Source organism: Modestobacter sp. SYSU DS0290, from assembly GCF_054050955.1.
The window spans coordinates 1-55739 of record NZ_JBJHAI010000006.1 but is presented as its reverse complement, the minus strand read 5'-3'; the positions used below and the strand labels follow the sequence as shown (position 1 = coordinate 55739).

Annotated in this window: 62 protein-coding genes (1 of these 62 running past the window's edge); 47 read left to right on the top strand and 15 right to left on the bottom strand. The window is 75.3% G+C overall.

The annotated features are described in order from the left end of the window. The 7 genes in view from aroC to nusB are tightly spaced (at most 25 nt apart) and all read left to right on the top strand, a layout consistent with a single transcriptional unit that may run on beyond the window. Window positions 1-495, top strand: the 3' portion of a protein-coding gene (aroC, locus tag ACI795_RS07600) for a chorismate synthase (protein WP_457074844.1). Its footprint begins 684 nt before the window's first position; the window shows 495 of its 1179 coding nt (coding positions 685-1179); its start codon lies beyond the left edge, outside the window; it ends in the stop codon at window positions 493-495. After that, entirely contained in the window at window positions 492-1031 is a 540-nt protein-coding gene (locus ACI795_RS07595; RefSeq protein WP_457074843.1) for a shikimate kinase, read from the top strand. Before aroC ends, ACI795_RS07595 begins: the two co-directional genes overlap by 4 nt. Next, window positions 1028-2092 (top strand): 3-dehydroquinate synthase, encoded by a 1065-nt coding sequence (aroB, locus tag ACI795_RS07590; RefSeq protein WP_457074841.1) that lies wholly within the window; start codon window positions 1028-1030, stop codon window positions 2090-2092. Before ACI795_RS07595 ends, aroB begins: the two co-directional genes overlap by 4 nt. Next, window positions 2089-2523 (top strand): type II 3-dehydroquinate dehydratase, encoded by a 435-nt coding sequence (gene aroQ, locus ACI795_RS07585; RefSeq protein ID WP_457074839.1) that lies wholly within the window; start codon window positions 2089-2091, stop codon window positions 2521-2523. Before aroB ends, aroQ begins: the two co-directional genes overlap by 4 nt. After that, a complete protein-coding gene (locus ACI795_RS07580) occupies window positions 2520-3611 on the top strand; it encodes a M24 family metallopeptidase (RefSeq protein WP_457074838.1) in 1092 nt (363 codons plus the stop codon). The genes aroQ and ACI795_RS07580 overlap by 4 nt, the downstream gene beginning before the upstream one ends. Next, entirely contained in the window at window positions 3612-4172 is a 561-nt protein-coding gene (gene efp / locus ACI795_RS07575) for an elongation factor P (protein ID WP_457074837.1), read from the top strand. A gap of 25 nt (window positions 4173-4197) precedes the next feature. Beyond that, window positions 4198-4602: a transcription antitermination factor NusB gene (gene nusB, locus ACI795_RS07570; RefSeq protein WP_457074836.1), complete on the top strand. Its 405-nt coding sequence runs from the start codon at window positions 4198-4200 to the stop codon at window positions 4600-4602. Between the two features lie 84 nt (window positions 4603-4686). Here the strand turns inward: nusB and bldD are convergent, their stop codons facing one another. After that, complete coding sequence (bldD, locus tag ACI795_RS07565; RefSeq protein WP_457074835.1) at window positions 4687-5232, bottom strand: transcriptional regulator BldD; 546 nt, start codon at window positions 5230-5232, stop codon at window positions 4687-4689. 208 nt (window positions 5233-5440) lie between these two features. On the opposite strand from bldD, the gene pyrR reads away from it, so the two are divergent. The 15 genes from pyrR to ACI795_RS07490 all read left to right on the top strand — a co-directional run bounded on the left by pyrR (window position 5441) and on the right by ACI795_RS07490 (window position 22144). Further along, window positions 5441-6025, top strand: a complete 585-nt coding sequence (gene pyrR / locus ACI795_RS07560) for a bifunctional pyr operon transcriptional regulator/uracil phosphoribosyltransferase PyrR (RefSeq protein WP_457074834.1) — start codon at window positions 5441-5443, stop codon at window positions 6023-6025. Then, the gene (locus ACI795_RS07555; protein ID WP_457074833.1) at window positions 6022-6942 is read left to right on the top strand and encodes an aspartate carbamoyltransferase catalytic subunit; all 921 of its coding nucleotides are present in this window, start codon (window positions 6022-6024) and stop codon (window positions 6940-6942) included. The genes pyrR and ACI795_RS07555 overlap by 4 nt, the downstream gene beginning before the upstream one ends. Next, window positions 6939-8255: a dihydroorotase gene (locus ACI795_RS07550; protein ID WP_457074831.1), complete on the top strand. Its 1317-nt coding sequence runs from the start codon at window positions 6939-6941 to the stop codon at window positions 8253-8255. Before ACI795_RS07555 ends, ACI795_RS07550 begins: the two co-directional genes overlap by 4 nt. Then, complete coding sequence (gene carA, locus ACI795_RS07545) at window positions 8252-9421, top strand: glutamine-hydrolyzing carbamoyl-phosphate synthase small subunit (protein ID WP_457074830.1); 1170 nt, start codon at window positions 8252-8254, stop codon at window positions 9419-9421. The genes ACI795_RS07550 and carA overlap by 4 nt, the downstream gene beginning before the upstream one ends. A 2-nt stretch (window positions 9422-9423) precedes the next feature. Continuing rightward, window positions 9424-12735 carry a carbamoyl-phosphate synthase large subunit gene (gene carB / locus ACI795_RS07540; RefSeq protein ID WP_457074829.1) on the top strand — a complete coding sequence of 1104 codons (3312 nt, stop codon included), beginning with the start codon at window positions 9424-9426 and terminating at the stop codon, window positions 12733-12735. Further along, on the top strand, window positions 12732-13697 hold the full coding sequence (locus tag ACI795_RS07535) for an iron-sulfur cluster-binding protein (RefSeq protein WP_457074828.1): 966 nt from the start codon (window positions 12732-12734) through the stop codon (window positions 13695-13697). The genes carB and ACI795_RS07535 overlap by 4 nt, the downstream gene beginning before the upstream one ends. Next, window positions 13694-14653, top strand: a complete 960-nt coding sequence (locus ACI795_RS07530) for a dihydroorotate dehydrogenase (protein ID WP_457074827.1) — start codon at window positions 13694-13696, stop codon at window positions 14651-14653. Before ACI795_RS07535 ends, ACI795_RS07530 begins: the two co-directional genes overlap by 4 nt. After that, window positions 14650-15549 (top strand): orotidine-5'-phosphate decarboxylase, encoded by a 900-nt coding sequence (pyrF, locus tag ACI795_RS07525; RefSeq protein ID WP_457074826.1) that lies wholly within the window; start codon window positions 14650-14652, stop codon window positions 15547-15549. The genes ACI795_RS07530 and pyrF overlap by 4 nt, the downstream gene beginning before the upstream one ends. Window positions 15550-15559: 10 nt before the next feature. Further along, window positions 15560-15877, top strand: a complete 318-nt coding sequence (locus ACI795_RS07520) for a hypothetical protein (protein WP_457074825.1) — start codon at window positions 15560-15562, stop codon at window positions 15875-15877. Window positions 15878-16111: 234 nt separating this feature from the next. Next, window positions 16112-16468, top strand: coding sequence for an integration host factor, actinobacterial type (gene mihF, locus ACI795_RS07515; protein WP_457074824.1), 357 nt, complete (start codon window positions 16112-16114; stop codon window positions 16466-16468). 46 nt (window positions 16469-16514) lie between these two features. Beyond that, window positions 16515-17093, top strand: coding sequence for a guanylate kinase (gmk, locus tag ACI795_RS07510; protein WP_457074823.1), 579 nt, complete (start codon window positions 16515-16517; stop codon window positions 17091-17093). An 82-nt stretch (window positions 17094-17175) separates the two neighbouring features. Next, a complete protein-coding gene (gene rpoZ, locus ACI795_RS07505) occupies window positions 17176-17439 on the top strand; it encodes a DNA-directed RNA polymerase subunit omega (RefSeq protein WP_153360746.1) in 264 nt (87 codons plus the stop codon). 131 nt (window positions 17440-17570) lie between these two features. Continuing rightward, window positions 17571-18788 (top strand): bifunctional phosphopantothenoylcysteine decarboxylase/phosphopantothenate--cysteine ligase CoaBC, encoded by a 1218-nt coding sequence (coaBC, locus tag ACI795_RS07500; RefSeq protein WP_457074822.1) that lies wholly within the window; start codon window positions 17571-17573, stop codon window positions 18786-18788. Window positions 18789-18924: 136 nt separating this feature from the next. Next, window positions 18925-20148, top strand: coding sequence for a methionine adenosyltransferase (metK, locus tag ACI795_RS07495; protein ID WP_457074820.1), 1224 nt, complete (start codon window positions 18925-18927; stop codon window positions 20146-20148). Window positions 20149-20197: 49 nt separating this feature from the next. After that, entirely contained in the window at window positions 20198-22144 is a 1947-nt protein-coding gene (locus tag ACI795_RS07490; protein WP_457074819.1) for a primosomal protein N', read from the top strand. A gap of 10 nt (window positions 22145-22154) precedes the next feature. Here the strand turns inward: ACI795_RS07490 and ACI795_RS07485 are convergent, their stop codons facing one another. Next, complete coding sequence (locus ACI795_RS07485; RefSeq protein ID WP_457074817.1) at window positions 22155-22649, bottom strand: hypothetical protein; 495 nt, start codon at window positions 22647-22649, stop codon at window positions 22155-22157. A gap of 61 nt (window positions 22650-22710) precedes the next feature. Between ACI795_RS07485 and def the strand changes: the two genes are divergently transcribed. Genes def through ACI795_RS07470 form a run of 3 tightly spaced genes read left to right on the top strand, consistent with a single transcriptional unit; the run spans window position 22711 to window position 25624 of the window. Next, entirely contained in the window at window positions 22711-23268 is a 558-nt protein-coding gene (def, locus tag ACI795_RS07480; RefSeq protein ID WP_457074816.1) for a peptide deformylase, read from the top strand. Beyond that, on the top strand, window positions 23265-24206 hold the full coding sequence (gene fmt / locus ACI795_RS07475; protein WP_457074972.1) for a methionyl-tRNA formyltransferase: 942 nt from the start codon (window positions 23265-23267) through the stop codon (window positions 24204-24206). The genes def and fmt overlap by 4 nt, the downstream gene beginning before the upstream one ends. Next, a complete protein-coding gene (locus ACI795_RS07470; RefSeq protein ID WP_457074815.1) occupies window positions 24203-25624 on the top strand; it encodes an RsmB/NOP family class I SAM-dependent RNA methyltransferase in 1422 nt (473 codons plus the stop codon). The genes fmt and ACI795_RS07470 overlap by 4 nt, the downstream gene beginning before the upstream one ends. A 4-nt stretch (window positions 25625-25628) precedes the next feature. Here the strand turns inward: ACI795_RS07470 and ACI795_RS07465 are convergent, their stop codons facing one another. Both ACI795_RS07465 and ACI795_RS07460 read right to left on the bottom strand, forming a co-directional pair. Continuing rightward, window positions 25629-26168 carry a hypothetical protein gene (locus ACI795_RS07465; protein WP_457074814.1) on the bottom strand — a complete coding sequence of 180 codons (540 nt, stop codon included), beginning with the start codon at window positions 26166-26168 and terminating at the stop codon, window positions 25629-25631. Next, window positions 26165-26707 (bottom strand): hypothetical protein, encoded by a 543-nt coding sequence (locus ACI795_RS07460; protein ID WP_457074813.1) that lies wholly within the window; start codon window positions 26705-26707, stop codon window positions 26165-26167. The genes ACI795_RS07465 and ACI795_RS07460 overlap by 4 nt, the downstream gene beginning before the upstream one ends. A 69-nt stretch (window positions 26708-26776) precedes the next feature. On the opposite strand from ACI795_RS07460, the gene ACI795_RS07455 reads away from it, so the two are divergent. Continuing rightward, window positions 26777-27301 carry a hypothetical protein gene (locus ACI795_RS07455; RefSeq protein ID WP_457074812.1) on the top strand — a complete coding sequence of 175 codons (525 nt, stop codon included), beginning with the start codon at window positions 26777-26779 and terminating at the stop codon, window positions 27299-27301. 127 nt (window positions 27302-27428) lie between these two features. Here ACI795_RS07455 and ACI795_RS07450 read toward each other — a convergent pair whose 3' ends face one another. Beyond that, window positions 27429-28907 carry an aldehyde dehydrogenase family protein gene (locus ACI795_RS07450; protein ID WP_457074811.1) on the bottom strand — a complete coding sequence of 493 codons (1479 nt, stop codon included), beginning with the start codon at window positions 28905-28907 and terminating at the stop codon, window positions 27429-27431. Window positions 28908-28967: 60 nt separating this feature from the next. After that, the gene (locus ACI795_RS07445) at window positions 28968-29555 is read right to left on the bottom strand and encodes a hypothetical protein (RefSeq protein ID WP_457074810.1); all 588 of its coding nucleotides are present in this window, start codon (window positions 29553-29555) and stop codon (window positions 28968-28970) included. Between the two features lie 140 nt (window positions 29556-29695). Here ACI795_RS07445 and rpe point away from each other — a divergent pair, with 140 nt between their 5' ends. From rpe to ACI795_RS07405, 8 genes are all read left to right on the top strand, one after another. Then, the gene (gene rpe / locus ACI795_RS07440; protein ID WP_457074809.1) at window positions 29696-30355 is read left to right on the top strand and encodes a ribulose-phosphate 3-epimerase; all 660 of its coding nucleotides are present in this window, start codon (window positions 29696-29698) and stop codon (window positions 30353-30355) included. 20 nt (window positions 30356-30375) lie between these two features. Next, a complete protein-coding gene (ribD, locus tag ACI795_RS07435; RefSeq protein ID WP_457074808.1) occupies window positions 30376-31416 on the top strand; it encodes a bifunctional diaminohydroxyphosphoribosylaminopyrimidine deaminase/5-amino-6-(5-phosphoribosylamino)uracil reductase RibD in 1041 nt (346 codons plus the stop codon). Between the two features lies 1 nt (window position 31417). After that, window positions 31418-32053, top strand: a complete 636-nt coding sequence (locus ACI795_RS07430; protein WP_457074807.1) for a riboflavin synthase — start codon at window positions 31418-31420, stop codon at window positions 32051-32053. Then, window positions 32050-33330, top strand: a complete 1281-nt coding sequence (locus ACI795_RS07425) for a bifunctional 3,4-dihydroxy-2-butanone-4-phosphate synthase/GTP cyclohydrolase II (RefSeq protein ID WP_457074805.1) — start codon at window positions 32050-32052, stop codon at window positions 33328-33330. The genes ACI795_RS07430 and ACI795_RS07425 overlap by 4 nt, the downstream gene beginning before the upstream one ends. Before the next feature lie 88 nt (window positions 33331-33418). Next, window positions 33419-33943 carry a 6,7-dimethyl-8-ribityllumazine synthase gene (ribH, locus tag ACI795_RS07420; RefSeq protein ID WP_457074804.1) on the top strand — a complete coding sequence of 175 codons (525 nt, stop codon included), beginning with the start codon at window positions 33419-33421 and terminating at the stop codon, window positions 33941-33943. Next, on the top strand, window positions 33940-34203 hold the full coding sequence (locus ACI795_RS07415) for a phosphoribosyl-ATP diphosphatase (RefSeq protein ID WP_457074803.1): 264 nt from the start codon (window positions 33940-33942) through the stop codon (window positions 34201-34203). Before ribH ends, ACI795_RS07415 begins: the two co-directional genes overlap by 4 nt. A 102-nt stretch (window positions 34204-34305) precedes the next feature. Beyond that, window positions 34306-35172 carry an ATP phosphoribosyltransferase gene (hisG, locus tag ACI795_RS07410; protein WP_457074802.1) on the top strand — a complete coding sequence of 289 codons (867 nt, stop codon included), beginning with the start codon at window positions 34306-34308 and terminating at the stop codon, window positions 35170-35172. A 144-nt stretch (window positions 35173-35316) separates the two neighbouring features. Next, window positions 35317-35556 (top strand): SSI family serine proteinase inhibitor, encoded by a 240-nt coding sequence (locus tag ACI795_RS07405; RefSeq protein WP_457074801.1) that lies wholly within the window; start codon window positions 35317-35319, stop codon window positions 35554-35556. Between the two features lie 86 nt (window positions 35557-35642). Here ACI795_RS07405 and ACI795_RS07400 read toward each other — a convergent pair whose 3' ends face one another. After that, a complete protein-coding gene (locus ACI795_RS07400; protein ID WP_457074800.1) occupies window positions 35643-36719 on the bottom strand; it encodes a DUF2877 domain-containing protein in 1077 nt (358 codons plus the stop codon). Window positions 36720-37080: 361 nt separating this feature from the next. On the opposite strand from ACI795_RS07400, the gene ACI795_RS07395 reads away from it, so the two are divergent. From ACI795_RS07395 to ACI795_RS07385, 3 genes are all read left to right on the top strand, one after another. After that, window positions 37081-38955 carry a PucR family transcriptional regulator gene (locus tag ACI795_RS07395; protein WP_457074799.1) on the top strand — a complete coding sequence of 625 codons (1875 nt, stop codon included), beginning with the start codon at window positions 37081-37083 and terminating at the stop codon, window positions 38953-38955. Between the two features lie 188 nt (window positions 38956-39143). Next, window positions 39144-40601 (top strand): uracil-xanthine permease family protein, encoded by a 1458-nt coding sequence (locus ACI795_RS07390; protein ID WP_457074797.1) that lies wholly within the window; start codon window positions 39144-39146, stop codon window positions 40599-40601. A gap of 193 nt (window positions 40602-40794) precedes the next feature. Next, window positions 40795-41553 (top strand): SDR family NAD(P)-dependent oxidoreductase, encoded by a 759-nt coding sequence (locus ACI795_RS07385; protein WP_457074795.1) that lies wholly within the window; start codon window positions 40795-40797, stop codon window positions 41551-41553. A 4-nt stretch (window positions 41554-41557) separates the two neighbouring features. On the opposite strand, the gene ACI795_RS07380 is transcribed toward ACI795_RS07385, so the two are convergent. Further along, window positions 41558-41953, bottom strand: a complete 396-nt coding sequence (locus ACI795_RS07380) for an SRPBCC family protein (RefSeq protein ID WP_457074794.1) — start codon at window positions 41951-41953, stop codon at window positions 41558-41560. A 64-nt stretch (window positions 41954-42017) separates the two neighbouring features. Between ACI795_RS07380 and ACI795_RS07375 the strand changes: the two genes are divergently transcribed. Both ACI795_RS07375 and ACI795_RS07370 read left to right on the top strand, forming a co-directional pair. Beyond that, entirely contained in the window at window positions 42018-42656 is a 639-nt protein-coding gene (locus ACI795_RS07375; protein ID WP_457074792.1) for a hypothetical protein, read from the top strand. Between the two features lie 100 nt (window positions 42657-42756). Further along, a complete protein-coding gene (locus ACI795_RS07370; RefSeq protein WP_457074791.1) occupies window positions 42757-43671 on the top strand; it encodes a DMT family transporter in 915 nt (304 codons plus the stop codon). Between the two features lie 9 nt (window positions 43672-43680). Here the strand turns inward: ACI795_RS07370 and ACI795_RS07365 are convergent, their stop codons facing one another. Beyond that, window positions 43681-44061 (bottom strand): ArsR/SmtB family transcription factor, encoded by a 381-nt coding sequence (locus ACI795_RS07365; protein WP_457074789.1) that lies wholly within the window; start codon window positions 44059-44061, stop codon window positions 43681-43683. A gap of 113 nt (window positions 44062-44174) precedes the next feature. Between ACI795_RS07365 and arsB the strand changes: the two genes are divergently transcribed. The 3 genes from arsB to ACI795_RS07350 all read left to right on the top strand — a co-directional run bounded on the left by arsB (window position 44175) and on the right by ACI795_RS07350 (window position 47236). Next, entirely contained in the window at window positions 44175-45305 is a 1131-nt protein-coding gene (arsB, locus tag ACI795_RS07360; protein WP_457074787.1) for an ACR3 family arsenite efflux transporter, read from the top strand. A gap of 82 nt (window positions 45306-45387) precedes the next feature. Beyond that, the gene (locus ACI795_RS07355) at window positions 45388-46794 is read left to right on the top strand and encodes an FAD-dependent oxidoreductase (RefSeq protein WP_457074785.1); all 1407 of its coding nucleotides are present in this window, start codon (window positions 45388-45390) and stop codon (window positions 46792-46794) included. A 28-nt stretch (window positions 46795-46822) separates the two neighbouring features. Continuing rightward, a complete protein-coding gene (locus ACI795_RS07350; RefSeq protein ID WP_457074784.1) occupies window positions 46823-47236 on the top strand; it encodes an arsenate reductase ArsC in 414 nt (137 codons plus the stop codon). Window positions 47237-47251: 15 nt separating this feature from the next. On the opposite strand, the gene ACI795_RS07345 is transcribed toward ACI795_RS07350, so the two are convergent. Both ACI795_RS07345 and ACI795_RS07340 read right to left on the bottom strand, forming a co-directional pair. Further along, a complete protein-coding gene (locus ACI795_RS07345) occupies window positions 47252-47587 on the bottom strand; it encodes a YnfA family protein (RefSeq protein ID WP_457074783.1) in 336 nt (111 codons plus the stop codon). A 39-nt stretch (window positions 47588-47626) separates the two neighbouring features. Next, window positions 47627-49021 carry an FAD-dependent oxidoreductase gene (locus ACI795_RS07340; protein ID WP_457074782.1) on the bottom strand — a complete coding sequence of 465 codons (1395 nt, stop codon included), beginning with the start codon at window positions 49019-49021 and terminating at the stop codon, window positions 47627-47629. A gap of 99 nt (window positions 49022-49120) precedes the next feature. On the opposite strand from ACI795_RS07340, the gene ACI795_RS07335 reads away from it, so the two are divergent. Then, window positions 49121-49480, top strand: coding sequence for an ArsR/SmtB family transcription factor (locus ACI795_RS07335; RefSeq protein ID WP_457074779.1), 360 nt, complete (start codon window positions 49121-49123; stop codon window positions 49478-49480). Between the two features lie 7 nt (window positions 49481-49487). On the opposite strand, the gene ACI795_RS07330 is transcribed toward ACI795_RS07335, so the two are convergent. Continuing rightward, complete coding sequence (locus tag ACI795_RS07330) at window positions 49488-50303, bottom strand: DUF998 domain-containing protein (protein WP_457074777.1); 816 nt, start codon at window positions 50301-50303, stop codon at window positions 49488-49490. A gap of 70 nt (window positions 50304-50373) precedes the next feature. On the opposite strand from ACI795_RS07330, the gene ACI795_RS07325 reads away from it, so the two are divergent. Both ACI795_RS07325 and ACI795_RS07320 read left to right on the top strand, forming a co-directional pair. Further along, window positions 50374-50760, top strand: a complete 387-nt coding sequence (locus ACI795_RS07325) for an ArsR/SmtB family transcription factor (protein ID WP_457074775.1) — start codon at window positions 50374-50376, stop codon at window positions 50758-50760. Continuing rightward, window positions 50757-51419 (top strand): cation transporter, encoded by a 663-nt coding sequence (locus tag ACI795_RS07320; RefSeq protein WP_457074774.1) that lies wholly within the window; start codon window positions 50757-50759, stop codon window positions 51417-51419. Before ACI795_RS07325 ends, ACI795_RS07320 begins: the two co-directional genes overlap by 4 nt. A 4-nt stretch (window positions 51420-51423) precedes the next feature. Here the strand turns inward: ACI795_RS07320 and ACI795_RS07315 are convergent, their stop codons facing one another. Further along, a complete protein-coding gene (locus ACI795_RS07315; protein WP_457074773.1) occupies window positions 51424-51858 on the bottom strand; it encodes a hypothetical protein in 435 nt (144 codons plus the stop codon). A 108-nt stretch (window positions 51859-51966) separates the two neighbouring features. Between ACI795_RS07315 and ACI795_RS07310 the strand changes: the two genes are divergently transcribed. Both ACI795_RS07310 and ACI795_RS07305 read left to right on the top strand, forming a co-directional pair. Beyond that, on the top strand, window positions 51967-53472 hold the full coding sequence (locus tag ACI795_RS07310) for a Mur ligase family protein (RefSeq protein ID WP_457074771.1): 1506 nt from the start codon (window positions 51967-51969) through the stop codon (window positions 53470-53472). Between the two features lie 44 nt (window positions 53473-53516). Further along, a complete protein-coding gene (locus ACI795_RS07305) occupies window positions 53517-54734 on the top strand; it encodes an MFS transporter (RefSeq protein WP_457074768.1) in 1218 nt (405 codons plus the stop codon). Window positions 54735-54777: 43 nt separating this feature from the next. Here ACI795_RS07305 and ACI795_RS07300 read toward each other — a convergent pair whose 3' ends face one another. Together ACI795_RS07300 and ACI795_RS07295 are read right to left on the bottom strand one after the other, a co-directional pair. After that, window positions 54778-54978, bottom strand: a complete 201-nt coding sequence (locus ACI795_RS07300; protein WP_457074766.1) for a hypothetical protein — start codon at window positions 54976-54978, stop codon at window positions 54778-54780. A gap of 115 nt (window positions 54979-55093) precedes the next feature. After that, window positions 55094-55429 carry a hypothetical protein gene (locus ACI795_RS07295; RefSeq protein ID WP_457074765.1) on the bottom strand — a complete coding sequence of 112 codons (336 nt, stop codon included), beginning with the start codon at window positions 55427-55429 and terminating at the stop codon, window positions 55094-55096. Window positions 55430-55739 lie beyond the last annotated feature (310 nt).

Sequence of the window (55739 nt, the reverse complement as noted above, 5' to 3'; positions counted from 1 at the left end):
GGCCTGCCGCCGGGCCTGGGCAGCCACGTGCACTGGGACCGCCGGCTGGACTCCCGGCTGGCCGGTGCCCTGATGGGCGTGCAGTCGGTGAAGGCGGTGGAGGTCGGTGACGGGCTGGAGACCTCCCGGCGCCGCGGCTCGGTCGCCCACGACGAGATCGAGCTGGTCGACGGCGAGCTGCAGCGGCGCACCGACCGCGCCGGCGGCATCGAGGGCGGCATGACCAACGGCGAGGCGCTGCGCGTGCGGGCGGCCATGAAGCCGATCAGCACCGTGCCCCGGGCCCTGGACACCGTCGACGTCACCACCAGGGAGGCGGCGGTCGCGATCAACCAGCGCTCCGACGCCTGCGCCGTCCCACGCGGCAGCGTGGTGATGGAGGCGATGGTCGCCCTGGTCCTGGCCGACGCGGTGCTGGAGAAGTTCGGCGGCGACTCGGTGCCCGAGACCCGCCGCAACGTGCAGGGCTACCTCGACGCGCTGCCGATCCGGTGACGCCCTCGACCGGTCCGCGGCTGGTGCTCGTCGGCCCGCCGGCGTCGGGCAAGACCACGGTCGGCACCGCGGTCGCCGCCGCGCTCGGCCTGTCCTTCCGGGACACCGACGCCGACGTCGAGGCGCAGACCGGCAGCACGATCGCCGACCTGTTCGTGCAGCAGGGCGAGGCGCACTTCCGCGCCCTCGAGGAGCAGGCGGTCGCCCGGGCGGTCGCCGAGCACCCCGGCGTGCTGGCGCTCGGCGGCGGCGCGGTGACCAGCGCCGCCACCCGGGCCCTGCTGGTCGCCCACGGCCGGGCCGGCGGAGCAGTCGTCTGGCTGGACGTCGACGTCCCCTCCGCGGCCCGCCGGGTGGGGCTCTCCCGGGACCGGCCGCTGCTCGCGGTCAACCCACGCGCCATGCTGCGCACCATGCTCGAGGCCCGCGCACCGCTCTACGCCGAGGTCGCCACCGCGACCGTCTCCACCAGCGACCGGGAGGTCGACGCCGTCGTGGCCGACGTGCTCGCCTGCACCACCGGGGACCACTCGTGACCGCGCACCGGATCACCGTCGCCGGAGACCGGCCCTACGACGTCGTCATCGGCCCCGGCGTGCAGGCCGAGCTGGGCCTGCTGCTGGCCGGCACGCCCCGGGCGGTCGTGGTGCACAGCCGCGCGCTGGCCGCCGCGGCCGGCGCCGCGGTCGAGACGCTGCAGGAGGCCGGGGTCGCGGCCGAGGCGGTCGCCGTCCCCGACGGCGAGGCGGCCAAGACCGCCGAGGTCGCCGCCGGCGCGTGGGAGGAGTTCGGCCGGCTCGGGCTCACCCGCTCCGACGCCGTCGTGGGCGTGGGCGGGGGCGCGGTCACCGATCTCGCCGGCTTCCTCGCCGCCACCTGGCTGCGCGGGGTCCGCGTCGTCCAGGTGCCGACCAGCCTGCTGGGCATGGTCGACGCCGCCGTCGGTGGCAAGACCGGCATCAACACCCGGGCCGGCAAGAACCTCGTCGGCGCGTTCCACCCGCCCGCCGGCGTGCTCGCCGACACCGACGCGCTCGCCGGCCTCCCCGACGCGGAGTTCCGCGCCGGCCTGGCCGAGGTGGTCAAGTGCGGTTTCATCGCCGACGGGCGGGTGCTGGAGCTGCTCGAGGCCGACCCCACCGGTCGCGCGGACACCGTCGAGCTGATCGCCCGGGCCGTGCAGGTGAAGGCCGACGCGGTCGGCGAGGACCTGTACGACACCGGCCGCCGCGAGTTCCTCAACTACGGGCACACCCTGGCCCACGCGATCGAGCGGGTGGAGGACTTCACCTGGCGGCACGGTGAGGCGGTCGCCGTCGGCCTGGTGTTCGCCGCCGAGCTGGCCGGCCAGGCCGGGCTGCTGGACGCCGTGGACGTGGCCCGGCACCGCGACCTGGTCGCCGCGCTGGGGCTGCCCACGACCTACCGCGGCGACTGGGACCAGCTGCAGGCGGTGATGCGGGTGGACAAGAAGGCCCGCGGTGCCTCGCTGCGCTTCGTCGTCCTCGACGGCCTGGGCAACCCGCGCATCCTGACCGACCCGGACCAGGGCTGGCTCGACGCCGCCTGGGCAGCCGTGAACGAGGAGACAGCATGACCATCCAGGTGCTCAACGGCGCCAACCTCGGCCGGCTCGGCACCCGGGAGCCCGAGGTGTACGGGACGACGACGCACGCCGAGCTGGTGCAGCTGATCGAGGCCGCGGCCGCTGAGCTGGGCGTCCAGGTCGTCGTCCGGCAGACCGACTCCGAGGCGGAGCTGCTGGGCTGGGTGCACGCGGCCACCGACGCCGGCGACGCCATCGTGGTCAACCCCGGTGGCTGGTCGCACACCTCCGTCGTGCTGCACGACGCGCTCGCCGCGGTCACCGCCCCGGTCGTCGAGGTGCACATCAGCAACGTCCACCGGCGCGAGGACTTCCGGCGCCACTCCTACGTCTCCCGCGTCGCCGACGGCGTGATCGCCGGGCTCGGGGTGCAGGGCTACGAGCTGGCGCTGCGGTACCTGGCCGCGAAGGGCGTGCGATGACCCGCGACACCACCCGCGAGGCCGGGCGGCGGGAGCGGCTGCGCGCCGTCGCCGCCGAACAGGGCCTGGACGCCGTGCTCGTCACCAACCTGCTCAACGTCCGCTACCTGACCGGGTTCACCGGCTCCAACGGCGCGCTGCTGCTGCGCACCGACGGCCGGGACCTCCTCGGCACCGACGGCCGCTACACCACCCAGGCGCAGGCCCAGGTGCCCGACGTCGAGCTGCTGGTCGACCGGGGCACCGTGGGGGCGCTCGCCGCCCGTGCGGCCGCCGACGCCGGGCGGCTCGGCTACGAGTCGCACGACGTGACCGTCGACGGGCTGCGCGGCCTGGAGCGGGTGGCCTCCGGCGTCGAGCTGGTGAGCATCCGGCGGGCGGTCGAGGGGCTGCGCGCGGTCAAGGACGACGGCGAGGTCGAGTCGCTGCGCCGGGCGTGCGCCGTGGCCGACCGGGCGCTGGCCGAGCTGGCCACCGAGGGCGCGCTGCGGCCCGGGCGGACCGAGCTGGAGGTCGGCCGCGAGCTGGACGCCCGGATGCTGGCGCTGGGCGCGGAGTCGCCGAGCTTCGAGACGATCGTGGCCACCGGCGCCAACTCGGCCATCCCGCACCACCGCCCCGACGCCACCGTGCTCCGCGACGGCGACTTCCTCAAGCTGGACTTCGGCGCCACCGTCGACGGCTACCACTCCGACATGACCCGCACGGTGGTCCTCGGTCACGCCGCCGACTGGCAGCGCGAGGTGTACGAACTCGTCGCCGCCGCGCAGGCCGCCGGCCGGGCCGCGCTCGCGGTCGGTGCGGAGGTCGTCGCGGTCGACGCCGCGGCCCGCGACGTCATCGTCGCCGCCGGGCACGGCGACCACTTCACCCACGGCCTGGGGCACGGGGTCGGGCTGGAGATCCACGAGGCACCGGGGATCTCGGCGCTCGGCGCAGGTACCCTGGCCGCTGGCATGGCCGTCACCGTGGAGCCGGGTGTCTACCTGCCCGGGCACGGCGGTGTCCGGATCGAGGACACCCTCATCGTCACGGACGACGAGCCCGAGTTGTTGACCCTCACGAGCAAGGAACTGCTGGTTCTCTAGATGGCTACCACCAACGACCTCAAGAACGGCATCGTCCTCAACCTGGACGGCCAGCTCTGGACCGTCACCGACTTCCAGCACGTCAAGCCGGGCAAGGGCGGTGCCTTCGTGCGCACCACCCTGAAGAACGTGCTGTCGGGCAAGGTCGTCGACAAGACCTTCAACGCCGGTACCAAGGTCGAGACGGCGACCGTCGACAAGCGCTCGATGACCTTCCTCTACAAGGAGGGCACCGACTTCGTCTTCATGGACGGCGACACCTTCGAGCAGATCTACGTCCCCGAGGCCACGGTCGGCAGCGGCGCGGACTACCTGCTGGACAACACCGAGGTCACCGTGGCCGTGCACGACGAGACCCCGCTGTACGTCGAGCTCCCGGTGACCATGGAGCTGGTGGTGCAGCACACCGACCCGGGTCTGCAGGGCGACCGCTCGACCGGTGGCACCAAGCCGGCGACGCTGGAGACCGGCGCGGAGATCCAGGTGCCGCTGTTCATCAGCACCGGCGAGAAGCTGAAGGTCGACACCCGCGACGGCCGCTACCTCGGCCGGGTGTCCTGATGATCCCGACCCGGCCCGCCCGCTAGTGGCCGCCCGCTCCAAGGCGCGCAAGCGCGCGGTCGACGTCCTCTACGAGGCCGACCTGCGCAGCAGCGACCCGCTCGCGGTGCTCCGCGACCGGGTCGGCGACGACTCCCCGCCGGTGCCCGACCACGCGGTCCGGCTCGTCGAGGGCGTGGTCGAGCAGCAGGCGCGGATCGACGAGCTGATCGAGCAGCACGCGACCGGCTGGTCGCTGGACCGGCTGCCCGACGTCGACCGCGCGATCCTGCGGATGGCCACCTACGAGCTGCTCTGGGTCGACGACGTCCCGGACGCCGTGGTGATCGACGAGGCGGTGACCCTGGCCAAGGCGTTGTCCACCGACGACTCGCCGGCCTACGTCAACGGCGTCCTCGGCGGCATCGTGAAGGCCGAGATCCCCACCTGAGGAAGGGCCCCGCTGCAGGGGCCCGACGCGAACGGCCCACCCTGCGTTGCAGGGTGGGCCGTCGGCGTTCGTGGGAGTTCGTCGTCAGCGGGGGGTGCGCCGCCGGTCGCCGCCCCAGGTGGCCTCGTCGTCGTCCTCGGTGGCGTAGCCGACGCCGTCCGGGCCGGGGGAGAGGACGCCCCACTCGATGAGCCGGGTGGTCAGCTCGTCGGGGCTCATGTCGTAGATGATCGCCAGCGACTTGAGGTCCTCGGCGCGGATGGACAGCACCTTGCCGTTGTAGTCGTGGCGCTGCGCCTGGATGGTCGAGGCGTAGCGGGCCAGCGGCCCGGCCTCGTCGGCCGGCAGCGAGCCCAGCGACTCCAGGTTCAGCACGATCTTCGTGCTCTTCGTGACGGCGCTGCTCGGTCGCGGGTCGGGCAGCAGCTCGGACACCGGCACGCCGTAGAACACGGCGAGCTCGGAGAGCCGCTGCACGGTCACCGCCCGGTCGCCCCGCTCGTACGAGCCGACGACGACGGCCTTCCAGCGTCCGTGCGACTTGTCCTCCACGCCCTGCAGCGACAGGCCCTGCTGGTTGCGGATCGCTCGCAGGCGGGCGCCAAGCGCCCGGGAGTAGTCGGTGCTCATCGTCTCTGCTCACTGACTGTCGTCGGATGGGAGCCGTACTGGTGACGCAGAGTACCGAGCCTGCGTCCGTAGCGACAGTCGGTGGGCCCCCGTACGGGTCAGAGGAGCCGATCCGGGCGGGGCGGAGGTCACATCGGCCGGTGCAGTACCGTCGTGCCCGGTCCCACTCCTTTAACGACCCGTCCAGTGAGGCGGGGAAGGAGGCCTGATGACCATGTCATCTGAGCTGCCGTCCGATCCGCCCGCCCCGCCGCTGCTCGGCGCCGACGACCTCGCCCGCGTGGTCGACCGGATCGCCCACCAGCTGATCGAGAAGGCGGGCAACTCCCTCGCCGACCTGGTGCTCGTCGGCATCCCCACCCGCGGCGCCCCGCTGGCCCGCCGGCTCGCCGCCCGGGTCGAGGCCTTCTCCGGCGCCGCCGTCGACGTCGGCACCGTCGACATCACCCTCTACCGGGACGACCTGCGGCGGCGCGGGGTGCGCGCGCTGGAGGACACCCGGCTGCCCGGCGCCGGGATCGACGACCGGCTGGTGGTCCTCGTCGACGACGTGCTCTTCTCCGGCCGCTCGGTCCGCGCCGCGCTGGACGCGCTGCGCGACCTGGGCCGCCCGCGCGCCGTCCAGCTGGCGGTGCTGGTCGACCGCGGCCACCGGGAGCTGCCGATCCGCGCCGACTACGTGGGCAAGAACGTGCCCACCGCGCGCAGCCAGAAGGTCGAGGTCCACCTGGCCGAGATCGACGGACTCGACGAGGTCCTCGTGACCGGCGGCGTCACCGGCGGCGACCGGTGAAGCGGCACCTGCTGGAGGCCGGCGACCTCGACCGGGACGACGCGACCCTGGTGCTGGACACCGCGGCGCAGATCGAGCAGGCGCTGGCCGGGCGCGAGGTCAAGAAGCTCCCCACCCTGCGGGGGCGCACCGTGGTGAACCTCTTCTACGAGGACTCCACCCGCACCCGGATCTCCTTCGAGCTGGCGGCCAAGCGGCTCTCCGCCGACGTCATCAACTTCTCCGCCAAGGGCAGCAGCGTCTCCAAGGGCGAGAGCCTCAAGGACACCGCGCTGACCCTGGAGGCGATGGGCGCCGACGGCATCGTCGTCCGGCACGGTGCCTCCGGGGCGCCGCACCGGCTGGCGCACTGGGTCCGCGGCAGCGTGGTCAACGCCGGCGACGGCACGCACGAGCACCCCACCCAGGCGCTGCTGGACGCCTACACGATCCGCCGGCGGGTGGGCCGGCTCGACGGCGTCCGGGTGGCGATCGTCGGCGACGTGCTGCACAGCCGGGTGGCCCGGTCCAACGTCTGGCTGCTGGCCACCCTCGGCGCCGAGGTCACCCTGGTGGCGCCGCCGACGCTGCTGCCGGTCGGGGTGGGCAGCTGGCCGGTGCGGGTCGGCTACGACCTGGACGCCGTGCTGCCGAAGGCCGACGTGGTGATGATGCTGCGGGTGCAGGGCGAGCGGATGAACGCCTCGTTCTTCCCCAGCGCCCGGGAGTACAGCCGCCGGTACGGGCTGGACGCCCACCGGATGGCGGCGCTGCCCGACGACGCGATCGTCATGCACCCCGGGCCGATGAACCGGGGCATGGAGATCGCCGCCGAGGTGGCCGACTCGGCCCGCTCCACGATCGTCGACCAGGTCGGCAACGGCGTCAGCGTGCGCATGGCCGTCCTGTACCTGCTGCTGGGAGGCGCACCCGAATGACCGTGTTGATCAAGGGGGCCCGCCCGTACGGCGAGGACGCCGTCGACCTGCTGCTGGACGACGGCCGGATCGCCGCCGTCGGCTCCGGCCTCGCGGCCGACGGTGCGCAGGTGGTCGACGCGGCCGGGCTGGTCGCGCTGCCGGGGCTGGTCGACCTGCACACCCACCTGCGCGAGCCGGGGCGGGAGGACGCCGAGACCGTCGAGACCGGCAGCCGGGCCGCGGCGCTGGGCGGCTTCACCGCGGTGCACGCGATGGCCAACACCGACCCGGTCGCCGACACCGCCGGCGTGGTCGAGCAGGTGTGGCGGCTGGGCCAGCAGGCCGGGCTGGTCGACGTCGTCCCGGTCGGGGCGGTGACCGTCGGCCTGCGCGGCGAGCGGCTGGCCGAGCTCGGCGCGATGGCCGACTCCGCCGCCCGGGTGCGGGTCTTCTCCGACGACGGGCACTGCGTGGCCGACCCGGCGCTGATGCGCCGGGCGCTGGAGTACGTGAAGGCCTTCGACGGCGTCGTCGCCCAGCACGCGGAGGAGCCGCGGCTCACCGTCGGCGCGCAGATGAACGAGGGCGAGCGCTCCGCGCGGCTGGGCCTGGCCGGCTGGCCGGCCGCCGCCGAGGAGGCGGTGATCGCCCGCGACGTGCTGCTGGCCGGGCACGTCGGCGCCCGGCTGCACGTCTGCCACGTCTCGACCGCGGGCTCGGTGGAGATCCTGCGCTGGGCGAAGTCGCGCGGCGTGCAGGTGACCGCGGAGGTCACCCCGCACCACCTGCTGCTCACCGACGAGTGCGTGGAGGGCTCCGGGGCCGGCGGAGCCGGGTGGGGCCCGTACGACCCGGTGTTCAAGGTGAACCCGCCGCTGCGCACGGCCGAGGACGTCGAGGCGCTGCGGGCCGGGCTGGCCGACGGCACCATCGACGCCGTCGGCACCGACCACGCCCCGCACGCGGTGGAGGACAAGGAGAGCGAGTGGGCCGCCGCCCGCCCCGGCATGCTCGGGCTGGAGCAGGCGCTCTCCGTCGTCGTGCAGACCATGGTCGAGCCGGGCCGGCTCGACTGGCGCGGCGTCGCCGACCGCATGTCGGTCCGTCCGGCGGCCATCGGCCGCCTGGCCGGGCACGGCCGCCCGCTCGCCGTCGGCGAGCCGGCCAACCTGCTGCTGCTGGACCCCGCGCACCGGGCCACCGTCGACCCGGCCGCGCTGGCCAGCCGCAGCCGCAACAGCCCCTATGCCGGCCGGGAGCTCCCCGGCCGGGTGGTCGCCACGTTCCTGCACGGGGTGGCGACCGTTCTGGACGGGAAGGCACAGAAGTGAGTGAGGCACTGCTCGTTCTCGAGGACGGGCGCACGTTCCGTGGCGAGGCCTACGGCAAGGTCGGGACGACGGTCGGGGAGGCGGTCTTCTCCACCGGCATGACCGGTTACCAGGAGACGCTGACCGACCCCAGCTACGCCCGGCAGATCGTGGTGATGACCGCTCCGCACGTCGGCAACACCGGGGTCAACGCCGAGGACGACGAGAGTCGCCGCATGTGGGTGGCCGGCTTCGTCGTCCGCGACCCCGCCCGCCGGCCGGCGAACTGGCGCGCCACCGGCAGCCTGGACGACGAGCTCACCGCGCAGGGCGTGGTCGGGATCAGCGGCATCGACACCCGCGCGCTCACCCGGCACCTGCGCGACCGCGGGGCCATGCGCGCCGGGATCAGCAGCGAGGGCCTGGACCGCGACGCGCTGCTGGCCCGGGTGACCGCGAGCGAGCCGATGACCGGCGCGGACCTGGCGCCGCTGGTCAGCGCCGACGACCCCTACGTCGTCCCGGCGGTGGGGGAGAAGCGCTTCACCATCGCCGCGCTCGACCTGGGCATCAAGACCGCCACCCCGCGGGCGCTGGCCGAGCTCGGCGTGGAGACCCACGTGCTGCCGGCCACCGCCACCGCGGAGGACCTGCTGCGCCACGGGGTCGACGGCGTGTTCATCTCCAACGGGCCGGGTGACCCGGCCGCCGCCGACTACGCGGTCGCGGCGGTGCGCGGGGTGCTCGAGGCCCGCCGCCCGCTGTTCGGCATCTGCTTCGGCAACCAGATCCTGGGCCGGGCGCTGGGCCTGGGCACCTACAAGCTGCGCTTCGGCCACCGCGGCCTCAACCAGCCGGTGCTCGACCGGGTCAGCGGCACGGTGCGGGTCACCAGCCACAACCACGGGTTCGCCGTCGACGCGCCGCTGGACCGGACCACCGACACCCCGTTCGGCCCGGTCGAGGTCAGCCACGTCGGGCTCAACGACGACGTCGTCGAGGGGCTGCGGCTGACCGAGGCGCCGGCGTTCAGCGTGCAGTTCCACCCGGAGGCGGCCGCGGGGCCGCACGACGCCAACCCGCTGTTCGACCGGTTCGTCGACCTGATGGCCGCCGAGCGGGAACGCGGGAACGCCGTCAGCCCGCCGCCCACCGTCCAGGACACCACCGGCGAGAAGGAGGCCTGAGGATGCCCAAGCGGACAGACCTCCAGCACGTGATGGTGATCGGCTCCGGGCCGATCGTCATCGGCCAGGCCAGCGAGTTCGACTACTCCGGCACCCAGGCCTGCCGGGTGCTCAAGGCCGAGGGGCTGCGCGTCAGCCTGGTCAACAGCAACCCGGCCACGATCATGACCGACCCCGAGGTCGCCGACGCCACCTACGTGGAGCCGCTGACCCCCGACTTCGTCGAGCGGGTCATCGCCGCCGAGCGCCCCGACGCGCTGCTGGCCACCCTCGGCGGGCAGACGGCGCTGAACATCGCCATCGGCCTCTACGAGAACGGCGTGCTGGAGAAGTACGGCGTCCAGCTGATCGGTGCCGACGTCGACGCGATCAACCGCGGCGAGGACCGGCAGAAGTTCAAGGACATCGTCCGCTCCATCGGCGCCGACGCCCCCCGCTCCCGGGTCTGCGGCAGCGTCGAGGAGGCGCTGGAGACCGCCGCCGAGGTCGGCTACCCGGTGGTCATCCGGCCCAGCTTCACCATGGGCGGGCTGGGCTCGGGCATCGCCACCGACGAGCCGATGCTGCGCCGGATGGCCGGCCACGGCCTGGCCGACTCCCCGGTGCACACCGTCCTCATCGAGGAGTCGGTGCTGGGCTGGAAGGAGTACGAGCTCGAGCTGATGCGCGACCGCAGCGACAACGTGGTCGTCATCTGCTCGATCGAGAACATCGACGCCATGGGCGTGCACACCGGCGACTCGGTGACCGTCGCCCCGGCGATGACGCTCACCGACCGCGAGTACCAGCACATGCGCGACGTCGGCATCGCCGTGCTGCGCGAGGTCGGCGTGGACACCGGCGGTTGCAACATCCAGTTCGCCGTCCACCCCGAGACGGGCCGCCTGGTCGTCATCGAGATGAACCCGCGGGTGTCCCGCTCCAGCGCGCTGGCGTCCAAGGCGACCGGCTTCCCGATCGCCAAGATCGCCGCCAAGCTGGCCATCGGCTACACCCTCGACGAGATCACCAACGACATCACCGGGGTCACCCCGGCGTCGTTCGAGCCGTCGCTGGACTACGTCGTGGTCAAGATCCCGCGCTTCGCCTTCGAGAAGTTCCCCGGCGCCGACCCGCGGCTGACCACCACGATGAAGAGCGTCGGTGAGGTGATGGCCATGGGCCGCAACTTCACCGAGGCGCTGGGCAAGGCGATGCGGTCCACCGAGACGTCGGCCGCCGGTTTCTGGACCGAGCCGGCGCCCCGGGCGACGGCGGAGGAGCTGCTCGAGCAGCTGCGCACCCCGGTCGACGGCCGGCTGTACGTGGCCCGGCAGGCCCTGGCGGCCGGCGCCACCGTCGAGCAGGTGTCGCAGGCGTCGGGGTTCGACGCCTGGTTCGTCGACCAGATCGCGCTGGTGCACGAGGTCGGCGAGGAGGTCCGCGACGCCCCGGCGCTCACGCCGGAGCTGCTCCGTCGGGCCAAGCGGCACGGCCTCTCCGACCGGCAGGTCGCCGCGCTGCGGCCCGAGCTCGCCGGTGAGGACGGCGTGCGGGTGCTCCGCTGGCGGCTGGGCATCCGGCCGGTCTACAAGACGGTGGACACCTGCGCGGCCGAGTTCGCCGCCCGCACGCCCTACCACTACTCCTCCTACGACGAGGAGACCGAGGTCGAGCCGCGGGAGAAGCCGGCGGTGCTGATCCTGGGCTCGGGCCCCAACCGGATCGGGCAGGGCGTCGAGTTCGACTACTCCTGCGTGCACGCGGTGATGGCGCTGCAGGACGCCGGCTACGAGGCGGTGATGGTCAACTGCAACCCGGAGACCGTCTCCACCGACTACGACGTCGCCGACCGGCTGTACTTCGAGCCGCTCACCTTCGAGGACGTGCTGGAGGTCGTCGAGGCCGAGCGCGCCGCCGGCCCGGTCGCCGGGGTCATCTGCACCCTGGGCGGGCAGACCCCGCTGGGCCTGGCGCAGCGGCTGAAGGACGCCGGGGTGCCGGTGCTGGGCACCTCCCCGGAGGCGATCGACGCCGCCGAGGACCGCGGCGAGTTCTCCCGGGTGCTGTCCGACACCGGGCTGCTCTCGCCCAAGCACGGCATGGCGACGACGTCCGCCGAGGCCAAGCAGGTGGCGGCGACCATCGGCTACCCCGTGCTCGTCCGCCCCTCCTACGTGCTGGGCGGGCGTGGCATGGAGATCGTCTACGACGACGCCACGCTGGAGTCCTACATCACCAAGGCCACCGACGTGAGCACCGACCACCCGGTGCTGGTCGACCGCTTCCTCGAGGACGCCATCGAGATCGACGTCGACGCGCTCTTCGACGGCACCGAGCTGTACCTCGGCGGGGTCATGGAGCACATCGAGGAGGCCGGCGTGCACTCCGGTGACTCGGCGTGCGCCCTGCCCCCGATCACCCTGGGCGGCACGGACCTGCAGGCCATCCGGCGGGCCACCGGGGCGCTCGCGGCCCGGATCGGCGTGCGCGGCCTGATGAACGTGCAGTACGCGCTCAAGGACGACGTCCTCTACGTGCTGGAGGCCAACCCGCGGGCCAGCCGCACCGTCCCGTTCGTCTCCAAGGCGACGGCGGTGCAGCTGGCCAAGGCCGCGGCGCGGATCGCGGTCGGGGAGTCGATCGCCGAGCTGCGGGCCGCCGGTGTGCTCGCGGCCGTCGGCGACGGCGCCGACCTGCCGGCGGACGCACCGATCGCCGTCAAGGAGGCCGTGCTGCCCTTTCACCGGTTCCGCACCGTCGAGGGGCATGGCGTCGACACGGTCCTGGGGCCGGAGATGAAGTCCACCGGTGAGGTGATGGGGCTGGACGCGGAGTTCGGCACCGCGTTCGCCAAGTCCCAGGCCGCGGTCTACGGCGACCTGCCCACCGAGGGCACCGTCTTCGTCTCGCTGGCCAACCGGGACAAGCGCTCGGCGGTCTTCCCGGTCAAGCGGCTGGCCGACCTCGGCTTCACCGTGCTGGCCACCGCCGGCACCGCCCAGGTGCTGCGCCGCAACGGGGTGCACTGCGAGGTGGTCGGGAAGTACAGCGACGGGCCCGGCAACGTCGTCGAGCGGATCCAGTCCGGCGACGTCGACATCGTGGTGAACACCCCGTTCGGCACACCCGGCAACAGCGGGCCGCGGTTGGACGGGTACGAGATCCGCGCCGCCGCGGTCACCGCGGGCATCCCGAGCATCACCACCACGCAGGGCCTGGCCGCCGCGGTGCAGGGCATCGAGGCGCTGCGCCGCGGGCACCTGGGCGTGCGCAGCCTGCAGGACCTGCACCGCGCGCTGGCCGCCGCCCCGCGTCCCGGCGCCCCGGCATGACCGGCGGGCTGCTGACCGAGCCGGCGCCGGCGGCGCCGCGGACCCCCGTGCAGCGGGTGGTCGCGGTGGCCGGCCGGCGGCCCGTCGGTGCCTACGTGGAGCTGAGCCTCGCCGCCCCCGAGGTGGCCGAGCGGGCCGTGCCCGGCCAGTTCGTCGCCTTCGCGGTCGGCGGCCCCACCTCCGCGAACCTGCTCCGGCGCTCCATCGCGATCGCCGGGGTGGGCGGTGGCCAGGTGCAGGTGGTCGTCTCCCCGCACGGGCCCGGCTCCAGCTGGCTGGCCGGGCTGGCGCCCGGGGACGTGGTCGACGTCGTCGGCCCGCTGGGCCGCCCGTTCCCGATGCCGCCGCCGGGCACCCCGGCGTTGCTGGTCGGCGGCGGCTACGGCGCCGCCGCGCTGGTCGGGCTGGCCGGGCGGCTGCGCGCCACCGGCTCCGAGGTCGCCGCCGTCACCGGCGCGGCGTCGGCCGGGCGGCTGTGCTCGGTGGAGGAGCTCGGTGCGCTGGCCGCGCCGTTCGTGGTGATGACCGACGACGGCAGCGCCGGGCGCCGCGGCTGGGTCACCGAGGCCGTCGCCGAGCTGGTCAGCGGCGCCGGGGTCGTCTACGCCTGCGGCCCGATGGGCATGCTGCGTGCGGTCGCCGACGTGGCCACCGCCGCCCGGGTGCCCAGCTACGTCGCCGTCGAGGAGTCGATGGCCTGCGGCGTCGGGGTCTGCATGACCTGCGTGCTGCCGGTGGTCGGCGCCGACGGGCGCACCCGGTTCGCCCGCTCGTGCGTCGACGGGCCGGTCTTCGGCGGGGACCGGGTCCGCTTCGCCGACGTCGGCACCCTGCCGGCGGACGTCGTCGGTGCGGATGCCATGGGCCTCACCCCACCGGCGGCGCCCACGCCGGCGGGCTCGCCCCCCACCCCGGTCGCCCCACCCGAGGCCGACTCCGGCACCCCGGGAGCGCCGTCGTGACCGTCGAGCACGCCCCGCCGGCCGCGGTCGACATGCGCACGGCCATCGGCCGGGTGCCGGTGCCCAGCCCGGTGTTCACCGCGTCGGGCTGCTCCGGCTCCGGCCGGGAGCTGGCGCCCTTCCTCGACCTCACCGCCATCGGTGCGGTGGTCACCAAGTCCGTGCAGCTGCGGCCCCGCTCGGGCCGGCCGACGCCGCGGATGGCGGAGACCCCGAGCGGGATGCTCAACTCCATCGGCCTGCAGGGGCCGGGCATCGACGGGCTGCTGGCCGAGGACCTGCCCTGGCTCGCCCAGCGCGGTGCCCGGGCGTTCGTCTCGATCGCCGGCACCCGGGTGGAGGACTTCGCCGAGCTGGCCACCCGGCTGCGCGGCGTGCCGGGCGTGCTGGGCATCGAGGTGAACATCTCCTGCCCGAACGTGGAGAGCCGCGGCGAGGTCTTCGCCTGCGACCCGGTCGCCGCCCGCGACGTCGTGGCCGCGGTGCGTGCGGCCGCCGACCCCGCCCAGCCGGTCTACGCCAAGCTGAGCCCGGACGTCACCGACATCGTCACGATCGCCCGGTCGGTCGTCGACGCCGGCGCCGACGGGCTGTCGATGATCAACACCCTGCTGGGGCTGGTCATCGACCCCGACACCATGCGCCCGGTGCTCGGCGGGGTCACCGGAGGGCTGTCCGGTCCGGCGATCCGCCCGGTGGCGCTGCGCTGCGTCTGGCAGGTGCACCAGGCCCTGCCGCAGGTGCCGATCCTCGGCATGGGCGGCATCCGCAGCGGCCTGGACGCGTTGCAGTTCGTCCTCGCCGGGGCGAGCGCGGTGAGCGTCGGGACGACGGTCTTCAACGACCCCTCGGCGCCGGCGCGCATCCACGCCGAACTGGCCGCGGCGCTGGCGGCCCGCGGGTTCGGCTCGCTGACCGACGCCGTCGGCCACGCCCACCGGCCGGTGGGCTCGTGACCCGCCCGGTGCAGGCCGGGGCCGACCCGTTCGGTGCGCGGCTGGCCGCGGCGGTGTCCGACCGCGGGCCGTTGTGCGTCGGCATCGACCCGCACCGGCCGCTGCTGCTGGACTGGGGCCTCGGCGACGACGTCGACGGGCTGCGCCGGTTCACCGATGCCGTCGTCGACGCACTCGCCGGGCACGTGGCGGTGCTCAAGCCGCAGATGGCCTTCTACGAGCGGCACGGTGCCGCTGGTGTCGCCGTGCTGGAGGAGGCGGTCGCCCGGGCCCGGGCGGCCGGTGCGCTGGTGCTGCTGGACGCCAAGCGCGGCGACATCGGCTCCACCATGGGCGCCTACGCCGAGTACCTGCGCAGCGACCACCCGATGCAGGTCGACGCGCTGACCGTGAGCCCCTACCTCGGCCCGGGCTCGCTGGAGCCGGCCGTCGACACCGCACGGCGGTTCGGCGGGGGGCTCTTCGTGCTGGCCCGCACCTCGAACCCCGACGCCGGCACCTTCCAGCACGCCCGGGTGGGGGAGCGGACCGTCGCCCAGGCCGTCGTGGACACCGTTGGTGGCTGGAACGCGCCGGACTGGCTGGGCGGCGACCCGGCGCCCGACCCCGTGGAGTTCGCCGACCAGCAGCGCCGCTGGGGGCCGTCCACGGGGTCCTTCGGCGTCGTGGTGGGTGCGACCCTGCCCGAGCTCGACGTCGACCTGTCCGGGCTGCGTGGCCCGGTGCTCGCACCCGGACTGGGCGCGCAGGGCGGCACCGTGGCCGACCTGCGGCGGCTGTTCGGCACCGACCGGGCCGTCGTCCCCACCGTGTCCCGGGACGTGCTCTCCGCCGGCCCGGACGGCGCCGCACTGCGTGCGGCCGCCGACCGCTGGACGGCGGAGCTGTCCGCGTGAGGTCGGCGGCGTGAGGCGGGCGGTGCCCTGGCTGGTGCTGGCGCTCGGTGCCGGCCTGGCGGTCGCCGGGGTGACCACCTTCTGGGTGGCCAACACCCGGCCGCCCGCCTGGACCGCGTACTCCGGCTCCTACGAGCCGCTGGTCCCCGGGACGGTCGTGGCCTACGAGAGCGACCTCACCCTGACGTTCGACGCCGGGCCCACCGTGCTGTGGACGCAGCAGCACGTCGTCGGCTGCGGGCTGCTGCTGGCGGGGCTGCTCGTCCTGGTCGGACTGGGTGGCTGGGTGCTCGGCCGGCGGTCCGGTCGGGGCGTGCGGACGGACTGAGCCGCGACACGCGCGCTGACCAGCAGTGACGAAATCGGTGCTCGGCGTGTCCGCCGGGGCGCCCCGGCGATGTGCACACCGGCCCGGCGCTCCTGACACCGGGGCTGGCGTGACCAGTCGGTTCCGGATGACTAGGTTGACGGCGCAGGCTCTCACCGCGGGCCGTCGCGATCGAGCTGGATCACCGAAGAACTGCGCCGGCACGCGCCGGACTGAACACGATTGGGTTGCTCCGTGCCCCTTCCCGAGTTGTCCCCCGAACAGCGCGCCGCTGCCCTGGAGAAGGCGGCCGCGGCCCGCAAGGCCCGTGCCGAGCTGCGTGAGCGGCTGAAGAGCAAGGGCGCCACGGTCGGCGACGTCCTCAAGCAGGGCGAGACCGACGAGGTCATCGGCAAGATGCGGGTCTCCGCGGTGCTCGAGTCGCTGCCCGGCGTCGGCAAGGCGCGGGCGGCGAAGATCATGGAGCGCCTGGAGATCTCCCCGACCCGCCGGGTGCGCGGCCTGGGCGCCAACCAGCGCCGTGCGCTGGAGACGGAGTTCGGCGGCGAGCACGTCGAGGCCGACCAGGTCCCCACCGAGGGTGCCCTCTGACCCACGCGGCGGTGGTCCCCGACCACCCCGGTGCGATGATCAACGAGTGGCACGACAGAACCGCGCGCGGCTGACCGTGCTCTCCGGCCCCTCGGGCGTCGGCAAGGGCACGGTCGTCGCGGAGGTCCGGCGCCGGCACCCGGACGTCTGGGTGTCGGTGTCGGTCACCACCCGCAAGCCCCGGCCCGGTGAGGTGGACGGCGAGCACTACCTGTTCGTCGAGGACGACTACTTCGACTGGCTGATCGCCGAGGACGGGCTGCTGGAGTGGGCCTCCTACGCGGGCAACCGCTACGGCACCCCCCGCGGCCCGGTGGAGGAGCAGCTGGCCAGCGGCAACCCCGCGCTGCTGGAGATCGAGCTGCAGGGCGCGCGGCAGGTGCGCGAGCGCGCCCCGGAGGCCCAGCTGGTCTTCCTGGCCCCGCCGTCCTGGTCGGAGCTGGTCAGCCGGCTGGCCGGCCGCGGCACCGAGGCGCCCGAGGTCCAGTCCCGCCGGCTGGCGCTCGCACAGGCCGAGCTGGACGCCGCGGGGGAGTTCGACGTCGTCGTCGTCAACGACGACGTGGCCAGGGCGGCCGACGAGTTGGTAAGCTTGCTGACTGCGCCTCCGCCCGCTGGTCCCTGACCGCGTCGAGGGCGCACCCGAGGCGACCGTGCGGAGCCATCCGCCGCCCGCCCGCACACCGAGTTGAGGAGCACGCCCGCCCGTGTCCGGAGTCGCACCCGCCCCTGAGGGCATCACCAACCCGCCGATCGACGAGCTGCTCGAGCGGACCACCAGCAAGTACGGGCTGGTCATCTACGCCGCCAAGCGTGCGCGTCAGATCAACGCCTACTACAGCCAGCTCTCCGAGGGCCTGCTGGAGTACGTCGGGCCGCTGGTCGACACCGCGCCCCAGGAGAAGCCGCTCTCGATCGCGCTGCGCGAGATCAACGAGGGCCTGCTGACCCACACCGCCGGCGAGAACTGACGGAGGACCCCCTCGCCCCCACCGCTCGCAGGCTCGCGGCGGGGCCCGGCGAGCGGGCCGTGGCCCGAACTGATGACGACGCCCCCGGCTGCTGCCGGGGGCGTCGTCGCGCCTGGGGGAGGATGGACGGCATGAGCCGGATCGTGCTGGGGGTGGGCGGCGGCGTCGCCGCCTACAAGTCCGCGCTGCTGCTGCGCGCACTCACCGAGGCCGGGCACGACGTCCGCGTGGTGCCCACCGCGGCCGCGCTGCGCTTCGTCGGCGCGGCCACCTTCGAGGCGTTGTCGGGCAACCCGGTCACCACGGACGTGTGGGACGACGTCCCCGAGGTGGCGCACGTGCGCATCGGGCAGACCGCCGACCTGGTGCTGGTGAACCCGGCCACCGCCGACCTGCTCGCCCGCGCGGCCACCGGCCGCGCCGACGACCTGCTCACCGCCACGCTGCTCACCGCGCACGCACCCGTCGTCTTCGTCCCGGCCATGCACACCGAGATGTGGCTGCACCCGGCCACCCAGGACAACGTGGCCACCCTGCGCCGCCGGGGCGCGGTCGTGCTGCCCCCCGCCGTGGGCCGGCTCACCGGGCCCGACTCCGGCCCCGGCCGGCTGCCCGAACCGGCCGACGTCGCCGCGCTGGCCGCCGTCGTCCTGGAGCACGGTGCCGCCGCGCTCCGCCAGGACCTCACCGGGCGCCGGGTGGTCATCAGCGCCGGGGGCACCCGGGAGGCGTTGGACCCGGTGCGCTACCTGGGCAACCGCTCCTCCGGCCGGCAGGGCTGGGCGCTGGCCCGGGTGGCGGCCGCGCGGGGCGCCGAGGTCGTGCTGGTCGCGGCCAACGTCGCCGAGCCCGCCCCGTTCGGCGTCCGCACCGTCGCCGTGGAGTCCGCCGAGGAGCTGCGCGCGGCGATGGCGGCCGAGGCAGTGGCGGCCGACGTCGTCGTCATGGCGGCGGCCGTCGCCGACTTCCGGCCGGTCGCGGTGGCCGACACCAAGGTCAAGAAGGGCAGCGCCGCCGAGCCGGACACCGTCGCGTTGACCCGCACCGCCGACGTGCTCGCCGAGCTCGTGACCGCCCGCGCCCCCGGCCAGGTCGTCGTCGGCTTCGCCGCGGAGACCGGGGACGCCGAGGGGGACGTGCTCACCCACGCCCGGGCCAAGCTGGCCCGCAAGGGCGTCGACCTGCTGGTGGTCAACGACGTCTCCGCCGGCCGGGTGTTCGGCCGCGAGGACAACGAGGTGACCGTGCTGGCCGACGACGGGACCGCGACCCCGCTGCCGGCCGCCCGCAAGGACGCCGTCGCCGCAGGCATCTGGGACGCCGTGGCACGCCGGCTCCCCGGCGCGTGATCCCCACCGGCTGATCTCCCCGGGCCCCCGCACCGGCGCCGCCCGACGGGGATCCGACCCCGCCGGTAGGCTCGGCGGTCGAGCTCACCACCGGACGCGGGTCCCGCGCTCGGCCGTCGATCGCAGGGAGAACCGAGTGGCACGCCGCCTCTTCACGTCCGAGTCGGTCACCGAGGGGCACCCCGACAAGATCGCCGACCAGATCAGCGACTCGATCCTGGACGCGATGCTGGAGCAGGACCCGCGCAGCCGGGTCGCCGTCGAGACGATGATCACCACCGGCCAGGTGCACATCGCCGGTGAGGTGACCACCTCGGGCTACGTGGACATCGCCGACATCGTGCGGCGCACCATCCTCGGGATCGGTTACGACTCCTCGCGCAAGGGCTTCGACGGCGCCTCCTGCGGGGTCAGCGTCTCCATCGGCGCGCAGTCCCCGGACATCGCGCAGGGCGTCGACACCGCCTACGAGTCCCGCATCGCCGGGCTCACCGACGCCGAGCACCGCGCGGCCATCGCCGACGACCTGATCGAGCGGCAGGGCGCCGGCGACCAGGGCCTGATGTTCGGCTACGCCACCGACGAGACCCCTGAGCTCATGCCGCTGCCGATCGCCCTGGCGCACCGGCTGTCCCGCCGGCTCTCCGCGGTGCGCAAGGACGGGTCGGTGCCCTACCTGCGGCCCGACGGCAAGACCCAGGTCACCGTGGTCTACGAGGACGACCGGCCGGTCGCCGTCGACACCGTGGTCGTCTCCAGCCAGCACGCCGAGGACATCTCGATCGAGACGCTGCTCGCCCCCGACGTGCAGGAGCTCGTCGTCGAGCCCGAGCTCGCCGCCCTCGGCCTGCCCACCAGCGGTTACCGCCTGCTGGTCAACCCCACCGGCAAGTTCGTGATCGGCGGCCCGATGGGCGACGCCGGGCTCACCGGCCGCAAGATCATCGTCGACACCTACGGCGGCATGGCCCGCCACGGTGGTGGCGCCTTCTCCGGCAAGGACCCGTCGAAGGTCGACCGGTCCGGGGCCTACGCGATGCGCTGGGTGGCCAAGAACGTCGTCGCCGCGGGGCTGGCCCGCCGCTGCGAGGTGCAGGTGGCCTACGCCATCGGCGCCGCGCACCCGGTCGGGCTGTTCGTGGAGACCTTCGGCACCAACACCGTGCCGGAGGAGGTGCTGGAGAAGGCGATCACCTCGGTCTTCGACCTGCGCCCCGGCGCGATCGTCCGCGACCTGGACCTGCTGCGCCCGATCTACGCCCCGACCGCCGCCTACGGGCACTTCGGCCGCACCGACGTGCAGCTGCCCTGGGAGCGGCTGGACCGGGTCGACGCGCTGAAGTCCGCCGTCGGCGTCTGAACCACTGACCGCCACGCTCGACCCCGACCCGGACCCACCCGCTCAGCGGGTGGCCCGGGTCGTCGTCGACGTGCCGCTGGCACACCTGGACCGGCCCTTCGACTACGCCGTCCCCGACGAGCTGGCCGAGCAGGTCGTCGCCGGCTGCCGGGTCCGGGTGCGCTTCGCCGGCAAGCTGGTCGACGGGGTGGTGCTGGAGCTCGCCGGCTCGACCGACCACACCGGAAAGCTGGCCCCGCTGGCCAAGGTCGTCTCCGCCGAGCCGGTGCTGACCCCGGAGGTCGCCGAGCTCGCCCGCTCCGTCGCCGACCGCTACGCCGGCACGATGACCGACGTCCTGCGCCTGGCGCTGCCCCCGCGGCGGGCCGCGCCGGAGAAGCGCCCGCCGGCCGAGTCGCCACCCCCGCCGCCGGCCCCGGACCCGGCCGGGTTCGCCCGGTACCCGACCGGCCCGCAGCTGCTCGCCGCCGTCGCCGAGGGGGCGCCGGCCCGGGCGGTGTGGACCGCACTGCCCGGTGAGGACTGGCCCACCCGGCTGGCCGAGCTGGCGCAGGCGGCGCTGTCGGGAGGGCGGGGCGCGCTGGTCGTCGTCCCGGACGGCAAGGACCTCGACCGGCTGGCCGGTGCCGCGGAGGCGCTGCTGCCGGCCGGCTCGGTGGCGGTGCTGCGGGCAGACGCCTCACCCGACGTCCGCTACGGCCGGTTCCTGACCGCCGCCCGGGGGAGCGCACAGGTGGTGCTGGGCACCCGGGGCGCCGTTCTGGCCCCGGTGCGCGACCTCGGGCTCGTCGTCGTCTGGGACGACGGCGACGACCTGCACGCCGAACCGCGCGCGCCCTACCCGCACGCCCGCGACGTGCTGGTGCACCGAGCCCACCTGGCCGGCTGTGCGGCGGTGGTCGCCGGCACCGCCCGCACCGCCGAGGGGCAGCTGCTGGTGGAGTCCGGCTGGGCGCACGAGCTCGTGGCCGACCGGGCCACCCTGCGCACCGCCGCCCCGCGCGTGCAGGCGGTGGGCAGCGACTTCGAGCTGGCCCGGGACGTCGCCGCCCGCACCGCCCGGCTGCCCACCCTGGCCTTCGACGTCGCCCGCAAGGCGCTGCAGGCCGGCACGCCGGTGCTCGTGCAGGTGCCACGCTCGGGCTACGTGCCGTCGCTGGTGTGCGACCGCTGCCGTGCACCGGCCCGCTGCGCGCACTGCGGCGGTCCGCTCGGCGTCTCGCCGCGACCAGGGCCGGGCGGCACCCGCATCGCCGCCTGCCGGTGGTGCGCCCGGCCGGCGGCCACCTTCGACTGCCCGCACTGCCACGGCACGAAGCTGCGCGCCGCGGTGATCGGGGAGGCCCGCACCGCCGAGGAGCTGGGCCGGGCCTTCCCGGGCGCCGCGGTGCGCGTCTCCGGTCGCGGCTCCGGCGTGCTGGCCACCGTCCCCGGCGGGGCGGCGCTGGTGGTCGCCACCCCGGGCGCCGAGCCGGTGGCCGAGGGCGGCTACGGGGCGGCGCTGCTGCTGGACGCCTGGGCGCTGCTGGGCCGGGCCGACCTGCGGGCGGGGGAGGAGACCCTGCGCCGCTGGATGAACGCCGCGGCCCTGGTGCGGTCGGGGCAGCCGGTGGTGGTGGCCGCCGACGCCGGCCACCCGGTGGTGCAGGCGCTGGTCCGCTGGGACCCCGCCGGGCTGGCCGCCCGGGAGCTCGCCGATCGCCGGGAGCTCGGCTTCCCGCCGGCCACCCGGATGGCGTCGCTGTCGGCGTCCCCGGCGGCGCTCGCGGACTTCCTGGACGCGCTGCGGCTGCCGGACCACGCCGACGTGCTGGGCCCGGTGCCCGAGCCGCCGCGACCCGGGCACGAGGGCGAGCGCGAGCGCTACCTGGTGCGGGTGCCGCGCACCGAGGGCACCGGGCTGGCCCGCGCGCTGCGCGAGGTGCAGGGGGTGCGCAGCGCGAAGAAGGCGCCCGAGCACGTCCGCGTGCAGCTCGACCCGCTCGAGCTGGCCTGACGGCCGGGCGTCAGTCGATCGGCTGGTCCAGCAGCTGGGCCAGCTCGGCGTCCATCCGGGCAGCCGCGACGTCCTCGGCGGCCCGCTCGGTGGCCCGCCGCCAGCGCACCGGCAGCGTGCAGGCCGCGGTGCCCACGCCGGCCAGGACGCCCAGCAGCAGGTGCGGACGGCGGTGGCCGCGGCGGCGCAGCACCCGGGCGAGCGGGCGGTGGACGGCGGTGACGCCCAGCCCCCACCCGGTGCTGACCAGCCCCTGGTGGCGCAGCACCGCGTGGTCGGCCGGGTCCGCGGGCTCCATCGGCATCCCCTGGAAGGTCCGCCGCAGCGCCGGCAGGTCGTGGGCGATCGTCTCCGCCGCCACCACCGCCATCACGGCCAGGTAGGCCCGGCGGCGGGCGGCCGACCGGGCGGGGTGGTCGAGGGCTGCCTCGGCGCCGCCGACGGCCACCCCGTCGACGACGCTGCTGAGGACGGCGTGCACGCGGTGGGCGGCGAGGGAGGCCATTCCTGCACCGTAGCCAGGTCACCCTGCGGGCGCCGCTCTGCCCGCCGCCTACCATCGTCCGGTGAGCGTCACCCCGATCCGGATCATGGGCGACCCGGTGCTGCGCACCCCGGCCGCCCCCGTCGTCGACTTCGACAAGGAGCTCCAGCAGCTCGTCGCCGACCTGACGGACACGATGCACGCGGCCGGCGGGGCCGGCATCGCCGCCCCGCAGATCGGTGTCGGCCTGCGGGTCTTCACCTGGTACGTCGACGGCGAGGTCGGCCACCTGGTCAACCCCGACGTGACGCCGGTGGGCGAGGAGACCGAGGAGGACGCGGAGGGCTGCCTGTCCATCCCCGGCTTCCGCTTCGACTGCCGCCGGCACCTGTACGTCGCCGCCACCGGCTGGAACATGTACGGCGACCCGATCCGGGTGGAGGGCTCGCACAAGCTCGCCCGGGCCATCCAGCACGAGACCGACCACCTCGACGGCGTGCTGTTCGTCGACCGGCTGGACGCCGAGGCCCGGCAGGCGGCGCTGTCGGTGCTCGCCGACGCCGCCTGGCAGGGCGAGCAGGCCTACCTGCCCAGCGGGGAGCCGGTCCCGGCCCCCGTCGTGAAGGTGAGCCCCCACTGAGGCTCCTGTTCGCCGGAACCCCGGCGCCGGCGGTCGTCGCACTCGACGCCCTGCTGGACTCGCAGCACGAGGTCGTCGCCGTCCTGACCCGGCCCGACGCCCCGGCCGGCCGGGGCCGGCGCACCAGCCGGTCGCCGGTCGCCGAGCGCGCCGACGCCGCCGGCCTCCCGGTGCTGCAGCCCCGGTCGCCGCGCGAGCCGGAGTTCCTCGACCAGCTCCGCGCGCTGGACGTCGACTGCGCCCCGGTGGTCGCCTACGGCGCGCTGGTGCCCCCGGCCGCCCTGACCGTGCCGCGGCACGGCTGGGTCAACCTGCACTTCTCCCTGCTGCCGGCGTGGCGCGGTGCCGCGCCCGTGCAGCACGCGGTCATGGCCGGCGACGAGGTGACCGGCGCGGCGACCTTCCAGCTGGAGGCCGGGCTGGACACCGGCCCGGTGTTCGGCGTCGTCACCGAGCCGATCGGCCCGGCCGACACCGCCGGCGACCTGCTGGACCGGCTCGCGGTCAGCGGCGCCGGGCTGCTCGTCGCCACCCTCGACGGCATCGCCGACGGGTCCCTGCGCCCGGAGCCGCAGCCCGCCGAGGGCGTCAGCCTGGCTCCGCGGATCGAGACCGCCGACGCCCGGGTCGACTGGGCCCTGCCCGCGCACGTGGTGGACCGCCGGGTGCGCGGCGTCACCCCGGCGCCGGGCGCGTGGACCACCTGGCGCGGCAACCGGCTCCGGCTGGCCCCGGTCGAGCCGCTGCCCTCCTCCCTGGGGCTGGAACCCGGCGAGGTCTCGGTCGGCCCGACCGGTGTGCTGGTGGGCACCGGCCGCGGCGCCGTCCGGCTGCGCGAGGTGCAGCCCGCGGGCAAGAAGATGATCGCGGCCACCGACTGGGCGCGCGGCGCCCGGCTGGAGCCGGGCGAGCGGCTCGGCGAGCAGGTGGGCGCATGACCGGCCCGGCGAGGCGAGCCGGTCACAAGCGGCGGAACGACCCCGGGACCGGCAACCAGCGCCCGCAGTCCCGGCGCCACCGGCCGTCGCTCGACGGTGCCCGGCTGACCGCCTACGACGTCCTGGAGGGCGTCACCAGCCGGGACGCCTACGCCAACCTGCTGCTGCCCCAGCTGCTGCGGGAACGGGCCGCCGACCTGGACGAGCGCGATGCGTCCTTCGCCACCCAGCTGGCCTACGGCACGCTGCGCGCGACCGGCACCCTCGACGCGGTGCTCGCGACCCTGGTGTCCCGGCCGCTGGCCGAGCTCGACCCGAAGGTGCTCGACCTGCTGCGGCTGGGCACCTACCAGCTGCTGGACCTCCGCGTCCCGGCACACGCGGCGGTCGACACCACCGTGGCCCTCACCCGCGGCATCGTCGGCACCGGCGCCTCCGGCCTGGTCAACGCGGTGCTGCGGAAGGTCGCCGCCGGCGGCGACCGCGCCGCCTGGGTGCAGGCGCTGCGGCCCGTCGACGAGGACGCGCGGCTGGCGCTGACCACCGACCACCCGCGCTGGATCGTCGAGGCATGGCGGGAGGCCCTGGGCGACGACGCGGAGGTGGAGCCCGCGCTGCTCGCTGACGACGCCGCCCCCGAGGTGCACCTGGTGGCCCGCCGGATCGACCGCGACGAGCTGGTCACCGAGGCCGGCGGGGAGCCCGGCCCGTGGTCGCCCTACGCGGTCCGGCTGCCGGCCGGGGACCCGGGCAAGCTGACCGCGGTGCGCTCCGGCGCCGCCGCGGTGCAGGACGAGGGCAGCCAGCTGGCCGCGCTCGCGCTGGTCCGCGCCCCGCTGGAGGGCCCGGACGCCCGCTGGCTGGACATGTGCGCGGGCCCGGGCGGCAAGGCGGGGCTGCTGGCCGCCGTCCGGCCCGCCGGCGTGCACCTGACCGCGGCCGACCGGGCGGCGCACCGCGCCGAGCTGGTGCGCAACGCAGTGGCCGGGGCCGACGACGTCGACGTGCAGGTCGCCGACGGCACCGCCCCGCCGTGGCCGGCCGGCTCGTTCGACCGGGTGCTGCTCGACGCGCCGTGCACCGGCCTGGGCGCGCTGCGCCGCCGGCCGGAGGTGCGCTGGCGGCGCACCGCCGACGACGTGGCGCCGCTGGCCGAGCTGCAGCGGCAGCTGCTGGACGGCGCACTGGCCTCGGTGCGGCCCGGGGGAGTGGTGGCCTACGTGACCTGTTCCCCCCACGCGGCTGAGACCGTCGACGTCGTCGACGCCGCCGCGGCCCGGGACGACGTCGAGGTGCTGCCGGTGGCCCCGCTGTTCGGTGAGGTGCCCGGCATCGAGCGCGGTCGCTACGGGCAGCTGTGGCCGCACCGGCACGGCACCGACGCGATGTTCCTGGCCCTGCTCCGCCGCACCCGCTGAGGGCTCAGTCCGGCGGGCCGGCGAGCCAGCGCCGCGCCTCCCGGACCTCCCGCTCCTGGCGGACCAGGTCGCCGGTCAGCTGAACGGCGACCAGGCAGGCCAGCACGGACAGGGTGTCCGGCAGCCGGTCGGACGACGCGCTGACCACCACCACTGCGCCCATGGTGAGGAGGCCGGCGGCCGCGCCGAAGCGGCGCCAGCCGATCCGCTCCTGCCGTTCCCGGGCGCGGCGGGTCACCTCGCCGGCGCGGGCCCAGCCGAGCGGCCGGCCGCGCCGCAGCGAGAGGTCCGCGCGCGCCCGTGCGTGGCGGGCGCTGCCGTTGCCCCAGCGCCGGCTCCCGAGCCGGATGAGCACCCCCAGGCCGACCACTGCGCAGGCCAGCGCGGGATCCACCTCCATGGTGAGCAGGACGGCGGCGTACACCACCCCGAAGGCCAGCGCGCCGGCGTCCTCCGTGGCCAGCCGTCGCCGGGCGAAGCGGCGGACCTCGGCCTCGTCGCGGTCGACGGCCGGGGCGTCCCGCGGCACCGACGGGCTGCTCATGCCGGCGGGTCGGCGAGCCAGCGCCGCGCCTCGGCCAGGTTGCGCTCGTGCAGCCACAGCCGGACGCAGGCCGCGACCAGCCCGACGATGGCCACCACCGCGAGCGCCCCGCTGGGCGGGTCGGCCACCAGGGTCACCACGGCGAGAACGGCGAGCACCACCGCCACGACGACCCAGCCGGCGCGACCGAGTCCGGCCCGGCGCAGCCGCTGCTGGGCCCGCGCCCGGACGAGGTCGGTCGTGGCCCAGCCGGCCAGCCGGTGGTGGCGCAGGGCGAAGTCGACCCGGGCGCCGTCGATCCGGGCGCCGCGGTCACCCCAGCGCCACATGGCGGCGCGGATCAGCACCGCCAGCAGCAGGAAGAGCCAGGAGAGGGCACCCGGCGCGTCGCCCCCGCCGAGCACCAGGAAGGCGTAGAGCAGGGCGTACCCGAACACCTCGGCCTCGACGGCGAGCCGGCGCCCGAGGTCCCAGCTGCGCAGCTCGGCCTCGCCCTGCCGGATGGCGGCGTCGTCCTCTGCGCTGCGGTGCCTGGCCACCGGCGCACGGTATCGGGTGACCGGGAAACCCCTCGTCCGGACGCCGCCGCGCCACTAGCCTCCGGCCCCGTGCCGTGGCTGCCCGAGGACTTCGCCCACCCGACCCGCGCCGAGCTGCCGACCGGTGAGCACCTGCGGCCGATGAGCGATGCCGACACCGAGATCGACTTCCCCGCGGTGATGGGGTCGCGGGACCGGCTCTGGACGATCTACGGCCCCGCCTGGGGCTGGCCGCCGGCGACGATGACCGTCGAGCAGGACCGCGAGGACCTCGCGCACCACGCGCGGGAGATCGCCGCCCACGAGAGCTTCCTCTACGGGCTGTTCCCGCCGGACGAGGCCGAGCTGCTGGGCTGCGTCTACGTCGACCCGCCGGAGAAGGTCGGCGCCGCCGACGCAGAGGTCTCCTGGTGGGTGGTCGACCGGCTCGTCGGCAGTGACACCGAACGCGCACTGGACGAGTTCGTGCCCGCGTGGCTGGCCGCCGAGTGGCCGCTGCGGCAGCCGCGGTTCGTCGGCCGGGACCTGGCCTGGGCGGAGTGGACCGCCCTCCCCGGTCGGCACGCTGCGGAGCCGCGACCCGTCACCGGGTGACCGCCGGCCCGGCCGGTGGCTCGTCCGTCAGCGACCGGCGAGCGTTCCTGAGGCCCGCGGCCGGCGTTGTGCGGTGGGTGTCCGTTCCCAGCCGGGAAGGGGCACCCACCGCACAGTGCCTGCGCACTCAGAAGGGGAACTGGCGCTTGGTGTGCTGCACGCTCACCCAGTGGTCGGTGGTGAACTCCTCGATCGCCCACTCCCCGCCGAAGCGGCCCAGACCGGACTCCTTCTCCCCACCGAAGGCGGTGTTGTTCTCGTCGTTGAGCGGGGAGTCGTTGACGTGGGTCATCCCGGCCTCCACCTGCAGCGCGAAGTTCACGCCGCGCAGCACGTCCTCGGTGAACACCGCGCTGGACAGGCCGTACTCGGTGTCGTTGGCGATCCGCAGCGCGTCCGCCTCGTCCCGGGCCTTGATGATGGTGGCCACCGGGCCGAACACCTCCTGCCGGGCGGTGGCGACCTCGTTGCTCCCCAGCAGCACGTGCGGAGGCAGGACCGACCCGATCGGGCCGGTCGGGTCGCCGCCCAGCACCTGGTCGGCCCCGTCCTCGCGGGCCTGGGCGACCATCCCCTGGATGCCCTCCAGCTGCTTGCTGTTGATGATCGGGCCGATGACGGTGTCACCGTCCCGGGGGTCACCGGCCTTGAGCCCGCGGACCTTGGCCACGTACCGGTCGACGAACTCGTCGTGCACCGAGGCGTCGACCACGATCCGGTTGGTGATCATGCAGACCTGACCCTGGTGGAAGAACTTGCCCCACGCGGCGGCGTTCACCGCGTACTCCAGGTCGGCGTCGTCGAGGACCACCAGCGGGCCGTTGCCGCCCAGCTCCAGCGAGAGCTTCTTCAGCCCGGCCTTCTGCGCGATGCCCTTGCCGACCGGGGTGGAGCCGGTGAAGGAGACCACCCGCGGGACGGGGTGCTCCACGATCGCGTCACCGATGTCCCGCCCGGCGCCGATGAGCACCGACAGCACCCCGTCGGGGAGGCCGGCCTCCTCGTAGATCTTGGCGAGCAGCAGGCCGCCGGTCACCGGGGTGTCGCCGGCGGGCTTGAGGACGACCGCGTTGCCGGTGGCGAGCGCAGGGGCGACCGAGCGGTTGGACAGGTGCATCGGCACGTTCCACGGGCTGATCACCGCGACCACGCCGACCGGGCGGCGGTAGACCCGGCTCTCCTTGCCCTCGATGTCGGCGGGGAGGATCCGGCCCTCCACCCGGTAGGGGTAGGAGGAGGACTCGTGGAAGTCGCGCAGGGTGATCGCGTACTCGAACTCCGCGGCCGGGGCGGCGGCGCCGCTTTCCCGGATGTGCCAGTCGACGATCTCGTCCTTGCGGGCCTCCATGATCCGCGCGGCGCGGCGCATCACGTCGGCGCGCTCGCTGGGCAGCCGGGCGGCCCAGTCGCGCTGGGCCTCCTTCGCGCGGGTGTAGGCCTCGTCGAGGTCCTCGGCGTTGGCCAGCGGGATCTCGGTGAGCGTCTCGCCGGTGTAGGGATCGGTGTCGGTGGCCGTCTTGCCGGCCCGGCCTGCGCGCCAGGTGCCGGCGATCGGCATGCGGTCGAAGCCGTCGTAGCGGGCGGGTGCTGGAGTGGCCGTCGTCATGTGACGGGTGCGTACCCGATCGTGCGCAATGGAACCCCGCAGGCCGGATCGTCGGCTCGGTCAGTAGTGCGGGTTGGTCCCGCCGTCCGCTGCCCCGGCGGCCCGCAGGTTCCGCCGGTGCACGAGCTCCAGGTGTCCGGTCACCGTCCGGCAGATCCAGGCGAGGGGTCCGGTCGGTGTCAGCTCCCGCTCGATCATCGGCTCGGGCCGGCGCCCGGTCGCACCGCAGGCCGTGGCCAGCACCTCGACCGCCGCCGTGACGACGTCCCCCGACGCCGGCTCCGCCGGGGCCGGCGGGGTGCCGTAGCGGGTGCCCAGCAGGCCCCGGCGCACGCTCCATGCGCCGGCCGCCGCACACGCCTCCGCGATGTCGGCCATCCGGACGCCGCCGTGGTCCATCCACCAGGTCAGCGGGTGCCCGGGCTGGGCGTCCATCGACGAGAGCAGGCGGTCCGCAGGCGGGTAGCCGGTCGGGTCCGGCTGCAGGGCGATGCTGTCGGCGGTCTCGACCAGGCGGCCGCAGTGCGCGGCGTCGACCAGGAGGGCCCCGCGTGCGGCGACGTCCCAGATGTCGAACCGTCGGAGGCGGCCGCGGGCGTCGACGCACACCGCCGCGAGCCGGGCCGCGACCCCGCTGGTCAGGTCCACGGGGGCAGCATGCCGCAGGACGGGGCCGCGGGGGTGGCCCGGTTCGTGGTCTCGACGCTCACCCGGTCAGCTCGCGGCCGGGTCGACGAGGCGTTGTCGCCCGATCGGGTGACCGTTCCCGGTGCCCCTACGATCACCCGGTGCCTCGGGAACCGATGATCGCGCCCAGCCTGCTGTCCGCGGACTTCGCCCGGCTGGCCGACGAGGTCCAGCGCGTGGCCGACGCCGACTGGCTGCACGTCGACGTCATGGACGCGCACTTCGTGCCCAACCTGACCCTCGGGCTGCCGGTCGTGCAGGCCATCCAGGCGGTCAGCCCGGTGCCGCTGGACTGCCACCTGATGATCGAGGACCCCGAGCGCTGGGCGCCGGGTTACGCCGAGGCCGGTGCCCGCAACGTCACGGTGCACGCCGAGGCCTGCACCGACCCGCGCGCGGTCGCCCGCGACCTGAGGGCCGCCGGCGCCCTGGCGGGGCTGGCGATCAAGCCCGGGACGCCGCTGGAGGCCTATCTCGACGTGCTGCCGGACTTCGACACCCTGCTGGTGATGACGGTGGAGCCCGGCTTCGGTGGGCAGTCGTTCATGCCCGAGGTGCTGCCCAAGGTCCGGGAGGCCCGGCGGCTGGTGGAGACCGGGCACCTGGAGCTCTTCGTCGAGGTGGACGGCGGCATCAACGCCGACACCATCGAGGCCGCCGCCGAGGCCGGGGCGGACGTCTTCGTCGCCGGCTCCGCGGTCTACGGCGCCGACGACCCCGCGGCGGCGATCGCCGCACTCCGGGCCCTGGCCGGCCGGTGACCCCCGCGGAGCGCGTGGCCATGGCCCGCGCCCGCGAGCTGGGGCTGCGGGTGCTGGGCACCACGAGTCCCAACCCCGCGGTCGGTGCCGTCGTGCTCGACGCGACGGGCGCGGTGGTGGGGGAGGGGGCGACCTCCCCACCCGGCGGCCCGCACGCCGAGGTCCACGCCCTGGCCCAGGCCGGTGAGCGCGCCCGGGGAGGCACCGTCGTCGTCACCCTCGAGCCGTGCGCGCACACCGGGCGCACCGGCCCCTGCGCCGACGCGCTGATCGCCGCCGGCGTCGCCCGGGTCGTCGTCGCCGTCCCCGAACCCACCCGGCTCGCCGGCGGCGGCGCCGAGCGGCTGCGGGCCGCCGGGATCGACGTCGAGCTGGGCGCCGAGCGGGCCGAGGCGGCCGGCGGAGCACTGGCCGGCTGGCTCACCGGTGTGCGCGAGCACCGTCCGTACGTGGTGTGGAAGGTGGCGACGACGCTGGACGGTCGGGTCGCCGCCGCCGACGGCACCAGTCGCTGGATCACCGGCCCGGACGCCCGCGCCGAGGTGCACCGGCTGCGCGCCGGCTGCGACGCCGTCGTGGTCGGCTCGGGCACCGCGCTCGCCGACGACCCGCAGCTCACCGTCCGCGACGCCACCGGGACCGGTGCCGCCCGGCAGCCGTTGCGGGTGGTGCTCGACCGCCGCGGCCGGGTGCCGGCCACCGCCCGGGTGCACGACGGTGCGGCACCGACGCTGATCAGTGCCGCGGCCACGCCGGCCGCGCTGCTCGCCGAGCTGTTCGCCCGGGACGTCCGCCGGATGCTGCTGGAGGGCGGGCCGACCCTCGCCGCCGCCTTCCTCACCGCCGGCCTGGTCGACGAGGCGGTGGTCCACCTGGCCCCGCAGCTGCTCGGCGCCGGGGCGGCCGTGGTCGGCGACCTGGGAATCACCACGATGTCCGCGGCGCTGCACCTGCAGGTCGTCGACGTCACCCTCCTGGGCGGGGACGTGCAGATCCGGCTGCGCCCCACCCGGCACACTGAGGCGCCGGCACCCGACGGCCAGGACGCAGGAGGGAGCTGAGGTGTTCACCGGCATCGTGGAGGAGCTCGGCACCCTGGTCGCGCGCGAGGAGGGGCCGGACAGCGCCGTGCTGCACATCCGGGCGGCGCGCGCGCTGGACGACGTCGCGCTCGGGGACTCGATCTCGGTCAACGGCGTCTGCCTGACCGTCACCGGCGTGGCCCGCGACGAGGCCGACGGCACCGGCGTGTGGACCACCGACGTCATGGCCGAGACGCTGCGCCGCAGCAGCCTGGGCGCCACCGGCGTCGGCGACGCGGTGAACCTGGAGCGTGCGGTCACCGCCGCCACCCGGCTGGGCGGGCACATCGTGCAGGGCCACGTCGACGGCGTCGGCACGGTGGTGTCCCGCACGCCCGGCGACCACTGGGAGGTCGTGCGGATCTCCGTGCCGGCCGACCTGGCCCGCTACGTGGTGGAGAAGGGCTCGATCACCGTCGACGGCGTCTCGCTCACCGTCAGTGCCCTGTCCGACGACGAGGAGGCCGACCGGCCCGAGCCGTGGTTCGAGGTCAGCCTCATCCCGACGACCCTGCGGGAGACCACCCTGGGCGCCCGCGCTCCCGGTGACCCGGTCAACCTGGAGGTGGACGTCATCGCCAAGTACGTCGAACGACTGTTGGGGGCCCGCGCATGAGCTGGCAGCTGGACTCCGTCGAGGACGCCATCACGGCGGTCAAGAGCGGCCGGCCGGTCGTCGTCGTCGACGACGAGGACCGGGAGAACGAGGGCGACCTCATCTTCGCCGCCGAGCTCGCCACCCCCGAGCTGGTGGCGTTCATGGTCCGGTACACGTCGGGCTACATCTGTGTCGCGGTCACCGAGGCCGACGCCGACCGGCTGGACCTGCCGCCGATGTTCCGGGTCAACCAGGACCGCCGCGGCACCGCCTACACCGTCACCGTGGACGCCCGGGAGGGCGTGACCACCGGCATCTCCGCCGCCGACCGGGCGCGCACCATCCGGCTGCTGGCCGCGGCCGAGACCAACGCCGCCGACCTCGCCCGGCCGGGGCACATCGTGCCGCTGCGGGCGAAGGACGGCGGCGTGCTGCGCCGTCCCGGGCACACCGAGGCCGCCGTCGACCTGGCGGTGCTCGCCGGCCTGCGCCCGGCGGGTGCGCTGTGCGAGGTGGTCAGCGAGAAGGACCCGACCGGCATGGCCCTCGGCGACGAGCTGCGCGTGTTCGCCGACGAGCACGACCTGGTGATGATCTCCATCGCCGACCTCATCGCCTACCGCAAGCGCTTCGACAAGCTGGTCGAGCGCGTCGCCGAGGCCCGGGTGCCGCTCGGACCGGGCGAGTTCACCGCGGTCGGCTACCGCAGCTCCTACGACGAGCGCGAGCACGTCGCCTTCGTCTACGGCGAGATCGGCGACGGCGAGGACGTGCTGGTCCGGGTGCACTCCGAGTGCCTCACCGGCGACGTCTTCGGCTCGCTCCGCTGCGACTGCGGGCCGCAGCTGCAGGCGGCGCTGGCCGCCGTGGCGCAGGAGGGCCGCGGCGTCGTGCTCTACATCCGCGGGCACGAGGGCCGGGGCATCGGCCTGCTGCACAAGCTGCAGGCCTACCAGCTGCAGGACGCCGGGGTGGACACCGTCGACGCCAACCTCGACCTGGGGCTGCCCGCCGACGCCCGCGACTACGGCACCGGTGCGCAGATCCTGGTCGACCTCGGCATCCGCACCATGCGCCTGCTGACCAACAACCCGGCCAAGCGCGCCGGGCTGGAGGGCTACGGGCTGAAGATCACCGGCCGGGCCGGGCTGCCCAGCCACGTCACCGCCGACAACCTCGGGTACCTGCGCACCAAGCGCGACCGGATGGGGCACCTGCTGGACATCATCGAGCCCGAGGCGGAGGGCGACGTGGCGGCCGCACCGGTCCGGCGCGCCGACGAGCAGCCGACATGACCGGATCGGGGCCGGCCGCCCGGCAGACTGCACCGTCGTCACCGCCCACCAGCACGAACCCGTGCACCAGCACGTCCGAGGAGAGGCCATGAGCGGGTCCGGAACCCCCCAGCAGCAGCCCATCGACGCCAGTGGCCTGACCCTGGGGATCGTCGCCGCCACCTGGCACCGCGACATCGCCGACTCCCTGCTGGCGCGCGCGGTCGCCTGCGCCGAGGCCGCCGGCATCCCCGCGCCGACCGTGGTGCGGGTCCCCGGCGCCATCGAGCTGCCGGTGGTGGCGCAGGCGCTGGCCGCGACCCACGACGCCGTGGTCGCCCTCGGGGTCGTCGTGCGGGGCGGCACCCCGCACTTCGACTACGTCTGCGACTCCTTCACCGCCGGGCTGACCCGGGTGTCGCTGGACGCCGGCAAGCCGGTCGGCAACGGTGTGCTGACCACCGAGGGCGAGCAGCAGGCCCGCGACCGGGCCGGCATGGACGACTCCGGTGAGGACAAGGGCTGGGAGGCCACCGCCGCGGCCCTGCAGACCGCGCTGGTGCTCCGCGACCTGCGTGCGCCGAAGCAGAGCACCGGCTTCGGCGTGAACCCGGCGGGGGCGACCGACGCGTGAAGTCCTTCGACGAACTGTTCGCCGAGCTCAGCGCCAAGGTCGCGGCCGGCGACGAGGCCTCCGGCACGGTCATCGCCGTCCGGGACGGCGTCCACGCCGCGGGCAAGAAGGTGGTCGAGGAGGCCGCCGAGTCGTGGATGGCGGCCGAGCACGAGGGCGCCGACCGGACCGCGGAGGAGATCAGCCAGCTGCTCTACCGGGTGCAGGTGCTGATGCTGGCGCGAGGGCTGTCCCTGCAGGACGTCTACGCTCACCTCTAGAAGGTCGAAGGACCCTCCTGCCCCCCGCGCCTCGCAAGCTCGGCGCGGGTCCCTGCAGGAGGGCCGGGGTGTCCCGGACCCGCCTGACGAAGGGAACTGCAGTTGCTGCGCGTCGCCGTGCCCAACAAGGGGGTCCTCAGCGAACCCGCGGCCGAGATGCTCGTCGAGAGCGGCTACCGGCAGCGGCGCAGCACCAAGGACCTCGCGGTGTACGACCCGGAGAACGACGCGGAGTTCTTCTACCTCCGCCCGCGGGACATCGCCGTCTACGTCGCCGCCGGCACCCTCGACGTCGGCATCACCGGCCGGGACATGCTGCTGGAGACCGCGCCGGCCGAGGGCGAGGGGCTGGCCGCGGTCGAGGTGATGCCACTGGGCTTCGGCCGCTCGTCCTTCCGGTTCGCCAGCCCGGCCGACTCCGACATCGAGCAGGTCGCCCAGCTGGAGGGGAAGCGGATCGCCACCGCCTACCCCGGGCTGCTGCAGCGGTTCCTGGACGAGAACGGCCTGAAGGCCGGCGTGGTCAAGCTCGACGGCGCGGTGGAGACCGCCTGCCGGCTGGGCGTCGCCGACGCCGTCTGCGACGTGGTCGAGACCGGCACGACGCTGCGCGCCGCGGGGCTGCGGATCATCGGTGAGCCGGTGCTGGCCAGCGAGGCGGTGCTCGTCCGCCGGGCCGGAGCCGAGGAGATCCCCCAGGTGGCGCAGCTGATGCGCCGGCTGCGCGGGGTGCTGGTGGCCCGGCAGTACGTGATGCTCGACTACGACTGCCCCAACGACCTGCTCGCCCGGGCCACCGAGGTCACCCCCGGCCTCGAGGGGCCGACGGTCAGCCCGCTGCAGACCGAGGGGTGGTCCGCCGTGCGGGCGATGATCCGCCGCGAGGAGACCAACCGGGTGATGGACGAGCTGTGGGAGGTCGGCGCGCGGGCGATCCTGGTCACCAGCATCGCCGCCTCCCGCATCTAGCACCGCCATGCTGGGCGGCATGCGCCGCGTCCTGCTGATGCTGCGGTTGCTCCTGCTCGCCGCCTGCGCCACCGGGGCGGACGCCGGGAACGCCCGGGCGAGGATGCCGAGCCGGCCCGCGGCACGCTGACCTGCGTCGGGTTCGTGGCGGGGGACCTCCCCGACGCCGAGACGGCCTGCGCACACCTGGAGGGCCTCGAGGACCCGTTCGCACCGGTGCCCGCGGACGCTGTGTGCACCCAGCAGGACGACGGCCCGCAGACCGCGCGCATCACCGGGCTGTGGGGCGGTGACCCGGTCGACCTGGCGCTGTCGCGCACCGACGGCTGCCGGATCGCCCAGTGGGACCGGCTGGCACCGCTGCTGCCCGTCCCCGTCGGCTGACCTCCCGTCGGCGCCCCCGTCGGCAGAGCTCGGTCGGCCGGACCGGCCCCCGGTCGGCCGGACCGGCCCCCGGTCCGGCCGACCGGTCAGCGGCGGGCGGTGCGGTCGACCAGGTCGATCGCGGTGCACAGCCCGAGGGACATCGCCCGGCCGCTGGTCGAGCCCGTGGCCAGCAGTGCCGCGATCGCCGGGGCGAGCGCGCCGTCGCCGACCAGGCCCCGCAGCACCGCCGCGTACTCGCCGCTGACCTGCCCGGCCGCCGCGTGCCGGAGCAGGGCGCGGGACAGCTCGGTGGTCCGGCCGGCGGCCAGCGAGGTCACCCCGGCGCCGAAGCGCTCCGCCGCGGGGTGTCCGAGGAGCACCAGCCCGGCGGTCAGCCCGGCCAGCACGTCGTCACCGGCCGGGGTGAGCCCCGGGCCCAGCCCGACCAGCCGGGTGGCGGTGCGCAGCGCGGCGTCGAGGTCGGCCCGGCGGACCGCGCCGCGGAGCGCGGCGAGCGGGCCACTGGGCCCGGTCGGCAGCCCTGGGAGGGAGAAGGCGCTGTGCGGCACGCCCTCGCCGTACAGGGCGGTGCGCAGCTGGCGGACGCCCTCGGGCAGCAGTGCCGGGCGCGCACTGGGGAGCTTGGGGTGCGGGTCCCACCAGGCCGCCGCGCTGACGGTCAGGTCGCCGACCACCAGCCGGCCACCACCGACCCGCGCGGGGGCGCCGGCCGGGACGGAGACCAACGGCCGGCCGTTGGCGGGGCGGAAGAGCACGCACCCCAACGGCAGCCGGGCGGCGTCGGAGGTGAGCACGCCGACGACGTCGGCCCCGTGCGCGGTGGGCACGGTCAGGTAGACGGCGGCGGGCACCGACAGCAGCACCCGGGCGGAGCGGACCGGGCCGCGCAGCAGGTCGGCCACCCCGGTGCTCGCCTGGGCCGGCACCGCGGTGCCGCCGGAGCGGGGGAGCGGGAGCGTCGTGTGCCGGGAGCCCGAGGGCAGGTGGATCGTCGGCACCCCGGCGCGGCCGGCCCGCCCCGACCGGGTGGGCGGGGCGGTCGCGGTCGCGCCGTGTCCCGTCCCGTGTCCCGTCCCGTGTCCCGCCCCGTGTCCTGGTGCCCTGGTGTCCGGGGTCCCGGCGTCGCCCTGCCCGCCGGTGCTCTCGTCGATGGTGCGCATGTGGCCCTCCACCCGTGCCGTTGCCGGGAGGCGGCGGGCATCGCCGGCCCCGTCCCGGTGTGCTCATCGAGGGCCGGAGGGGAGCGCTGGCCCCGCTGGAGTGCGGGGACGGCCTACCATCCGACCCGGGACACAGGACCGGGCCGCGAACCCAGGTGGCGCGCCGTCCGGCTCTGTATGGCGATTCTCGCCAAGCTCGGGTTCTGCCGTCCAGGGACGTCTGACAGGATTCTCGTCAGATCGGTGAAGACGGGGCGCAATGGGGGTACGCAGAGTGACTGAACGTGAGGCGTCCGTGACATACGCTGCGAACAGCGAGCGGGCGGCTACTTTCAGTGCCGTTCAGGCTTCGATCGAGCCGGTGCTCTCGCAGCTGCCGCCCTCGGACCGGACCGCTCTGCAGGACAGCATGGGGCTGACCGTCGACCAGTTGCTGCAGCTGCCCGGGCTGGCCGGGGCGGTCGTCGTCGGGGGCGCCACCGGCACCCGGCGGATCGTCCGGCACGTCGAGGTCCGCGACCCCGGCGACCTGCAGGCCGACGCCGGCCCCGACGTGCTCGTCGTCCTCTCCGCCCGGCTGCCGCAGGTCGACGCCGCCCAGTGCCGCGCTCTGGTCGAGCGGCTGCACCGCGGCGGCAGCGGTGCGCTCGCCTTCCGCTCCGAGGGTGGCCCCGGGGCGCCCCAGGGCGAGCTGCCGGCCGAGCTGCTGGCCGAGGCCGACCGGCGCGGCTTCCCGGTGGTCGCGCTGCCCGAGCCCACCCGGCGCGACGAGGTCGTCGCCGAGGTGCTCGGCGCGATCATCGACAAGCAGACCCAGGCGCTCAGCCTCGCCAACCGGATGCACAACCAGTTCATCGACGTGGCGCTGTCCGGCGGCGGGCTGGCCGAGGTGACCGCCCAGGTCTCCACGTTCCTCGCCGGAGCCGCCGTGCTCGGGCTCGGCCCGGACCGCGAGGTGGCCACCAGCGCCGGCCCGCCGGAGGAGGTCGCCGAGATCCGCGACTGGCTCTGGCTGCTCGACGCCGCCGCCGACGACGCCTTCGCCGACCTCACGCCCTCCCGGCGGCTGTCGGGCAACCGGGCCGACCAGGGGGCGGTCACCCCGGCCAACGTGCTCGCCGACGCCGATCTCTCCCCGGCCGACGGCATCCTGCTGGTGCCCGGGCACCACGAGCTCCCCGGCGGGGTGGGGGAGTACGCCGTCGCGCCGATCATGGCCGGCGAGCAGCGGCACGGCTGGCTCCTGGCGGTCAACCGGCACGGCCCGATGCTGCTGGGTGCCGGCGCGGTGCTCGAGCAGGCGGCGGTCATCGCCGCGCTGTCGGAGATCCGCTCCCAGGCCGTGCACTCGGTCGAGCTGCGCTTCCAGGGCGACCTGGTGCGCCGGCTGGTGGGCGGTTCGTTCGGGCACACCGAGCGTGCGCTGGCCTACACCCGCTCCTTCGGCTGGCGGCTGGACGGCCCGGTCATCGTCCTGGTGACGGCGACCGAGACCGTGGCCGACGCCGGCGCCGACCCCACCCGGGCGCTGGACGTGCTCGACCGGCTCGCCGACGGCTGGCGCGCGGCGGTCGACAGCGAGGTCGCCGGGGCCGCCGTCGCGGGGCTCGCCACCGAGATCGTCACCGTCCTGCCGCTGGACGGCCGCACGCCGGAGGAGCTCTCCGCGCTCGTCACCGCGGTGACCGCCCGGGTCAACGCCCGGCTGCGCCGGGTCGGCCGGCTGCTGGGCACCGGGATCGGCCGGCCGGCCGAGTCGCTGTCGGCGCTGGGCGACGCGTACCAGCAGGCGCAGCGGGCGCTCGTCGTCGGCCAGGAGATCCACGGCGGGCACGCGGTGACCCACTTCGACCAGCTCGGGGTGTTCCGGCTGCTGTCGCTGATCCCGGACAGCAGCGAGCTGCGCTCCTACGTCGACGAGGTGCTCGGCCCGCTGGCCGACTCCGCCGACGTCGACTCCAGCGACCTGCGCGACACCCTGCGCGTCCTGCTGGAGACCAACCTCAACGTGGCCGAGTCCGCCCGCCGGCTGCACTTCCACTACAACACGATGCGGTACCGGATCGGCAAGCTGGAGCGGTTGCTCGGGCCCTTCACCACCGACCCGACGCTGCGGCTGAACCTGCTCCTGGCGCTGCACGCCGCGCGCATCCGCGGCCTGGACCAGCCGCACCGCCCGCCGATGGAGGGGCTGGCGGCCGCGGTGCTGGACGACGGGCTCGACCTGCTCGCCTAGGTCGCCGGACCGCCGTCGACGTTGCGCTCCCGAGTCGCCGGCGTTACGTCTCGTCGCGGCGTGTCCCCTGCGGCGCGCCGCAACGGGAACGTGACCACGGAGGGCTGGTGGAACGGCCCCGCCGTCTGCCACTGTGCGATCCCTCAGCGCTGAGCTATTTCGCTCGGCGGGTGGATCGAGGAGGACCGATGGCGTTGGGCTGGAAGCTGCACGGGGACGGCAAGGCCCCGGCACTGGGTGAGGCGGTGGCGCCCGACGAGCGGTTGTCCTGGCCGCTCACCGTCGGGATCGGCGCGCAGCACGTGGTGGCGATGTTCGGGGCCACCTTCGTCTTCCCGCTGATCATGGGGCTGGACGCCAACCTGGCGATCATGATGAGCGGGATCGCGACGATCATCTTCCTGCTGATCGTGCAGGGGAAGGTGCCCTCCTACCTGGGCACCAGCGCCGCGTTCGTCGGCGGCGTGGCCGCGGTGCGAGGACAGGGCGGGGACAGCTCCGACGTGGTCGGCGCGATCCTGGTCTCCGGCATCGTGCTCGCGCTGGTCGGCCTGCTCATCCAGCGCGCCGGTGTGGCCGTGGTGAACACGGTGCTGCCGCCGGCGGTCACCGGTGCCGTGGTGCTGCTGATCGGGTTCAACCTCGCCCCTGTCGCAGCCGGTCTGTACTGGCCGCAGGACCAGTGGGTGGCGTTGGCCACCATGGCCTTCGTCATCGTGGTGTCCCTGGCCCTGCGCGGCTTCTGGGCCCGGATCTCCATCCTGCTCGGCCTGGTCTTCGGCTACCTGCTCTCGCTGCTGCTGGACACGTTCTCCCAGGCGGTCACCTACGACGAGGCGGGGGTGGGCACGGCGCACGACCGGGTCGACCTCAGCGGGATCGGCGAGGCGCGCTGGTTCGGGCTGCCCGAGCTCACCGCGCCGTCGTTCTCGGTCAACTTCTCGCTGCTGGTGCTGCCCGCGGTGATCGCGCTGGTGGCGGAGAACGCCGGCCACGTCAAGGCGGTCGGCGAGATGACCAAGCGCGACCTGGACCCGGTGCTCGGCCGGGCGGTCTTCGCCGACGGCGCCGCCACCGTGGTCGCCACCTCGGTCGGTGGCTCGCCGACGACGACCTACGCGGAGAACATCGGCGTCATGGCCGCCACGCGGGTCTACTCCACCGCGGCGTACTACGTCGCCGCGCTGGTGGCGATCCTCCTGGGCCTGGTGCCCAAGTTCGGCGCCCTGGTCAACGCCACCCCGGCCGCGGTGCTCGGCGGGATCACCGTCGTCCTCTACGGGATGATCGGCCTGCTCGGCGCCAAGATCTGGAAGGAGAACCGGGTCGACTTCGCCAACCCGATCAACCTGGTGCCGCTGGCCGCCGGGATCATCATCGGCATCGGCGACGTCCAGCTCCGGTTCAGCGACGAGTACTCCATCGGCGGCATCGCCCTGGGCACGATCGTCGCGGTGGTCGGCTGGCACGTGGCGCGTGCACTCGCGCCGGCGGAGATGAGGGAGGCGCTCCACCGCGAGGGCGGCTTCGCGGCCGGCACCGGGCCGGCGCTGGGCGCCACCGGCAGCCACGCCACCGACGGCCGGGGCACCGATCCGGGCGGGGCCGACCCCTCCGACGTCGACCGGATCAACCCGACCCGCTGACCCGGTCACCCACCGGCCCGCGGAGCCGGCCGGGATCAGCTGAGCTGATCGTGCGTGCTCCTGGCTCAGCTCCCACCGTGAGCCAGGAGCACGTGGGGTGAGCCAGGAGGCGTACGGCACCCGGCGCGTGCCGGGGGAGCTCTCGGGGCACAGGGACGGGGAGGCCGCGCCCGGCGGCAACGAGGAGGCACGCATGACCGAGTCCGCCCGCCCGCTGGAGGGAAAGGTCGCCCTGGTCACCGGCGCGTCGTCGGGGATCGGGGAGGCGACCGCGATCGCGCTGGCCGAGGCCGGCGCCGCGGTGGCCATCGGCGCGCGCCGCCGGGACCGGCTGGACGCGCTCGCCGAGCGCATCGGCGCCACCGGCGCACGGGTGCTCACCCTCGACCTCGACGTCACCGACGAGGCCCGGTGCCGGACCGCGGTCGACCGGACCCGCAGCGAACTCGGCGGGCTGGACGTGCTGGTGAACAACGCCGGGGTGATGCTGCTCGGCACGATCGTGGGCGCCGACCCCGAGGACTGGCGCCGCATGCTGCACACCAACGTGCTCGGACTGATGTACATGACCCACGCCGCCATCGACGGCATGGTCGAGCAGGGCTCCGGTGACGTGGTGAACGTCAGCAGCGTGGCCGGCCGGACCGCGCGACTGGGCGCCGGGGTCTACAACGCCAGCAAGTGGGCGGTGAACGCTTTCAGCGAGTCGCTGCGCCAGGAGGTGACCCAGCGCGGGGTGCGGATCGGGCTGGTCGAGCCCGGTGCCGTGGCCACCGAGCTCTCCAGCCACATCACCCAGGAGGACGCGCGACGGCAGTCGCAGGAGATGGCGCAGGGCATGCGCACGCTGGACCCGGAGGACATCGCCCGCGCGGTGCTCTACCTGGTCACCCAGCCACCGCACGTGGCGGTCAACGAGGTGCTCGTGCGCCCCACCGACCAGCAGCGCTGACCGGTCAGCCGCGCTCGAGCAGCCGCTTGAGCGCGGCGAGGTCGGCGGCGACCGCCGCCGCGTCGGCCTCGAACGCGGCGGCGTCCGTACCCGGCTGACGACGCAGGGTGAACACCACCTCGCAGCCGTCGCCGTCTCGCAGCACCCGCAGCGGGTTGCTGACCGTCGTGCCGTCGGGCAGGACGACGTCGTGGTCGAGCACGCCGAACGGGTTCTCCGGTGCGAACCGGACGACGACGCGGCCCATCGGTGAGTCCGCCACCCACTCGCCGGCCTCGTGCCGGATGCCGGCCGCCAGCCCGGCCGCCCACTGCGGCAGGTGGGCCGGGTCGCGGGCCCACGCGTAGACCTCCGCGGCCGGCCGGGCGATGGTCACGCTGAGGTGCCGGGTCGCGCTCATGGTCCGCATCGTGCCGCAGTGCACCGACTGGACGTCCATGATCACCTGCGGCAGGCTCGTCGCCGTGACCGACGACGACCGCCGCTGGGCCGAGGCGCTGTCGGTGCTCGACCGCGCGCCGAGCGCGGCCACCCGGGACCGGCTCCGCCGCGCCCGGCTGCTCCGCTGGTCGTGGGCGCTCGGCGTCGCGGCGCTGGGGCTGGCCGGTGGGCTCCTCCTGGCGGTGCTGGCCGGCGACGGGCTGGTGCCCGACCCCGGCCCGTCCGGCGGCTGGGTCGCGGCCGGCCTCGCCGTCCAGAGCGCCGGCCTGGCGGTGATGCTCGGCTACGGGGTGGTCGCGTGGCGGACCGGGCTGTTCCGGGCCGCGTGGTCGCAGGTCCATCCGACCGCGGTGCTGAGCCGGGTCCAGCGGAGGGCGCTGCGTGCCCAGGTGCGCGGGCAGGCGGAGGTCGACCCGGCCCGGTTGCCGCTGGCCCGGGAGGTGGCGCGGCAGTTCGTGCTGCAGCGGCACCAGCTCCTGCTGCTCGTCGGCGTCATGGTGCAGCAACTGGGGCGCGCGATCGGCGCACCGACGCGGTCCACCGTGATCTTCACGGCGGTCGCGACGGTGGTGCTCCTGGTGGTGGCCGCGCTGATGCACCGGGAGGCCCGGCGCGCGGAGCGCTTCCTCGCCGACCACCCCGATCCCGCGTCCCGGGCCTGACCGCGTCGATCCGGCCATCGTCCGGGACGGGACCGCCAGACCCAGCGCGACGTCCGGAAACCGCCGGATCCCTTCGGTGCCGGGACCTAGCTTCGGTGCCGTGCCCGCTCCCCGCGCCCCGCTGGTGCTGCTCGCCGTCACCGTCACCGTGCTCGCCTGGGCCTCGGCGTTCATCGGGATCCGCGCAGTCGGGGAGGACCTGTCACCCGGCGCGCTGGCGCTCGGCCGGCTGCTGGTCGGCGCCGCCGTCCTCGGCCTGCTGCTGGTCCGCCGCGGCTGGGTCGCGCCGACGCCGCGGGAGTGGCGGCTGCTGCTGGTCTGCGGGGTCGGCTGGTTCGGCATCTACAACCTCGCGCTCAACGCGGCAGAGCAGCACCTGGATGCCGGGACGACGGCGATGCTGGTCAACATCGGGCCGCTGCTGATCGCGCTGCTCGCCGGGCTGCTGCTGGGCGAGGGCTTCCCGCGCTGGCTGATGATCGGGCTCGCCGTCGCCTTCGTCGGGGTGCTGCTCATCGGCCTGTCCACCCGGGAGTCCGGCGCCGACCTGGCCGGCGTGCTGCTGTGCCTGGTCGCCGCGGTCACCTACGCCGGGGGCGTGGTGGCGCAGAAGCCGCTGCTGCGCCGGCTGCCCGGGCTGCAGGTCACCTGGACCGCCTGTGCCATCGGGGCGGTGTGCTGCCTGCCCTGGGCGGGCGCCCTCGTCGCCGACCTGGGCACCGCCCCGGCGTCCTCGATCGCCGGGATGGTCTACCTCGGCGCGGTGCCGACGGCGATCGCGTTCAGCACCTGGGCCTACGCGCTCTCCCGGATGGACGCCGGCCGGCTGGGCGTGACCACCTACCTGGTGCCGCCGCTGGTGGTGCTGATGGGCTGGCTGCTGCTCGACGAGGTGCCGCCCGCGCTCGCGGTGATCGGCGGCGCGGTCTGCCTGCTCGGGGTGGGGGTGTCCCGCCGGCGGGGCCGGGTGCGCCGCCCGGTGCCGGTGCCGCAGGAGACGGCGACCACCGGCTGACCGGGTGGGTCAGGCCGGGACGCCGACGCCGGGCAGCGCGGCCACCACCGCGTCCATCGCGCCGGGCACCAGCGAGTAGTAGGCCCACACCCCGCGCTTGTCCCGCGCCAGGAAGCCGGCGTCGACCAGCACCTTGAGGTGGTGGGAGACCGTCGGCTGGGACAGGCCCAGCGGCTCGGTGAGGTCGCAGACGCACACCTCGCGGCCCGCGCCGGCGGCGACCAGGGAGAGCACGCGGAGCCGGGCCGGATCGGCCAGCGCCTTCAGCGTGCGGGCCAGCTCGCCGGCCCGCTCGGCGTCCAGCCCGCCGCCCAGGCCGGCCGGCGCGCAGCCGGGGCCGCCGTCCAGCACCTGCAGGGTCAGCGAGCCCGGCGTTCCGCTCGTGTTCACCCGGCCAGTGTCGCGCCCGCATTGACGCCTGTCGATCCCTTGCGGCAGAGTCCTCCCACGGATAGACCGTCATCGATCCGTCGCGCGCTGCGGCGGGGAGGAGCACCCGCCCGATGAGCGACACCGTCGCGGAGAACCCGCGCCCCAGCACCGACCTCGAGACCCCGGTGCTGGCCCGGCTCTCCACGCTGGACCGGTTCCTGCCGGTGTGGATCGTCGTGGCGATGGTCGCCGGGCTGCTGCTCGGCCGCGGCGTCCCCGGGCTGGACGACGCCCTGGACGCCGTCCGGATCGGCGAGGTGAGCCTGCCGATCGCCGTCGGGCTGCTGCTGATGATGTACCCGGTGCTGGCCAAGGTCCGCTACTCCGAGCTGGACCGGGTGACCGGTGACCGCAGGCTGCTGGGCGCCTCGCTGGTGCTCAACTGGCTGGTCGGCCCGGCGCTGATGTTCGCCCTCGCGTGGCTGCTGCTGCCGGACCTGCCCGAGTACCGCACCGGCCTGGTGATCGTCGGCCTGGCCCGCTGCATCGCCATGGTCCTGATCTGGAACGACCTGTCCTGTGGTGACCGCGAGGCCGGGGCCGTCCTGGTGGCGATCAACTCGGTCTTCCAGATCCTCGCCTTCGCCGTGCTCGGCTGGTTCTACCTCCAGGTGCTGCCCGGCTGGCTGGGGCTGTCGACCACGTCGGCGGAGTTCAGCTTCTGGGCGATCGTCGTCTCGGTGCTGGTCTTCCTGGGCATCCCGCTGGTCGCCGGGTTCCTCACCCGCACGATCGGCGAGCGCACGAAGGGCCGCGACTGGTACGAGGGGCGGTTCCTGCCGAAGATCGGCCCGGTCGCCCTCTACGGCCTGCTGTTCACCATCGTCATGCTCTTCGCCCTGCAGGGCGACGCGATCACCTCCAACCCCTGGGACGTCGCCCGCATCGCGCTGCCGCTGCTGGCCTACTTCGCCCTGATGTTCGGGGGCTCGTTCCTGCTCGGGATGCGGCTGCGGCTGGGGTACGCGAAGACGGCGACGCTGGCCTTCACCGCCGCCGGCAACAACTTCGAGCTGGCGATCGCCGTCGCGATCGGCACCTTCGGCGTCACCTCCGGCCAGGCGCTGGCCGGCGTCGTCGGCCCGCTGATCGAGGTACCCGTGCTGGTCGGGCTGGTCTACGTCTCGCTCTGGGCCGCCCGCCGCTGGTTCCCCGGCGACCCGACGGTGCCGGCCCGCATCGAGGAGAGGGCGTCCCGATGACCCGGAGCGCTCATTCCGCGGCCGCGGTGCGCGCCGTCGGCACCGGGACCAGGCTGCGGGGGCTGCGCACCGAGCTGGGCGCATGAGCCGCCGCCTGGTCGTCGTCGGCGGCAGCGACGCCGGCATCTCCGCCGGACTGCGCGCCCGCGAGGTCGACCCCACCGCCGAGGTCACCGTCGTGGTCGCCGACGCGTACCCCAACTACTCCATCTGCGGCATCCCGTACCACGTCTCCGGCGAGGTGCAGCCCTGGCAGTCGCTGGCGCACCGCACCGCCGCCGACCTGGAGGGCGCCGGGCTGACCCTGCGGGTCGGCACCCGGGCGACCGGCATCGACGTGGCCGGGCAGCGCGTCGCGGTGACCACCCCCGAGGGCGGCAGCGAGCTGCTCACCTACGACGAGCTCGTGGTCGGCACCGGCGCCGTGCCGGCGGTCCCGGCGATCACCGGGATCGACGGCCCGGACGGGCTGGGCCCGGCCGACGGCGTGCACCTGCTGCACACCATCGACGACATGCACGGCCTGATGGCCGGCCTCACCGACCGCCCGGTGCGGGAGGCGTTGATCGTGGGGGCCGGCTACATCGGCGTGGAGATGGCCGAGGCCCTCGTCGCCCGGGGCATCGCCACCACCGTGGCCCAGCGACCGGCCGAGGTGCTGACCACCGTCGATGCCGAGCTCGGTGTGCTGGTGCGGGCGGAGATGGCCACCCACGGCGTCGAGGTGCTCACCGGCACGACCGTCACCGGGCTGGCCCGCACGGGCAACGGCCGGGTCGCCGTCACCGCGATCGGCCGGCCGGAGCGCGCCTTCGACCTCGTGGTCGTCGTCGCGGGCGTGCGCCCCGCGGTGCAGCTGCTGGTGGCCGCCGGAGCACGGACCGGCGCCGGGGGAGCGGTGGTCGTCGACGAGACGATGGCCACCGGGCTGCCGCACGTCTGGGCGGCCGGCGACTGCGTGGTCACCCACCACCGCCTGCTGGGCACCACCTGGCTGCCGCTGGGCACGACGGCGCACAAGCAGGGCCGCGTCGCGGGTGTCAACGCAGTCGGGGGGCAGGCGCGCTTCGCCGGCAGCGTCGGCACCCAGGTGGTCAAGGTCTTCGACCTCGTCGTCGCGCGCACCGGCCTGCTCGAGCACGAAGCGGTCGCTGCGGGCTTCCGGGCGGTCACCACCCAGAGCAGCCCCGACGACCACAAGGCCTACTACCCCGGCGCGCAGCCGATCACGATCCGGGTCACCGGCGATCCGGGCACCGGCCGGCTGCTGGGTGCGCAGCTGGTGGGCCGGCTCGGCAGCGAGGTCGCCAGGCGGGCCGACGTCTACGCCACCGCGCTGTTCCACGGCATGACCGTGGAGGGCATCGCCGACCTGGACCTGACCTACACCCCGCCGCTCGGCTCACCCTGGGACGCGGTCCAGCTGGCCGCCCAGGCGTGGAGCCGAGAACACCGTCCCCCGGTCACCGCCGCCGCGGCGCTGGCCTGATGAGCCCCAGGAACGAGGAGGACCCCCCGTGAGTGATCGTCCCAGCGTGCTGTTCGTCTGCGTGCACAACGCCGGCCGCTCGCAGATGGCCGCCGGCTGGCTCCGGCACCTGGCCGGTGACGCCGTCGAGGTGCGCTCGGCCGGCTCGGTGCCCGGCGACCAGGTCAACCCCTCGGCCGTCGCGGCGATGGCCGAGGTCGGCATCGACATCTCCGACCAGCGCCCCAAGGTGCTCACCACCGACGCGGTCGAGGCCTCCGACGTGGTGATCACGATGGGCTGCGGGGACGCCTGCCCGGTCTTCCCCGGCAAGCGGTACCTGGACTGGGCCCTGGAGGACCCGGCCGGCAAGGGCGTGGAGTCCGTGCGTCCCATCCGCGACGAGATCGAGAGCCGCATCCGCGGCCTGCTCGGCGAGCTGCAGGTGCCGACCAGCCGGTGACGGGCGGGGAGGGCGTCAGCCCGCGCGCGGGGCGTACATGATCACGGCGACCCCGACCAGGCACACGGCGGCACCGATGACGTCGTACCGGTCGGGCCGGAAGCCGTCGACGACCATGCCCCAGGCGAGGCTGCCCGCGACGAACACCCCGCCGTACGCGGCCAGGATGCGGCCGAAGTTCGCGTCCGGCTGCAGGGTCGCCACGAACCCGTAGGCGCCCAGCGCGACGACGCCGGCCCCGATCCACAGCCAGCCGCGGTGCTCCCGGACCCCCTGCCAGACCAGCCACGCGCCGCCGATCTCGGCGACCGCGGCCAGGGCGAACAGCAGCAGGGAGCGGGTGACCGTCACGGCGGACAGCCTGCCAGGGGCACCCGCTCCGCTCGCCGCTCAGCCGCTGGTCACCGGCTGGGGAGCCGAGCCGCAGCAGCTGGCCGGCTCCGGCTCCTCCGCCGACCACCCGTGCGCGCTGCCGGTGGCGAAGCCGGCGCCGGTGGTCTCGGTCGCCTCCCGGGCACCGAGGTCGGTGCTGCACACCCCCGTCGCGGGCAGGTGCAGCTGCACGGCATCGGCTGCCTCATTGTCGCCGGCCAGCGCCGCGGCGATCGAGCGCACCTGCTCGTAGCCGGTGGCCAGCAGGAAGGTGGGCGCACGGCCGTAGGACTTCATGCCCGCCAGGTAGAAGCCCTCGTCGGGGTGCGCCAGGTCGCGGTGCCCGTGCGGGGGCACCGTGCCGCAGGAGTGGACGTTCGGGTCGATCAGCGGGGCGAGCCGGGCCGGCGCCTCCACGCCCGGGTCCAGGGACAGCCGCACCTCGCGCAGCATGTCGAGGTCGGGGCGGAACCCGGTGGCGGCGGCCAGTGCGTCCACCTGCAGGTCGACCGCTGCGCCGTCCCGGCCGGTGCCGGTCACCCGGAGCCGGTCGTCGCCGGCGGGGGCCAGCCCGGTCAGCGTGACCTCGCGGTGCAGCTCGACGTGCCCGGCCTGCACGGCGGACTTCAGCGTCGACCCGAGCAGGCCGCGCGCGGGGAGGCCGTCGGCGTCGCCGCCGCCGTACAGCCGGGCGGGGGAGCGGCCGCGGATGGCCCAGCTGACCCGCGTGCCGGGCTCGCTGCGCTGCAGCTCCACGAGGGCCAGCAGGGTGGTGGCCGCGGAGTGGCCCATGCCGACGACCAGGGTGTGCTTCCCCGCGAACCGGGTCCGGTCGGTGCCCAGCACGTCGGGCAGCGGTCCGACCAGCCAGTCGCCGGCCTGCTCCTCGCCGACGGCCGGCAGGCCGGCGGCGCCCAGCGGGTTGGGCTGACCCCAGGTGCCGGAGGCGTCGATCACTGCCCGCGCGGTCACGTCCTGGACCTGCCCGCCGGTGACGGTCCGCACGAGGTACGCCCGGCCCTCCCGGCCGACGGTGCGCGTCTTGTCCACCCCGACCCGGCTCACCGCGACCACCCGGGCGCCGGTGCGGATCCGGCCGGCCAGCGGCGGGGTGGCGGCCAGCGGTGCCAGGTAGCGCTCGACCAGCTCGGCCCCGGTCGGCAGCTCGGCGCGGGCGGGGGACTCCCAGCCGGTCGGCTCGAGCAACCGGACGGCGGCGGCGTCGAGGTCGTACTCCCAGGGGGAGAACAGCCGGACGTGCCCCCAGGCGCGGACCGCGGCACCCACCAGGTCGCCGGCCTCGAGCACCAACGGCTCCAGGCCGTGCTCCAGCAGGTGTGCGGCGGCGGCCAGACCCACGGGCCCGGCGCCGATGACCACGACCGGCAGGTCGTCCCTCGTGTACGCGCTCATCGGTGCGTCCGTCCTCGCTCGTCGATCGATGACCCAACGTGGAGGCACGTTAACAGCGAATACTGTTGATGACAACGCACGTGTGGCAAACTCGTGGGCATGCCGCAGGACCTGGACGTGCGCCTCCTCGACGTCGACGAGCAGACCTCTCCCGCCGACCGCGCCCGGCTGCTCGCGCCGCAGCTGAAGGCGCTCGGCGACCCGAACCGGCTGCACCTGCTGCTCCTGCTCGCCGAGGGTCCGCGCACGGTCCGGGAACTGACCGACGCCGCCGGCATGAGCCAGACGCTGGTCAGCCACCACCTGGCGCCGTTGCGCGAGCAGGGGCTGGTGAGCATCACGCCGCGGGGGCGCAGCAACGTCTACGCGCTGTGCTGCGAGGCCCTCGCCGGCCCGGTCAAGGCGCTGGCCACCCTGGCGGCGCTGACCCCCGAAGGTGCCGACGCCTGCTGCCGCTGACGCCCGTTCAGCGCCGGGGCGCCCAGGGGTCCTCGGGGTCGAAGTCGTCGGGCTCGTCGTCCGCGGCCGATCCCGCCGCGGTCGCGCCCGCCGTCGTCGCTGCCGGCTGTGGCCCCCGCCGGGCGGCCGCCTCCAGGGCGGCGTCCCGCTCGGCCGCCTTCTGGGCGCGCTCCAGCCGGGCGTTCTCGCGCAGCTGCCGGCGCGACGGTGAGCCGTCGGGGTTGGTGAGCTGCCACCAGTCGTCCTTCTGCCGCCAGAGGGCGATCCCCGCGACGGTCAGGCCGATCGGCACCACGTACCCGGCGACCCGCTCCATGCCGCCCTCGCCCAGACCGAGGAAGACGGCGGCGCCGAAGAAGATGGTGCCGATGACGCCCAGCAGGCCGAGCACGGCCAGCGCCGTCCCCAGCCCTTCGGACCGGGGTCGCACCCCGTAGGCCAGCGCGATCAGCCCGATGCCTCCGCCGAGGAAGTGCGCGGCGGCCGCGATCTCGTGCGCGGTCGCCACCGAGTCCGACGGGAACAGCCCGACGAGCAGCACGCCCAGCCCGGCGACGGTGAGCAGCACCCGGGCCAGCCGGCCGCCGAGGCCGGCCAGGCCGGGCCCGAGCAGGAGGGCGCCGACGGTGATCAGCACGCCCTGGGCGACGAACGAGCCGTTCATCAGCAGCCGCGCGGGGGAGCCGCCCGCGCCGAGGTCGCTGATCACGTCGCGGGAGTAGGAGTAGCCGCCGTAGCGGGCGGCGGCGATCGCCTCCACGACGAAGAACTGCAGGGTGAGCACCCAGGCCAACCCGCCCCAGCGGTACCGACTGTCCGTCACGGGGAGCCATCGTCCCAGCCCCTCCTGTGTGCCGTGCACGGGAGGGCCGTTCGTGTCATCCTCACACCCGTTGAGATGTTCGGACGACGAGGGTGACCTGGTGGACGACGCCTGCGACCTGCTGTGCCTGGACCTGCCGCACGCCGAGGAGGTGCGCGCCCGGCTGCGGGCCACCGACGGATCGGGGTCGGCCGCGGAACGAGCGAAGGCGCTCGCGGACCCGACACGCCTGCGGGTGGCTGCGGCGCTGGCAACCGGCGGCGAGCTGTGCGTCTGCGACCTGGCCTGGGTCACCGACCTCGCGCAGAACCTCGTCTCCCACCACCTGCGCCGGCTGCGGGCCGCCGGGCTCGCCGAGGCCCGGCGGGAGGGCAAGCTGGCGATGTACCGGCTCACCCCCGCCGGCGCGGCGCTGCTCGCCGCCCTGGTCGGCGTGCCCGAGGAGGTCGGCCGGTGAGCGCCGTCGCCACGCCGGACCGGGCGGCGCTGGTCCGCCGGGTGCGGCTGCTGGTCGCTGCCACGATCAGCTGGAACGTGGTGGAGGCCGTGGTGGCGATCGGCGCCGGCGTCGGTGCCTCCAGCGCCGCGCTGATCGGCTTCGGCCTGGACTCCGTCGTCGAGGTCTCCTCGGCGGCCGCGGTCGCCTGGCAGTTCGCCGGCCGGGACCCCGAGGCCCGCGAGCGGGTGGCGCTGCGGGTCATCGCCGTTGCCTTCTTCGCGCTGGCCGTCGTCGTCACCACGGAGGCGCTGCGGCTGCTGTTCGGCGGGGCCGAGCCCCGCCACTCGACCGTCGGGCTGGTGCTCGCCGCGCTCAGTCTGGCGGTGATGCCGCTGCTGTCGGCCGCCCAGCGGCGCGCCGGGCGGGCACTCGGCTCGGCCTCGGCGGTGGCCGACTCCCGGCAGACCCTGCTGTGCACCTACCTGTCCGCGGTGCTGCTGGCCGGGCTGCTGCTCAACAGCACGCTGGGCTGGTGGTGGGCCGATCCCCTGGCGGCGCTGGTGATCGCCGCCGTCGCCGTGCACGAGGGGCGGGAGGCCTGGCGGGGGGACGCCTGCTGCGGCCCCGCCCTCGTCGCACCGGCCGGCGCCGGCGACGGCTGCTCCTGCTGCGACTGACCCCTCAGCCCGGCCGGTCCGCGGCCTCGACCCGGGCCAGGACCGCGGCGTACTGGGCGGGCGACAGCCACGACGGGTTGCTGCCCGCCGGCATCCGGACCACCTCGGCGGCGGCGAACGCCGGGTCGGCGACCAGCTCGGCCCGGTCGACCGGCTCGGCCAGCCGCCGCCACCGGACCCGGACGACCGGCCCGCGCTCGGGGTCCACCGCCGGGGCCCCCGCCACCTCGCCGAGGGCGTGCAGCCCCGGGTGGTCCCGGCCGCTGATCCACAGCACGCACGGCTGGCCGCGGCGGAGCAGGTCCAGCCGGTAGGACCGGCGCACGCAGCGGTCGACGGTCACCCAGCCGCCCGGGGACCACCCGGGTGCGACGGACTCGGCCGGGCGGCTGCTCTTGAGCAGCCACGCGGCGACGTCGGACGGGGCGAGCCGGGGCACCCGGCCAGCAAACCAGCTGCGGCGGCGGGCCGCCGTCCGGACCGGGTCGGTGGTGACCAGCCGGGTCTCGCGCTGCCGGACCCGCGGGTTCCGCTTAGCGTTCCCGACGTGCCGCTCCCCGTGGTCCTCTGGTCCGCCGTCGAGCACCGCGCGCGCGGCCTGGCCGCGGGGCCGGTGTGCCGCTCCGGTGGACCCGACGACCTGCCGCTGCGCGGGCTGGCCACCGACTCCCGGTCGGTCGGCCCCGGTTCGCTGTTCGCCTGCGTCCGCGGCGGCCGCAGCGACGGCCACCGGTTCGCCGGCGCAGCGCGGGACGCCGGCGCCGCCGCCCTGCTCGTCGACCGCCCGGTGCCAGTCGACCTGCCGCAGCTGGTGGTGCCGACGGTGCGGGCGCTCCTCGGTCCGCTGGGGGCGCTGCTGGCCGGCGACCCGGCCGACGAGCTCCGGTTGGTCGGGGTCACCGGCAGCAACGGCAAGACGACGACGAGCACCCTGGTCCGCGGTGTGCTGGCGGCGACGGGGGAGTGCGCCGGCGTGGTGACCACCCTCGGCGCACGCGTCGGTGCCCGGCAGCGCGATACCCGCCTGACCACCCCGGAGGCGCCGGAGCTGCACGCGCTGCTGCGCTGGATGCGGGACGAGGGCGCCACCAGCGCCGTGGTCGAGGCCTCCTCGATCGCGCTGGACGTCGGCCGGGTCGACGGCGTGCACGTGCAGGTCGCCGTCTTCACCGGTTTCGAGGAGGACCACCTCGACCACCACGGCACGATCGAGCAGTACTGGGCCAGCAAGGCGCTGCTGTTCTCCCCGGACCGCGCCGACAGCGCGGTGGTGGTCGTCGACGACCCGTGGGGACGGCGGCTGGCCGACCAGACCGAGGTGCCGGTGACCCGCGTCGCCACCGCCGCCGACGCGCCCGCCGACGTCCGGGTGCTGCGGTGGCGGACCGGGGTCGACGGGACGACGCTGTTGATCGCCGACGAGGCCGGCCGGCACCGGGTGCGCTCACCGCTGGTCGGGCAGGTGCACGTCGGCAACATCGCCGCGGCCTGGGCCACGGGCCGCTCGCTGGGCATCGCCCCCGACGTGGTCGCGGCCGGGATCGCCGGCACGGAGCCCCCCGCGGGCCGCAACATGTTGCTGCACGGCGCGGACGGGCCCCTCGTCGTCGTCGACTACGCGCACACCCCACGGGCCCTGGCCGCGGCGCTGCAGACCGCCCGCGGGTTGAGCGGACCCGGCGGCCGGGTGCACCTGGTGCTGGGTGCCCGCGGGCGCCGCGACCGGTACAAGCGGCAGGGCCTGGGCGTCTCGGCGCGGGCGGCCGACGAGGTCTGGCTGACCAACGAGGGCAGCCACGGCGAGCGGCCCCAGGCGATCGTCGACGAGCTGCGGGTCGGGCTCGTCGGCGGGGCGGCCGTCGTGCGGACCGTGCTGGACCGCCGGGAGGCGATCACCGCCGCCGTGCAGGCGGCCGGCCGGGCCGACGTCGTGCTCGTCGTCGGCCGGGGGCACGAGACGACCATGACCGACGACGGCGACCCGGTGCCCTTCGACGACGCCGAGGTGGCCCGCGCGGCCCTGGACGAGCTGGTGGCCGAACAGGCCAGCTGACCCCGGCGCGGTGTGCCCACCGGCGCACCGGCAGGCTCGGCACCGTGACGGCAGGGGAGCAGTGGCCCGGCCACCGGGTCGGTGAGCCGGGGTTCCGCCGCGCCACGGCCGCGGTCTTCCTGGCCGGCCTGGCGGTCTTCGCCACCCTCTACGCGCCGCAGACCCTGCTGCCCGAGCTCACCCGCGCGCTGGGCGTCTCACCCGCCTCCTCGACGCTGGCCATCTCGGTGAGCACCGCCGCGCTCGCCGTCGGCCTGCTGGTGATCGGGCCGTTCTCCGACCGGCGGGGGCGCACGCCGGTGCTGCACGGCGGCCTCGCCGCGACCGCGGTGCTCGCGGTGCTCACCGCGCTCGCGCCGTCCTGGTGGGTGCTGCTGGTGCTGCGCGGCCTGCAGGGATTCGCGCTGGCCGCGCTGCCGGCGGTTGCCGTCGCCTACCTGCGGGAGGAGCTGCACGGCTCGGTCAGCGGCCGGGCCGTCGGGCTCTACGTCAGCGGCACCGCCCTCGGCGGCCTGTCCGGCCGGCTGCTCACCGGGGTGCTCACCGAGCTCGGCGGCTGGCGGACGGCGCTGGCGGGGGTCGCCGTCCTGGCGGTGGGGTGTGCGGTCGCCGTCCGGCTGCTGCTGCCACCGTCCCGGCGGTTCGTGCCACTGCGCCGGGAGGGCCGGCTGGCCCGGCAGCTCACCGCGGCGTTCACCGACCCGGCGCTGCTGGCGCTCTACGGGATGGCGGCGTTGCTGATGGGCGGGTTCGTCGCGGTCTACAACGCCGGCACCTTCCGGCTGGAGTCGCCGCCGTACTCGCTGTCCCCGGCGCTGGCCGGACTGGTCTTCCTCGCCTACCTGCTCGGTTCGGCCAGCTCGCCGGTGGCCGGCTGGCTCGCCGACCGCCGCGGACGGCGGGTGGTGGTGCCCGGGGCGGTGGCGCTCATGGGCGTGGGCATCGCGCTCACCGTCGCCGCGCCGCTGTGGTGCGTCGTGCTCGGGGTGTGCGTGCTGACCACGGGGTTCTTCGCCGCGCACGGGGTGGCCAGCGGCTGGGTCGCGGTGCGTGCGCAGGCCGGCGGCCGGCCGGTCGGGCAGGCGGCCTCGCTCTACTCGTTCTGGTACTACGCGGGCTCGTCGGTGGGCGGCACCCTCGCCGGGCGGGCCTGGCAGGAGGGCGGGTGGCCCCCGGTGGCGCTGCTGGCCGGCGGCTGCACCGTGGTCGCGCTGCTGCTGTGCCTGGTGCTGAGCCGCACCCGGTCGCTGGGCGGGAGCTGACCCCGGGGTCGGTGACCCCGGGGTCAGCTCCGATGTCACGGCCTCACTCGGTGGCGTTGTGCTCGTACGCGCCGGCGGGGTCCGCGTCGTCGGAGCCGACCGCCTGGCGCTCCAGCTCGGTGCGGTGCTCCATCGCCTCGTCGGACAGGTGCGGGTCCTTGGCGTGCTCGCTGCGGTCCCGCGGGGCCGGCTCGGTCGGGGTCATCACGTCGTCGAGCGTCGGCTCGTCGCTGGGGCTGGTCATCCTCGTCCTCCGCTCTCCTGCGTCCGGCTGGTCCGGACAGCTCGGGGAGTGGGGTATCCCGCGGGACCCGGCCCGCAAACCGCCCCGGCCGGGCCGGGGCAGGCCCGGCCGGGCGTCAGCCCCGTTTCAGCTGCCCGGCGGGGAGCCACGCCTCCACCAGCACCGGCCCGTGGTCGCCGAGGACGGTGTAGGCGACCCGGCCGTGCCAGCCGTCCTCCCGCTGCCGCCACTCGACCAGCAGGCCCGGCCAGGTGCCCGGGGCGTCGGGCGGGTCGTGGACCCAGCAGTGCCGCCCGTGCCCCTGCCCGGCCGGCCGGCGGGCACCGGGCTGCGTCGGCGGTGGGGCGGGAGTCGGTGGGCCGGGAGTGGGCGGGGCAGCGACGCCGGAGAGGGCGGCGCGGTCGGCCAGCGACCCGCCGCCCTGCCGCCCCCGGTGCATGCCCCCAGCCACCCGAGGATGCTCTCACGAGCTCGAACGTGTGTTCGACCAGGCTGCACCCCGGCGTGCCTCCCGGGGGTCGCTCCCGGCGCTGGTCGATGACCTCCTGCTCCAGGCTGAACCCGGCCGCGGCGCAGAGCCGGTGGAGCTGACGGGTGCTCGACGGTCGCCGCGGCCAGCGCCGGCCACCCCGGGTCGGCGGCCAACCGGTCGGCGTCCCGGGTCGCCTGGGCGACGTGGGCCCGGCGGCGGCGAAGCGGTGGGCGCGCCACCGGAGGACTCGGCGCACAGTCGTGGTCTGCCCACCGGGAGTGGGCAGACC

Coding starts and splice junctions, on each gene's coding strand:
- aroQ (WP_457074839.1), top strand. CDS start 2,089: ATGACCATCCAGGTGCTCAACGGCGCCAACCTCGGCCGGCTCGGCACC.
- ACI795_RS07580 (WP_457074838.1), top strand. CDS start 2,520: ATGACCCGCGACACCACCCGCGAGGCCGGGCGGCGGGAGCGGCTGCGC.
- efp (WP_457074837.1), top strand. CDS start 3,612: ATGGCTACCACCAACGACCTCAAGAACGGCATCGTCCTCAACCTGGAC.
- bldD (WP_457074835.1), bottom strand. CDS start 5,232: ATGAGCACCGACTACTCCCGGGCGCTTGGCGCCCGCCTGCGAGCGATC.
- pyrR (WP_457074834.1), top strand. CDS start 5,441: ATGACCATGTCATCTGAGCTGCCGTCCGATCCGCCCGCCCCGCCGCTG.
- ACI795_RS07550 (WP_457074831.1), top strand. CDS start 6,939: ATGACCGTGTTGATCAAGGGGGCCCGCCCGTACGGCGAGGACGCCGTC.
- carB (WP_457074829.1), top strand. CDS start 9,424: ATGCCCAAGCGGACAGACCTCCAGCACGTGATGGTGATCGGCTCCGGG.
- ACI795_RS07535 (WP_457074828.1), top strand. CDS start 12,732: ATGACCGGCGGGCTGCTGACCGAGCCGGCGCCGGCGGCGCCGCGGACC.
- coaBC (WP_457074822.1), top strand. CDS start 17,571: ATGAGCCGGATCGTGCTGGGGGTGGGCGGCGGCGTCGCCGCCTACAAG.
- ACI795_RS07485 (WP_457074817.1), bottom strand. CDS start 22,649: ATGGCCTCCCTCGCCGCCCACCGCGTGCACGCCGTCCTCAGCAGCGTC.
- ACI795_RS07470 (WP_457074815.1), top strand. CDS start 24,203: ATGACCGGCCCGGCGAGGCGAGCCGGTCACAAGCGGCGGAACGACCCC.
- ACI795_RS07465 (WP_457074814.1), bottom strand. CDS start 26,168: ATGAGCAGCCCGTCGGTGCCGCGGGACGCCCCGGCCGTCGACCGCGAC.
- ACI795_RS07450 (WP_457074811.1), bottom strand. CDS start 28,907: ATGACGACGGCCACTCCAGCACCCGCCCGCTACGACGGCTTCGACCGC.
- ribD (WP_457074808.1), top strand. CDS start 30,376: ATGGCCCGCGCCCGCGAGCTGGGGCTGCGGGTGCTGGGCACCACGAGT.
- ACI795_RS07425 (WP_457074805.1), top strand. CDS start 32,050: ATGAGCTGGCAGCTGGACTCCGTCGAGGACGCCATCACGGCGGTCAAG.
- ribH (WP_457074804.1), top strand. CDS start 33,419: ATGAGCGGGTCCGGAACCCCCCAGCAGCAGCCCATCGACGCCAGTGGC.
- ACI795_RS07400 (WP_457074800.1), bottom strand. CDS start 36,719: ATGCGCACCATCGACGAGAGCACCGGCGGGCAGGGCGACGCCGGGACC.
- ACI795_RS07390 (WP_457074797.1), top strand. CDS start 39,144: ATGGCGTTGGGCTGGAAGCTGCACGGGGACGGCAAGGCCCCGGCACTG.
- ACI795_RS07385 (WP_457074795.1), top strand. CDS start 40,795: ATGACCGAGTCCGCCCGCCCGCTGGAGGGAAAGGTCGCCCTGGTCACC.
- ACI795_RS07380 (WP_457074794.1), bottom strand. CDS start 41,953: ATGAGCGCGACCCGGCACCTCAGCGTGACCATCGCCCGGCCGGCCGCG.
- arsB (WP_457074787.1), top strand. CDS start 44,175: ATGAGCGACACCGTCGCGGAGAACCCGCGCCCCAGCACCGACCTCGAG.
- ACI795_RS07355 (WP_457074785.1), top strand. CDS start 45,388: ATGAGCCGCCGCCTGGTCGTCGTCGGCGGCAGCGACGCCGGCATCTCC.
- ACI795_RS07340 (WP_457074782.1), bottom strand. CDS start 49,021: ATGAGCGCGTACACGAGGGACGACCTGCCGGTCGTGGTCATCGGCGCC.
- ACI795_RS07335 (WP_457074779.1), top strand. CDS start 49,121: ATGCCGCAGGACCTGGACGTGCGCCTCCTCGACGTCGACGAGCAGACC.
- ACI795_RS07300 (WP_457074766.1), bottom strand. CDS start 54,978: ATGACCAGCCCCAGCGACGAGCCGACGCTCGACGACGTGATGACCCCG.